The sequence below is a fragment of the Dyadobacter fermentans DSM 18053 genome (genome assembly GCF_000023125.1).
In the GTDB taxonomy this organism is placed as follows: domain Bacteria; phylum Bacteroidota; class Bacteroidia; order Cytophagales; family Spirosomataceae; genus Dyadobacter; species Dyadobacter fermentans.
Genome location: NC_013037.1, coordinates 6,676,283 through 6,732,991 on the forward strand (window position 1 = coordinate 6,676,283; position 56,709 = coordinate 6,732,991).

A 56,709-nucleotide genomic window follows, 5' to 3' on the forward strand; every position below is an offset into this window, starting at 1 on the left:
GTAATTGCCCTGGCCGCGGTGCTGGCGACGGGCATTGCGATGTTTACGATCAGCTTTCAGAGCATCAAAGCAGCGCTGATGAACCCCGTCAAAAGTTTGCGAAGCGAATAGCAGAATAGAGGGAGCGACTTATTTCTCCCTCACATACTTCGTAGAGGTGCCCAGACAGTAGTCGATCAGCAGTTCGTCGTCCGACAGGAGCGTTATCTTCAAATCTTCGCATTTAACACAGTCGACAAAAATGCATGACGGATCTTCCTCAACCGGCGCCTGCGGCTTCACCTCGAACCGTTTGCCGTTCAGCATGTAGGAATCAGGCGAGCAGCAAGGTTTGTAGCCCTTTTCATTGACCATTACGCCATCGAACCGGAAAATGAGCGGGCTCACATCCTGTCCCGCGAGGCTTACCGTGTCGTTTTCCGCCCGGATATATGCCACCGGACGCCATTTGCTCACTATCGATGCGACTTCCGGGATCGGGTCGGTTTTGTCTTTCTTACATGCTGCCATCGCGAGCAGCGCCAGGATCGCTATTGAAATCGTTTTCATCGTCAACGGTTTTATGGCAATGACAGCACAGCGGTCCAATCGGTTGTAAACGCCCGTTACATCTGAATGCATTGTGCGCATCACCTGTCGCAAAAATCCTATTTTATCAGGCTCCCTGAGCATAAGTTTGGCTTTCGATTTTAAAAAGGACAGTCAAACCATGCTCAGGAAAATATCATACCATATTAATACTCAGCGCCGCGCGTGAGTAAGCCGTTCATGTGCGGCTCGTAATGCTTGCCGTCGGAAGTGATTTCGTGCTTTACCGTGAGCGTGCGGCGGTCGGCGGATAGGGTGCCGGTGGAGCGCACCTCCTTGCCGGTCCATACCCAGGTGTTGCCGCTGATAGTCAGCTTGTCGATGTTGAAAGTACCGTCGGGGTTGAAATTGTAGCTGCTGAAATCACCTGTTTCCGGATTGTACCCAATGATTTCCATCGCTCCGAACGGGCCGTTATCGCCAATGCCGTAGGCGGTATGGACGATGAAGTTGCCATCCGGCGACCATTGATATACGTCGCTGCCGATGATGGACTTTGCCGGGCTCCCGTTTTTGGCAACCGTCGTGGTTTGGGTGATCCACCGGCCAATGATGCTAGTCGCCAGCGCACGTTTCGCCTCGGGGATTGTATGGCGTTTTGGGGTAAACGGTACTTCGCGCGGTTTAAGTCCCGTCATCAGCAGCATTCCGGCCAGCATCATGCCCAGCCGCATTGAATTCATGGTTTTCATACTTTTCGAAGAATGTTGGTTACTCGTTTGTTCTTCGATTTAACTCTCGCCGCAATGGAAAAGTTGTGGTATAAAACGGATAGTGGTAACCAGAAAGTAACTTCAAAATGGCAAATAACAAAGACGCGACATGCCCCATTGCGGCCACGCTGGCTTACATTAGTGGGCGGTGGAAGGCGGCCATTTTGCACCATCTGGCGGCGGGTACGCGGCGTTTCGGCGAGATCGCCGTCCGGATGCCGCCCATTTCTAAAAAGGTTTTGACCCAGCAATTGAAGGAGCTCGAACGGGACGGCCTGATCCGCCGCGTTCAGAATCCCGGGGCGCCGATGCGGGTGGAATATTCGCTGACTGACCTGGGCAAAAGCCTTTCCACGGTGCTCAAAGAAATGTCCGACTGGGGAAAAGCAAATGTCCTGGCAAAGAAGTAACATCGCCTGATTTTGACAGGCTTTCTGGATTGACAACAATGGTGTATGGGCAGCCGATGATAAAACCGCCGCGAACAGCTTATTTTTTAGCCTGTCTGACTGCCTTGATCGGGAAATCTCCATACTGCGACGACACGATGCCCGTGAGCGTATCGCCCGTTTGAGCGAAGCTGTATTTGAAAACGCCCGCCTGGTTTTCGATCGTGAAAGCAACCTTTTCCTGATCTACGGTCAGTTCTTTCATTTCCTCTTTTTCGGTGTCACCCACGTAGCCGACGGTCTTGTCGTCCTTTTTTTCAAAAGTGAAAAACCCGGATTCGTATTCAGGCGGCACGTCGCTGATCATGTACTTCCAGGTGCCGATAATGTCCGCAGGCAACACGATTTTGGTTGCCGCAACCGAAACGAAGACCATCGCGATCACCAGCAGGAGATAGAGTTTTCCTTTCATCGTCAATCGAAGTTTAAAGGTTGAATTCCAGATTATTTTGTAAAATAATTAAAAAGCAATCGCGCTACAAATTTTGCCGGAAACCGCAGGCCGCAAAGCAACCGGTCCGGCTGCTATGGCCGGACCGGTTGCAACAGTTCAATGAAAAATTACTACCAGTGGAACGGTGCAACACCGAATGCAAAGGACGCTTTGCCAGGACTTACAACATCTGGACGATCTGGATGTTGTTACCGCAGGTGTCGTTGAACACCGCGATCTTCACCGTGCCCATCGCGGTGGGCGCCATACTAAACTCGACGCCCAGCGCGGCGAGCCGTTCATATTCCTGCTGAACGTCGTCCACATCGAATTGTGTATAGGGAATTCCGGCATCGAACAGCGCCTTTTGATACGTTTTCGCGGGTTCGAAATTGTCGGGCGACGGTTCCAGCAGGACTTCTGTGCCCTCTTGTTCTTCCCGGGCCACGACGGTCAGCCAGCGGTTTTTGCCACCCACCGGAACGTCGTGTTTTTTGACAAACCCCAATATCTCCGTGTAAAACTTTAATGCCCTGTCCTGATCCTGGACCGGGATGCCAATCACTCTGACTTTCATGTGTATCAATAATTTGGTTTGGTCAAAGTTCTCTAAACGCTGCGAGACGGGCTTTGTAGAAATTGCTCTTTTTGAAACCGGACGGGGCAAATGCCCACTTTTTTCTTGAACAAAGTGCTGAATGAGCTGGGCGTTTCGAAACCGACAGTGTAGCAGGTTTGTGAAACGGACATGCCGTTTTTCAAACACCTTTTCGATTCTTCGATCCGCCTGATCGTCAGGTACTGCTTCGGAGTAATCCCGTAATACCGTTTGAAAAGCCGTAGCAAATGGAACTTGGAAGTAAACCTGATGTCCGACAGGAAATCCAGATTAATGTCGGCGTCGAAGTTTTTGTCCATATAGTGTCGGATGCCAATCACCGCTTCCAGCTGCTTGTCATTGGGGTAACAAAGGGCCTTGATCCGCATTACTTCTTGCTGATAGTAGTTCATGGTGGTCTTCTCGTTTGCCAGCTCGCAGTTTGAATCGCCGCCGGAATATGGAAATTTCAGCCTGCGACGTCCCGTAAAACTACTGCGCGTGCATCAATATTGCGAGGGGGAAACAGGTCTTTATCAGGGGCGGAGCGGACAAAATCGACTTCGGTCAGGCTGCATTCCGCCATATGACGCGGCACCGCGGATGCCGGTCCCGGCGATTGTGACCGCATTACCCGGCATGCTTTTTGATGGTAGCAAGCCACCATGCCCGAAATTTAATGCGGCAAGGCATTCAACGCCACTTAAACAAATACTTCAAATGAAAACAACAACAGCACTATTGACCATCGCAACCGCCGCCATGCTTTGGGGTTGCGGATCAAAACCTAATGATTCAACGGAACTGGCCGACAGCACAAACGAAGCGATGGCCGACACCGCTCAGGAAATGGGAGATTCCGCGGCCTTTGCAGAGGAAGATTCGAAGTTTGCTGTCGATGCAGCTAATGGCGGCCTGGCCGAAGTTCAGCTGGGCAAAATAGCCCAGGACAAAGGTTCGAGCCCAAAAGTGAAGGAATTTGCTAAAATGATGGTCGCCGACCACACCAAGGCCAACGACGAGCTGAAAAAGCTGGCGGAGAGTAAAAACATTGCGCTGCCCACCGCGGCTGGTGAGGAAATGCAAAAGGCCACAGCCGATATTTCCGCTAAAAATGGCAAGGATTTCGACAAAGCCTACATTGCACAAATGGTGAAAGACCATGAAAAAACCGTGAAGCTTTTCGAAGACGGCCAGAAGAATGTAAAAGATGCTGAAATGAAGGCGTTTATCGACAAAACGCTGCCGGTACTCAAGACGCATCTGGACCATGTCAAAAACCTTGACAAGACAGTCAACAAATAAATAAGCGAACTGGAAATAAGTAAGCAACTGGCGACCATTCACACGGCCGCCAGTTTTGTTTTATCCGATAGCACTTCCAACGCCGTTCGCACAATCCCGGGCTGGACCATCAGTTTCCGTCGGGCTTTATGAATTGTTCCGCATAATAAGTGGTTCAATGAACACGGTCCTCCATCTGGCCGACGGTTTGAAATGAAACATATCCTCGACAATCCTGTTTGGAACGCGTTGCGCACGCATAACTATGCGCTAGGCCATGTAACTGGCACCTCGGCATTTTTTGCACCTGAAGTGGCGCCGTTTGCAGCGGTGGAAGGTGCCGCGCTTGCCGGCCTCCCCGAACTTTATGAAGCCATTCCGTTCGATAATCCTGTGATTTTTGTGAGTAACGAAGAAGTAACCATCCCGCGGCCCTGGCATTTGCTGGCGGCCGTGCCGGGTTACCAGATGATCTACAAAGGTCCCGACTTTCCGCATTCGGATGGTGCCGTTTCCATCCCGCTGGGCTCCGACCATGTTCCGGAAATGATCGCGCTCACAAGCCTCACCAATCCCGGCCCTTTCGTCACCGAAACCATTCGTTTCGGGCATTATGAAGGTATTTTTGACAACGCGCGGCTTGTTGCTATGGCGGGCCAGCGGATGCATCCTGAAGGTTTTGCGGAGATCAGCGCGGTTTGTACGCATCCCGATCATCTCGGAAAGGGCTATGCCCGGCACCTGCTGCTCCGCCAGGTGAATCGTATCCAGCTTAATGGCGAAGTGCCGTTCCTGCACGTAAAGTCAGATAATGCACGCGCGATAGGCGTTTACGAGTCGCTGGGCTTTGAAAAACGCACCCGGATTTTCTTTTATGTATTGAAAAAGAATGGCGGTGAGCTGAAAGTGTGAGCTTTTCAGCAAAGTAACTCTGAGCTTTTCAACAAAGTTGCGCCGGATGCTGCCCGCTACTTTTGCATTGTACTTAAAACAACAAGACAATGACAAAAGTATGGTTCATTACAGGCAGCGCCCGCGGATTGGGACGCAGCCTTGCAGAGGCAGTTTTGAAAAGCGGTGATCAGGTGGTGGCTACCGCACGGAATATCGCTCAGCTGGATGGCCTCGCGGCGGAATTCGGGGAACAAATTTATCCGGTAGCGCTGGACGTGACCAACTATGAGCAGGTTTACCACGTGGTAGCCGATGCGGTTGCCCATTTCGGCCGCATCGACGTGCTGGTGAATAACGCAGGGTTTGGCATCATCGGAGCGGCCGAGGCATACACCGAAGAGCAGGTGCGCAGCCAGCTCGAAACCAATCTCTACGCACCCATTGAAATCACCCGGGCGGTGCTGCCGTACATGCGCAGGCAGGGCAGCGGACGCATTTTGCAGATCAGCTCGGTAGGCGGTCGGGTAGGTAACCCTGGCCTCACGATGTACCAGGCGGCCAAATTCGGCCTGGGCGGTTTCACGGAGGCGCTTGCCAAAGAAGTAGCGCCGCTGGGCATATTCGTCACCAGCGTCGAGCCGGGCGGTTTCCGCACCGATTGGGCAGGGGCTTCTATGACTTACGCCCGCGTGATCGAAGGTTATGAAATGGTCAACCAGCGTACGGAGTATTTCAAATCGGGGAATTTCGTGCCGGTGGGCGATCCTGAAAAGGCTGCGGCGGTGATGGTGGCCCTAGCAGCGCACCCCGCACCGCCCGTCCATCTGGTACTTGGCAGCGAGGCCATTGGTATTCTCAAAAACGCCGACGAAGCCCGGAAGGCCGAAATGGAAGCATGGCTGGACGTGAGCCTTTCGACAGACCATGATGAATCGGAAGACTTCCTGAGTACCTCGATGGGCAAATGGTACACCGGCGCTAAAACCAATGCTTAATTCCTAACTTTGTTTATGGTCGATCCGAAATCCGATAAACTGGCTTCTCCCATCGCGTATTCCTGCTATTTCACGCGGAATCGCGAGGGCGAGCAGTTTGCGCCCGAACATGTGTTCAGCTACCAGATCTCCGGCACGCTTACGATCAATAATGGCGAAAAGGAGTACGTTTTCAAGGAAGGCGACTACCGGTTTATCCGGCGTAACCAGCTTGTGAAGTTTGTAAAACAGCCGCCGGTTGACGGTGTTTTCAAGTCCATATCCATTTATCTCGACCAGCCGACGCTCCGCAGCTTCGCAATGGAACATGGCTACCAGGCGCATCCCGGTAGCCATGCCGCAGAGCCCATTATCGCATTAAAAGGCGGCAGCCTCGTGAAGGGGTTCATGGATTCGCTGATGCCTTACAGCTTGGACGACCAGCTGATCGACGCGGATTTGCAGGCATTGAAACTGCGCGAAGCGATTATGATCCTGCTGCGATCATCGCCCGAAATGGCCGGCATCCTGTTCGATTTCAGCGAACCGGGCAAGATCGACCTGGAAGCATTTATGCACAAAAACTTCCATTTCAATGTGCAGCTAAGCCGTTTCGCTTATCTGACGGGACGAAGCCTCGCCACGTTCAAGCGCGATTTCGAGCACATATTTCACACGTCGCCCAGCCGGTGGTTGCAGCAGCGAAGGTTGCAGGAGGCGCATTATCTCATGAAGGAGAAAGGCCGCACGGCCTCCGAGGTGTACCTTGAGATCGGTTTTGAAGACCTCTCGCATTTTTCCTTCGCCTTCAAAAAGATGTTTGGCATCCCGCCGTCGCGGCTTGCGGGTTAAAGCGGGGGATATCAGGAAAGCGGCTCCGGCCTCGGAGGCCCGCCGGCAGGCCGTGAATAGTCCTCCGGCAGCGGGATAAATTCATGATCGTCTGCTGGCGGCAGCTGAATACGCCCTTGTTTCCAATCTTCTTTCGCCTGTTCAATGCGCTCTTTTCTGGACGAAACAAAATTCCACCAGATGAAACGCTCGCCCAGCGGTTCGCCGCCGAGGAGCATCAAAGTGGTGTTTTCCCTCGCTCGCACCGTAGGCTGCGCATTTTTATTGAAAACCAGCATCTGACCGGGCTGGTAGAAATGTCCACCCGTTTCAATGGAGCCTTTCACGACATAAATGGCCCGCTCCGAATAACCATCGGGAATGCTGAACGTGGCCCCGGCGTCCAATACCACATGCAGGTAGAACATCGGCGAAAGCGTTTCCACACCGTTCGATAATCCAAATGCATCACCGGCAATGAGCCGCATCCATACGCCCTTGTCGGTAAACACCGGCAATTCGTCCCGGGTGTAATTCCTGAACGACGGTGCGGCTTCTTCGTCCTTCTCCGGCAACGCTACCCAGGTTTGGATCATTTCCAGGCCACCGGCCAATGCAGCCGGGTCTTCAAAGCGCTCGGAATGCGCAATGCCGCTTCCGGCGGTCATCCAGTTCACTTCGCCGGGTTTTATAATCTGCTGCGCACCGGTGCTGTCGCGGTGGGTAACCTGTCCGTCGAACAGATAACTCACCGTCGAAAGGCCGATATGCGGGTGCGGCAGCACATCCAGTGACGACGGATTGGCCGGAATGGCTCCCAGCGGCCCGGCGTGGTCCATGAAGACAAACGGCCCGACCATTCTTCTCAGGCGAAACGGCAAGATCCGCTTCACCATCACCGATTCACTGATGGCCGCCTTCCGGGCTTCGATTACGATATCCAGCATAGGAATGTTTTTGAGGTTAAATATAATCAGACGAGCAGTATTTCCCGTTCTACATTCGTCTCCCGCAGAAAGTGCGCGTCGTGCGAAACGACCAGCAGCGTCCCGCGGTATTCGCTGATCGCCGCGGTGAGGATGCCGATGTTCTGAATGTCGAGGTTGTTGGTCGGCTCGTCGAGGATGATCAGGTCCGGTGCCTGGGTGGCAATGGCCAGCGAACAGAGCATCAGCCGCATTTTCTCACCGCCGCTCAGGCTGCCGCAGCGCTTGCCCCAGTATTCCCGGGTAAAAAGGAAGCGGTTCAGGCGGATTTTGATGTCATGCTCCTGCAATGCGCCTGTATTGAACTGCCGGGCCTGCTCGTATACCGTAAGGGCATTGTCGATGAGCGAATAATCCTGATCAATGTAAATGGATTTGAACTCCGCGCACTCGATGGTGCCGTTTGTGGGCTGCAATTCGCCCAGTATCAGCCGGATGAGCGTCGTTTTACCCGATCCGTTCGCACCTTTTATGGCAATGCGCTCACCGCTGGTGATCTGAAAATCAAGTGGTTTAGCCCAAATGGGCTGCTCGCCGAAACCGAAGTTGGCATGCGTGGCGGTCACCAGGATTTTGCCTTTGTGAAGCGAAGAGTTGTCGAAATCAATCTTCATTTTATCGACCGAAGGCAGCTCGCTCCGTAAGTGGCTCAATTCCTGTGCAATGCCGCCCACTTTTTCGGCGTGGATGCCCTTCATGCGCGCCGTGCTCTTTTCCGCATTGTTCCTGAATGCATTCTGCACGATCGTGGGCAATCCCGCTTTTTCCTGCTTCTTTTTTCCACGGGCGTCGAGCTTTTGCTGCCGTTCCATCGCCTCTCTTTCCACTTCTTTGGCCTTGCGAAGCGCTTTTTCCTTCGCTTTTACATCCGAGCTGAGTGCTTCCTGTTCGATGGCTTTCTGCTCGGCATAAAAGTCGTAATTGCCGCCGTAAACGGTAATGCCCCGCTTGCCGAGCTCGCAAACGGTGTTGAGCAGGTTGAGCAATGTCCTGTCGTGACTGACCACCACGAGCGTGTCGGTGGTGGACCGGATGTATTCGTAAAGTATCGACCGCGCCGGGGCGTCGAGGTGGTTGCTGGGTTCGTCGAGGAGCACATTACCGGGTTGGTGGATCATGATTCCGGCGAGAAACACCTTCGTTTTTTGGCCGCCGCTCAATGTGGCCATGGGCTGGGAGAGGGATATCCCGCCGAGCTGCCAATGTGCGAACGCTTCCTGGCACCGTTCTTCAATGCCCCAGTCGTCGTCCAGCAATTCGAGGTTCATGTCGGTCAAATGCCCGTCGAGGATTTCCCGGAGCGCGAGAAGCTTATCGTGGATGCCGAGCGCTTCCGCGACGGTTTGTCCGTTATACTGACCTAAAAGCTGCGGTACATAATACGGCTGCGCGTCGGCTCCGACCGTTCCAGAAACCGGCTTGAACTTACCCGCCAGAATGCCCAGCAAAGTAGACTTTCCGGCACCATTATTGCCGATCAGCGCGATCTTATCGTGTTTGTTAACAGTAAGTTGTATATCTGAAAACAGCACATCCCGATTCGGGTGTGCATAGGTAACACCTTGAAGAAAAAGCATAGTACATTTCTTTTTGAGAATGAATAATAGCAGCCGACATCGTGGCCGCCTGATTTATTTTCCTGAAAGAAATGATCTCCTACACCTGGTGTTTCCGGTTTGTGAATGATGATGCAAAGGTAAGAAAAAATCGAAAAACCCGAACAGGTTAACTATCGGTTACTCAATCAAAAATGGATGTTTGCCTGTATGGCGCTTCCAATGCGAGCAGTATCGCCTTGTTTTCAAGCCCGCCGCCAAAACCAACCAGCTTGCCATTGGCACCCACCACGCGGTGGCACGGCGCGATGATCGGGATGGGGTTTTTGTTGGCAGCGCCTCCTACGGCCCGCACTGAGTCGGGATTGCCAATTTGCCGCGCAATGTCGCCGTAGGTCCTTGTTTCGCCAAAAGGAATGGTGAGCATTGCCTCCCACACCTGTATCTGAAAATCGCTTCCTACGAAATCCAGGTGAAGGGTAAATGTTTTGCGTTTTTTGCTGAAATATTCGTTCAGCTGCTTTTCGGTTTCGAGCAATAATGGGTGCGCAAGATCCTCAACGCCCCGGTCGATGCCCGATTTTTCGGGATTATGGTTCCATAATACCGCCCGCAAACCCTTTTCACTGGCAATGAGGGTAAGGGTGCCGGTAGGCGAAGCCATTTGCTTAAAAATGTTTCCCATGTTTGCTGCTTTGCATTCGTGCAACAAACAAAACGGTTTTATTGGTTCGGCAGCTGCTTCACTGATACCAAGTCGTCAGGACGGTTTTGAAAAGCGCTTTTTAAGCGTTGTGATCGATATCCATAGCACAGCCGCACCGCCGTAACCGGTATAGAACTTATCCATTTCCATTACGGCATCGGGCTTGCAAAGCTCCTTGAATACGTGCAAAACCAGCCTGCAACCGCTCGTAATCGAAACAATCTGAAAACCCGTGCTGATCAGGTCGGGCAGATTGGTTTGAACAAACCGGTTTTGGAACCAAAACGTGAACAAATAAGTAACACTTCCCAATCCAGCCAATACAAAGATGATCCTGGGAGCGAGAACATCCCTGATAATCGAGTTCAGAAAATCAACCAACTATTGCTTCAGTTGCTGGTGGAAGAAGTCTTTTTGTTTTGGTATTCGGAGCATAATGCGATGAAAATGCCGAACAGGCCGCCGACCAGGGCGCCGGAAATGTGCGCAATACTACCGCCGATGACGGCGCCGCCCATGGAAGTGGAAATAACAGAAGGGATAATGGAAGATTGCATATTTAGTGTGGTTTGTTTGAGATGAAATTGATCTATTTCTGCAAAAATAAAAAATGTCCCGAAACAACATATCATTTATCGACCCACAAATTTTAAGTAACTCATTGTAGTACTTGTTGTTAACGGTATTTTGTTACCAATTATCAAACGGCAAATTAGAAACGGAAGCAAGGCCCAAAGCCGGTTTGCTATCCCCGGTTTCCGGCATTAGCTTTGCAGGACGTTATTTTCACCGTTTTGCTCTTCTATTCTTGATACCGTTAGGAAAACAATGGATTACCCTGGGCTTCGTGCTGCTGATGCTTGTGAAGGCATGGGTTATCCCTTTGGTGTACCTCGATTATGAATTGCGAAAGGAGTATATCATTGCCAATCTCTGCGTGAACCGCGGGAATCCCATTGCCGTGTGCGAGGGGGCGTGCTACCTGGCGAAAAAGATCGTCGATGCTAAAAAGCAGGACGAGCGCCAGGCCGAACGGACTTATATGGCGCATTTGCTTTTTCAGGTGATGGATACCGGTAAGCCGTTGGTGTTTCGGTCGCCGGAACGGTTCGAAATGCCGCTCACGGTGGTTTTTAAATACACTTCCCCTTTTCTTTCCCGCACACCCATTGCGGATATCTTCCATCCGCCATTAGTCTGAACGGCTGTTTGACGCTGGTTTGCAGACTGTTCCTGCAAAATCTTCCCAGCTGGTGCGGCGCGCTGCCGTGGCCGGACTGTCATTTGTTTTATCCAAAACCCAATATCCATGCGAATGCATATATTCCTGCTGCCGGGACTGCTGGCGGCGGCTTTGCTTACCTCTTGCCAGGACCGTAAACTTCCGTACCTGGGCGAGCCTGAAAAAATTGTCAAAACCGTTGATGGCCAAGCCGTCGACGAGCTGCATTATCCGGCCATTCCCGCGTTTTCCTTCACCAATCAGGACAGTCAGAACGTGACGGAGGCGGATTTTAAAGACAAGATTTATGTCGCGGATTTCTTTTTCACCACCTGCCCGACGATCTGTCCCGTCATGAAAAAGAATATGCTCAAAGTGTATGACGAAATCAAGAACAAGCCTGATGTCCGCATTCTCTCGCACACGATCGACCCCGAGCACGACACGCCTGCCGTGCTCAAAACGTACTCGAACGACCTCGGGGTAAGCAATGCGATCTGGCAATTTGTGACGGGCGACCGCGAGAAAATTTATGAAATAGGGCAGCAGCATTACCTCATTACCGCCGCCGAGGATGCCAAATCACCGGGCGGCTTCCTTCACAGCGGACATTTTGTGCTGCTCGATAAAGACCGGCACATCCGCGGCATGTACGATGGCACAACCGATGAGGGCACATACGAGCTCATCCGCGACATCCGCACGTTGCTGAAAGAATACGAGTAAGAAAAACGGTTCTTGGCGGACAGCTCGTAACGTTACAGCAGGCCGGGTTTGCGTCGCAGGCCCGGCCTCTGCATTGTCCTGTCGCACTGTTCCAGGGTTGCGAAAAGGAAAATGGTGCGTCGCGTTGGTGGTCCGCGCAAATCGCCCTATTTTTGAGGGACAATTTTCGTTGCTATGTCCAAACACCGACTTCTTTTCAGCATTTCGCCTCCTCCGGTAGCCTGATCGGCTTAATGACCGGAATTTATTGGTACTTCCCGCGTTTTCGGGAGGCGATTTTACTATTACCTGCTACCATTGTTCATGAAGGTTGTTGAGCCTTAGCCCTTCCGCAGGGTTTCGATTAACCGGTTTGCGTCGCATGCGTGGCGCCCGGAGTTTATTTCAATACCTTTTTTTGAACAAATATTACAATGAAACAAGCTTTCATCAAGCTGCATATAGCGATCATTCTGGCCGGATTCACTGGCATTTTCGGCAAGCTCATTACGGTAAATGAAGGGCTGCTATCGTGGTACCGCATTTCGCTGGCGGGCATTCTCATGCTGCTCATCCTGGCCGCCACCAAAAAGCTTGAACGCATATCGGTTGGCGAATTTATGCGTACGTCGCTGGCCGGGCTGTTCCTCGGGCTGCACTGGATCTTCTTTTATGGGAGTATCAAGTATTCCAATATTTCGGTAGGGGTGGTTTGTTTCTCGCTGGTCGGGTTTTTCACCGCTATTTTTTCGCCGCTGATCAATCGCAAGCGTTTCGTGCTTTCCGAATTACTCCTGAGCGTGCTCACGTTGCTGGGTATCGCGCTGATTTTCAGTTTTGATTCCCGCTACCGCGTCGGGATTGGGTTGGGCGTCGTGTCCTCGGCACTTGGGTCACTTTTTACGATCAGCAACGAGCGGCTGGCGCATTCGTTTAAAAGTGAAACGGCCACGGTTTACGCGCTGATCGGCGGGGCCATTGCGCTCACGCCGCTAATGCCTGTCTATTTTTACTTTTTCCCAGTGGCCACACTCGTGCCGTCGTGGGCGGATGTGGGTTACTTGCTGCTGCTGGCGTTTTTCTGCACGGTAGTTCTCTATATGCTGCAAACGCAGGTGCTGCAACGCATTTCGGCGTTCACCGTCAACCTGAGTTTGAACCTGGAACCGGTGTACACGATTATTCTCGCCATTCTGATTTATCACGAAAATAAGGAGTTGCGGTGGTCCTTTTACCTCGGTTTGGGGCTGATTATCCTGTCGGTGGCGCTGCAAATGCTGCAAGTGATGCGGGCGCACAGGAATGCGGCGACGGGTCCTGCTGCATTGAGTAACCAATAAAGGAGACGGGGCGCCTGCTTGGAAAGGTGCCCCGTTTGCAAAACCCTTCGGTGTCAGTTTTTCAATTGTTTCAAAGCGGCGTCGATCACTGCCTGCATTTGCACCGGTTTCCCGGCGTGCGGCGTGGATGAGAATCCCTTGTAGTGCAATGCCGCCGCAATGTCTTGCTTCAAATCCAAATCCGCCTGCTTTCTGCTGAGGGCAATGCCTTGTGCATTTAAATGCCCGGCCAGATATTCCTGTTCCGACTGCCCTGGCGTAGGGATAAGCAATGCCTTTTTGCCAAGCGTGGCCAGGTCCATGAGCGTGGAGTAGCCGCTGCGGCAAATGACCAGCTGCGCGGCGGAAATAGCGGTTACGAGCTCGCGTGCGTTCGCGTGGGTAGCGTAGGTAATGTGCCCCGGAAGGTGCGGCTGCGGTTTACCCGAGGGATTTCCGGCGATGATATGAAATTGATTTTCAGTTAATTCGGAAGCTTGCCCAATAATCAGTTTTTCCAGAATAGTCCGCATCGGCTCCGGGCCGGAAAGCAGCGCCAGTATTTGGCCTTGCTCCTCCGCATCATGAGCCGGAGTTTCCAGTTGAGAAAGCAACCCCACATAATGCGCATTGGCGGGAATGTTTGGCGGATGCGACAATGCGCCGGCCAGCCCATCCTCCTGCGCGTCCACGACCCAGCATTCATCGAATTGTTCCAGCATGCGGTAATGCAGCTTACGCATTAGGTAGTCCGCGAAGCCGCCGAATCCCGTCATGATCTGCAACTGGTGCGTCATGATCACCGAATGCAATCCATTTATGTTCAATCCATAGCGATTGTCGGAAATCACCAGGTCGAATTGGTGCGTGGCCTGCATGTTACGGAGCCATCGTCGCTCACGGCGGATCGCGCGCAGGATTTTGGGAATTTGCAACACAATTTTCGCCACAAATGTGCCGCCGCTACGGCTATACGCGATATCGTAACCGGCGAGCGGTAGCTGTGGCAGGCCGGGAAAATTGTCTTTCAGCAAAAGCGCCGTCGCGCCGGATGCTGCGATCGTCACCTCGCAGCCCCGCGCCAAAAGGTGCCTGATGACGGGGATACAGCGCGTGGCATGTCCCAGTCCCCAGTCCAGCGGCGCTATCAGGATACGGAATGGCAGGGTGGATCAATGTTTGGTTACAAGGCAAAAATAGCGAGTCTGCCGCTATTTCGGGGCAACGAATGACAATACGCGTTCGGTAACTTCTTTCAGAGAAGGCATCTGAACCGGTTTTTGAAGGTAGTCCATCACATGCCCGGAGCCCATCGCACGGTCGTAATCTTCGAGGTCGGAGGAAGAGCTCATCATGCAGATCGATATCGGTTGGGGTACCGTCGGTTCCAGTTTTCCATATTCACTCAAAAACTGCCAGCCGTCCAGAATGGGCATATTGATGTCGAGCAGGATGAGTTGAGGAAGTTTCAATGCGTCGTCGCGGTGATTTGCCAGATAATCGAGCGCATCACGGCCGTTTTCGAAAAATATGATTTCCCGTGCAATTTTGGCCTTTTCAATGATGCGTTTCAAGAGGTAGGTAAAGATTTTGTCGTCGTCGACTACGCAGAGGATTTCAAGCATTTTCGTTGAATGTAATTTTAAAAGTAATACCCGCGTCGACCTTACTGAATACCTCAATGTTCCCGCCCTGGGCTTCAATCTGATTTTTTATCAAAAATAGTCCAACTCCGTGAGCATCCCGGTGTTTATGGAAAGTTTTATACAAACCAAAGATCTTGTCCGAATGAAGCGAAAGGTCGATGCCCTTTCCTTCGTCGCTGTATTCCAGTACTTTAAGGCCATTTTCGTTACGGTAGAAACGCAATGTGATCAAAGGAGGTTCACCATCTTTTTTGTATTTTATACCGTTCGAGATCAGGTTCATCAGAATGCTTTCCAGGTAAATGTGCGGAAACACGATTTCCCGCTCGCTGAAATCCATCCGTACCTCGGCCTGGCTCGTGTGCAGGCTTTCGTCGAGCACGCCCAACACCCGTTCGGTCACTTCCCGGATGTCCAGCTGTTCGCCTTCCAGCTGGTTGTCGCGGATTTTGATCACCTGCGACAGGTCGTCGAGGGTGGTATTGAGGTGTTTGGATACGGTTTTAATCTTCTGGAAAAGCTCTTCATTATCCTTCGAGAGCGTCGATTCGTCCACGAAATCGGTGAGGAGCGCAATATTGCTCGCGTGGTTCCGCAGGTTGTGCGAGAGGATGTGAGTGAAGCTTTGCAGCTGGCTGTTCTTCTGCGCCATCTTCTCTTCGATCGTCGTCCGCTCGTCGATCTCCCGTTGCAGATCGGCCACGGACCTGAGCAGGAGGACGTTCGGGAATATTTTGAACAGATAATAAACCGTGGTGAGCGATACAATGGCCGTCGCGAACCGTACCAATGAGCTGAAACGGTACACCGGCACCCAGAAAGTCAGCGCGTCGATTAAATGCGTGGCGCCGCAGAAAAAGATGAAGGCCACGAAGAGCCAGATGGTTTTCGGGAATGGAAAGTCTTTCCGTTTTAATATAAACCGGACCAGGAAAGTGGGGATCACAAAGTAGGCCGCCCAGATGAAAAGATCGGAAACGATGTAAAGCCAGCCATGGAAATCGGACCAGTAGCCGCAGTACCACCTCGCCGGCCATTCGGAGGTGCTGAAAATCCCGGTAAAAAATTCAGATAGCTGCTCCGGAAGCGCTTTTGGGCCGGCGTTTAAGACGCTGCCGCCTACCCGGCAAAGCGGGATATTGTCATGGGAAATGGTGTGTAAATGGGGTGCTTCCGGGTTCATCGATCGTGCATTAGCGGGAGGAGTAATTCGAAATATTAACTATAATTCCGCTACCGAACAACCCGGCGGAGGGCACGGTAATTAACGGCCCCAAAGCCGTAAAAATACTATTCAGAGGTATTTGTAAAAATAGTTTTTAGCCAACCGTCCGGTTGACCACAACCTGCTTTTGCATGGCCGCCAAGTCGATGGATCTGCTAGTACCCAGGCACCCGGCTGGCGCGCTGCCGCGGCCATTCGCGCTCGCATGAAGCGTAAGCAGCTGTTTCTGGCGGCCGTTTGTCCGCGATGTAGTTTGGAATGATTATCATTTGCAGGAAAAAAGGTGCCCGAATAAATATTTTGAAATGTAGAAAAAGTTCAAACAATGCCGCTGCCCGTGCAGGGCGCTTTTTCACTAACTTCGCATTCCGGCGATCTACAAACTTTCCGGCCGGGTTTAGCTATGAATGTTCAGGTTCACGAACAAAACGGGAGCACAATTGCCGAGGTAACGTCGGACGAGGTGCTCATTCACACCACCGACGACGGCCTGCAAATCATGGCCGACCTGTATTACCAGGGTTACGACGCCGTCGTGCTGCACGAGCGAAACATCACACCACATTTCTTTGATCTCAAAACGGGTATTGCAGGAGAAATTTTGCAGAAGTTCACCACCTACCGCGTGCGGCTGGCCATCGTCGGCGATTTTTCGGGTTATGAAAGTCAGAGTTTGCGCGACTTCATTTTTGAAAGCAATAAGGGAAAACAGGTTAACTTTCTGCCCTCGGTGGAGGAAGCCTTAGGCCGGCTATCTCGCTGATGTTCATGGAAATAGACGAAATTCTGGAACGGATTCATCCCTTGCCTACGGGCTCGCGGGAGGCCCTGAAAGCGCACATTTCCGAAGTGCGCTGTCTGAAAGGGCATTCGCTCATCCAGGCTGGGAGGGTCGGTAAAACGCTGTATTTTATCCGCAGCGGCATCGTGCGCGCTTATTCCGATACGGACGGGGGCGATGTTACTTTCTGGTTTGGAAAGGAGGGCGACGTGGTGATTTCGATGAAGAGCTTCGTGTCCGGCCAGCCCGGTTATGAGCATATTGAAACGATGGAGGCGAGCGATCTCTACCAGATGAAGTCCCAGCACCTCGAATCGCTTTTTGCTACCGATATCCACCTGGCCAACTGGGGTCGGAAGCTGATCGGGCGCGAGCTGATCAAAACAGAGGAACGGCTCATTTCCATGCAATTTAAAACAGCCCAGGAACGGTACCTGGACCTGCTTTCGGCCACGCCCGACCTACTCCAACGTGTCCCATTGTGCCACATTGCTTCATTTCTCGGCATCACGCAGGTGAGCCTGAGCCGGATTCGTTCAGAAATCCGGTAATTCGTTTTTTAACATTTGTAAAATTCTTTTCAAATCCTGTGCAGGACCTTTGTATCAAAAAACAAAGTGCTATGAACTGGATTATTTTGATTGTCGCCGGTCTTTTCGAGGTCGGGTTCGCTTCGTGTCTTGGCAAAGTCCGCGAAACATCGGGTAGCGAAATGTACTGGTGGTTTGCCGGATTCATCGTTTCCCTCACCGTGAGCATGGGTTTACTGCTGAAAGCCACGCAAACGCTGCCGATCGGGACCGCCTACGCCGTTTGGACGGGCATTGGCGCGGTGGGCACGGTGCTGGTAGGTATTTTGGTGTTTAAAGACCCCGTCACTTTCTGGCGGATATTTTTTATTACCACGCTCATTCTTTCGATCGCCGGCCTCAAAGCGGTTTCGAGTCACTGATCATTTCCCCAACGGCACGCTATTTTCTGCAAATGGGTAGCAACCAACCGCAGAAGGTTATGGCAAAAAGAAACATAGTGGTAATAGGTGCCTCCCTGGGAGGACTGGAAGCGTTCAAAAAACTGGTTTCTGGTTTGCCGGCCGATATCGGCGCTTCTATTTTCCTGGTTTGGCACATTTCGCCGAACGCCGAAGGTGTATTGCCGGGCGTTTTGGGCGAGCTCACCGACCTGACCGTGGTACACGCCGACCACGGCGACCTGATCAGGCCGAACCGCATTTACGTAGCCCGGCCCGACCATCATTTGCTGGTGGACGACCGGCACGTCCACGTGACACGCGGACCGAAGGAAAACCGCTTCCGTCCGGCAATAGACCCGCTCTTCCGCTCCGCCGCGTACGCATTCGGTAGTCGGGTGATCGGCATTGTGCTGTCCGGCGCGCTCGACGACGGCACGGCCGGGTTATGGAGTATCAAACGCTGCGGGGGCATCGCCATTGCGCAGGACCCCGACGACGCCGAAATGCCTTCCATGCCGAAAAATGCCATTCGGGAAGTGGCGATTGATTATATTGTGCCGGTTTCGGAAATGGCGGCGTTGCTGGTGAAACTTTGTAATGAAACGGTTGAGATAGGCACCAGGCTCGATAAAGAAGAGCTCGGACAGCTGGAAGCGGAAGTGCGGGTTGCGGCGGACCAGAACAGATTGGATATCGATATTCCCCAATACGGCGAAATGAGCAAACTGTCCTGTCCTGAATGTCAGGGCGTGCTGACGTTGCTCAAAGACGGTTCATTATCCCGCTACCGATGCCATACCGGGCATGCATTTTCACCCGAAACACTTTTGGAGGCCATTGCCGAAAAAATCGAAAGCAACCTGTTTGCCGCGCTCCGGGGCGTGGATGAACACGTGATCCTGCTCAATCACATGGGCGATCACTTCGCCGAAGCCAACTACCGGGCAGATGCCGCCCGCTATTTCCGGAAGGCCCGTGAAGCCGAGCAGCGCGTGGCCCTGATCCGCAATGCAATCCGCGCCAGTGCGGATATCGAAGTGATAAGGACATCCGAGGAGCGGCTTTAAGCAACCATTGAGTTACTGAATTCAGAATATGAAAAACCCTAAAAAGGAGACGCCCGAAAAGGCTTCCCTTCATCAGATGTTGGTCGTGGGCATTGGTGCCTCGGCGGGAGGTATTGAAGCACTCACAGAATTTTTTGAACACGTACCCGCCCGCACCGGCCTCGCTTACCTGGTGATGCTGCACCTGGCGCCGGACGAGGACGAGCAACTGACCGAAATACTGTCCAAGGTGGCGAAATTACCGGTGCTGAACGTGGCAGACAGTGCCGAAATCGTTCCTGACAGGATTCTGATCCTTCCGGCCATCAAGCACGTGCAGATAACCAGCGGCCGGATTTCGATCGTCAGGGATATGCAGATTGAAGAACGGCGCGCGCCGGTAGATGTCTTTTTCCGGACGCTCGGGGAGGCTTACCGGGACCAGAGCGTGGCCGTCATATTGTCGGGAACGGGCGCCAACGGCTCCATGGGCCTCAAAAGGATCAAGGAATATGGCGGGGCGTCGTTCGTGCAGAATCCCAGGGAAGCCACTTTCAATGAAATGCCGCGCAGCGCGATCGCCACGGAACTGGTTGACAACATCCTGCCCGTTGCCCATATTCCTGCCCAACTCCTGTCGTACCGCCAAGGCCTGGGTACGGTGGCGATCACCGTGGAATCAGAAACACGCCCGCCGGACGAGCAGCAGGCGCTCCGGGAGGTGTTTACCCAGCTGCGCATGCGCACCGGCCACGATTTTTCGAATTATAAAAGGCCGACGCTCATGCGCCGCATCGAGCGGCGCATTAATGTGCTCAACCTGCCCAACCTGCCCGCATACGTCGCTTACATGCGCGAGCATCCGGACGAAACGCAGGCATTGCTCAAAAATCTGCTGATTTCGGTCACGAACTTCTTCCGCGATAGCCGCGCATTTCTCGCGCTCGAGCAGGAAACACTGCCGCTGATCATGGAAGGGAAAGATCAGGAAAATACGGTGCGGGTGTGGGTGGCAGGCTGCGCTACGGGTGAGGAGGCCTATTCGCTCGCCATGCTGTTTGCCGAGCGGACCATGAGCACGATCGACGCCCCGAAAGTACAGATCTTCGCGACGGATATCGACGAAGCGGCACTGGCCATTGCCAGGGATGGAAAGTACAGCATCAACGACGCCGCCGACGTATCGCCGGAGCGGCTGAGAAGGTTCTTCACACGCGATGGAGACGAATACCGTATCCGGCGTGAGATACGCGAAATGGTGCTTTTTGCGAGACATAATGTGCTGAAAGACCCGCCATTTTCGCAACTCGACCTGGTGACCTGCCGGAACATGCTGATTTATCTCAATCAGACGGCTCAGGAAAGGGCGATGGAAACATTCCATTTCGCGCTCAAACCGGGCGGATTCCTGTGGCTCGGCATGTCCGAAACGGTGGACGGATCGAGCGATTTGTATTTCAATGTGAGCCGGGAATACCATTTGTACCAAAGCCGCCAGGTAACCACGCGGTCGTACCCCGTGCCGGAAACCATTCCTCAGTTTATCCCCGAAAAGAAAAGTACCGTCCCCACTGTGAGTGAAATAGAGGTGCGCCCGGCGGCACGACTGAGTTTCGGCGATTTGCACCAGCAGCTTCTGGAACAATATGCGCCGCCTTCCATTATTGTAAATGAAGAATACGACATCCTGCACCTGTCCGAACGCGCGGGTAACTACCTGCACATTACAGGCGGCGAACCGACGAAAAACCTGCTGAAACTGATCCGGCCGGAGCTGCGTCTGGAGTTGCGGACGGCATTTTACCAGGCCGTGCAGCAGCAGGCCCACGTAGAGGCAAGAAACCTGAAAATCCGGGTAGGAGAACATTCCGAAACCGTAACAATGCACGTGCGGCCGGTAATGCGGGAGGGTGATCCCGCCCGAGGGTTTATCCTGATTTTGTTTCAACAAACCGGGCAGGACAACGAAGCTGAAAGTTTGCAGACGTCGGTGGAGCCGATGGCGCGCCACCTGGAAGAAGAACTGATCCGCGTCAAAGCGCAGCTGCGAACCTCGAACGAGCAGCACGAGGTGCAGGCCGAAGAGTTAAAAGCGTCCAATGAAGAGTTGCAGGCCATTAATGAAGAGCTGCGGTCGGCAGCGGAGGAGCTGGAAACAAGCAAGGAGGAGTTGCAGTCGATCAACGAGGAGCTGACGACCATTAACCAGGAATTGAAAGTGAAGGTGGAGGAAATATCGCTGACCAGCAATAACCTCCAAAACCTCATTAATTCCACCAACATGGCCACCCTGTTTCTCGACCGCAGTTTCCGGGTAAACCTGTTCACGCCTGCCACACGGGAGATTTTCAACCTGATCCCGGCCGATTTCGGACGTCCGCTGTCGGACATTACCAACCGCCTCGATTACCTGCATTTGCAGGAGGACGCGGAGCTGGTGCTGGAAAAGCTGCAAACCGTGGAACGGGAGGTTAGAAGTAAGGACGGGCGCGTGTATATGATGCGCGTAATGCCCTACCGCACCGCCGAGGACCGCATTAACGGGGTAGTTTTCACTTTTGTGGACATTACGGGCCCCAAGGCGGCCGAGGAGGCGCTGCGGGAAGCAGACCGCCGGAAAGACGAATTCCTGGCTATGCTTGCCCACGAGCTGCGGAACCCGCTCGCGCCTGTGCGCAATACGTTGCAGATCATGAAGATGACCTCTGGCGACGACGAGCGTGTGAATGCATCGGTGGCCATGATGAACCGCCAGGTGGATCACCTGGTGAGGCTGGTGGACGACCTGCTGGATGTGAGCCGCATCAGCCGCGGGAAAATCGAGCTGCGGCGCGAGCAGGTAGACCTCAGTGCGCTGGTAGCCGAAGCGGCCGAAGCGACACGCTCCTTGTACGACTCGGGAAACAGGAAGCTGATACTGGAATTGCCGGGTACTCCACTGTATTTCAACGGCGACGCCACACGACTGAATCAGGCAGTGACCAACCTGCTGACGAACGGCGTCCGGTTCACCAAAGAAAACGGCAATGTATGGGTTGCATTGGAGCAAAAGGGCAGTGAGGTTATTCTAAGTGTGAAAGACGACGGCATTGGGCTCACTTCGGACCAGTTCGAAGCTATTTTCGAGCTTTTTGCACAAGTTGACCTCTCGCCCGGAAAAGCGGAAGGCGGTTTGGGCCTCGGCCTGACGCTGGTGAAGCAGCTCGTCGAAATGCACGGCGGCAGGGTGGAGGCCAGCAGTAACGGACTCGGCGAGGGAAGCGAATTCCTGGTTTACTTCCCATACCTCGACGTGCCTGTGGAATTTACGCCCCCCATCACTGAAAAACACGCGAAAGCCGCCGCAAGGGAAATATTGGTGGTAGACGACAATACCGACGCCGCCGACACGCTGGCCATGTTGCTGAAATACCAGGGGCATCATACGAGCGTAAGTTACAGTGGGGCCCAGGCGCTTGAGATGCTGGACCAGCAGCCGGTGGAAGTGGTGCTGCTGGATATTTCGATGCCGCAGATGGACGGGTTCGAAACGGCAAAGCAGATCCGCAAACGCCCGAACGGGCGGAAGGTCATGGTGATCGCACTCACTGGTTACGGCCAGTCGGAAGATAAAAAACGCACGAGACAATCGGGATTTGACGGGCATTTGGTGAAGCCGGTGGACCTGATGGAATTGAATGAGCTTTTGGCAAAACTCTTTCCCTGAAAGTCTGCCCCTGGGCTGGTATGGATTTTAAGCTGAATGCATGCTCTAAAAAACAAACCGGTTAATGATGGAAAACTACACGAATGTACTGATACACGCTGCCCGGGTAGGGGAATTGGATGTGATCCGTGAACTGCTTTCACGGGGTGTGGATGTGAATGTGAGGGATGAAAAAGGATATACGCCGCTGCTGATCGCATGCTATAACAATCGCCCCGAGGCGGCCAGACTGCTGCTCGATTCGGGAGCAGATGTCAATGCGGGCGACTATGGCGGCAATACGGCGCTGATGGGCGCAGCATTTAAAGGGTTACCCGAGATCGCGTCTTTGCTGATCAGTTACGGTGCCAACCTGAACAGCCAGCACGGCAACGGCGGTACAGCATTGATGTTTGCGACAATGTTTGGCCGCAATGAAGTGGTGAAACTGTTGCTCGAAAGCGGAGCCGATACTGACATTCTCGACATCAGGGGCCAGTCCGCGTTTGACCTCGCCATGCAGCAAGGTAACCACGAAGCCGTTACGCTACTGGCCTGATGCAAGAGCGGAGCCGGAGGCCGGTTTTGCACCGGTGTTTCCGACTCCGCTCATCGCAACTATTTATCGAGGTGGCATTCAAATAGCCACGCCTGCATTACGCCGGGATCTTTCTCGGCTTTTCTCTTTCCCAGAACCTGTGTTGCGCTATGGCGGTAATGAACCGCCTTGCCAGTGTCGCCGGATCGTCGCTGATCACGATGCCGTCCAGCAGTACCGCTTCGTCCGAGAACTCGGCGGGGATCTTTTTGGCAAAATAGGTCGCCTCGATCACCTGCATCGCTCCGGCGTCCGCTGCAATGGCTTTGCAATGCTTGAACGCCTCATTCAGGAAATGAACGGCGTCGGCATCCGCCTCCACGGTAGCCACGCTGTTGGTGCCGCCTGGTACAAACACGGCGTCGTATAATACCGATGCGGCCGTGAGGAAACTGTGATGCACATGGATTTCCTCGTCGGTGGTGGACAATACATAGTTGAGCCTCGGGGCAATCACTTCAACGATGGCGCCTTCCGCTTCCAGCGCGGCTTTTACGGTATTGAGTGAATTGCTATCCACGCCATCGGCAGCCAGGAATGCGATTTTCCTCGTCTTGATGGAGTCTTTCGGGCTGTTGGCCATGCTCAGCGCAGCCGAGGCCGCGAGCGAGCCTTCCACCATTACGGGGTCGTAATCGGCCGGATCGCCGTCTGCGGGAATGCTGCGGTTTACAGGCAACTCGGGGTCTTCCGGTACGGACAGACGCAACGAGAATGCCACTTCGGCGGCCAGTCCCTTATCCACCATCGACAGAATGCCCAGCATCCGCTGACGTACTTCCACCGATTGTACCTTGCCCAATTCAAAGCTGAACGCCTCGATCATATGGTTTTTCTCAGGGTCCGACTGGCTGTTGAAAAACAACCTGGCCTGGCTGAAATGATCCAGGAAGCTCTTGCTTCGCGCCCTGATCTTGCGGGCATCGATCCTTTCGGGGTAGGAGGTAAACCCGCCTTCCGACGCCTTGGCTTGCAACGGGTAGTTGTCGCCCAGCGAATTAGGCCCGTAGCTGATCTTGCCGCGATTGATCGTCTGGCGCATATAGCCGTCGCGCTGGTTGTTGTGCACCGGCACAATCGGCCTGTTAATGGGTATCTCCTGGAAATTCGGGCCGCCGAGGCGGATCAGCTGGGTGTCGGTGTAGGAGAACAGCCTGCCTTGCAGCAATGGGTCATTGGTGAAGTCAATGCCTGGTACCACGTGGCCGATGTGGAATGCCGACTGCTCCGTTTCGGCAAAAAAGTTCTCAGGATTGCGGTTCAGCGTGAGCTTTCCGACCTTGATCACCGGTACGAGCTCTTCGGGGATGATCTTCGTCGGGTCGAGCAGGTCGAATTCGAATTTAAACTCGTCTGCTTCGGGCACGATCTGTAAACCGAGCTCATATTCCGGAAAGTTGCCGCTCTCGATCGCGTCCCAAAGATCGCGCCGGTGGTAATCAGGATCTTTTCCCGAAATGTTCTGCGCCTCGTCCCAGGCTACGGCATGCACGCCCAGCAGGGGTTTCCAGTGGAATTTTACAAAATGGCTTACCCCTTCGGCATTGATCAGCCTGAAAGTGTGCACCCCGAACCCTTCCATCATCCGGTAGCTGCGCGGAATGGCACGGTCGCTCATAAGCCACATGATCATGTGCGCCGACTCCGGCATGACCGATATGAAGTCCCAAAACGTATCATGTGCCGATGCCGCCTGCGGGATTTCATTGTCCGGCTCTGGCTTAACGGCGTGCACCAGGTCGGGGAACTTAATGGCGTCTTGAATAAAAAACACCGGCATATTATTCCCTACCAGGTCAAAATTGCCTTCCTGCGTATAAAACTTGACGGCGAAACCGCGCACGTCGCGGGCCAGATCGGTTGACCCGCGTGACCCGGCAACGGTCGAGAACCGGACAAACACCGGCGTTTCGATGGATGTGTCGTTGAGGAATTGCGCTTTGGTATACTGCCCCAGCGGCTCGTAGAGCTTAAAAAACCCGTGCGCTCCCGATCCGCGTGCGTGTACGACACGCTCAGGGATACGCTCGTGGTCGAAATGCGTTATTTTTTCGCGGAGGATGAAATCTTCCAGCAGCGACGCGCCGCGGTCGCCGGCTTTCAGGGAATTCTGGTCGTCGTTAATGCGTACGCCCGTGTTGGTATTCATCAGTTCGCCCGTTGAGTCCTCCATGTGTGGTTCGAGGCTCCGGATCTTGTCGTTTTCCGGCTGATCGACGGCCGGGTTTTGTTGTGCTTTTCTTTTCGCCATAGTCGTTGATGATTGGAATTATGCCTCCTGCGAAGCCTGGTAAGCAATGTCATTTTCTGCGATGGACGCCAGCAGCTGGTCGCTTGCCTGCTCTTCGGCGAGTGATTCTTCCAGAATGCCCGCTACCTCTTCCAGTCCGAGTGTAGTGGCGAGCTGGATGAGGCCCAGGTACGAGGCGATCTCATAATGCTCTACTTTTTGGGACGAAAGAATAATACCAACGTCGCGGGTGGCCGTGCCGGCATCGGTGCTTTCGATTACTCCTTCGCCTTCTTTGGTAATGCCTTCCATCGCATCGCATTTCTTGGCAATCGTTTTTTGATCCAGCAGCCCGAAAATCTTTTCGAGACGTGATACTTGTTCTACGGTTTGTGCAAGATGCTGTTCGATCGCTGTCACCAATTGTTTCGAACTGGCCGCCTGGCTCATCTTGGGCAGGTTTTTAACCAAGTGGTTTTCGGCCCAGTAAATATCCCTCAGGCAATCCAGAAATAGTTCATAGAGAGCCGGTTCGGCCATTGTTGAGGTCTTGGTTTTAAATTTCGGTTGCGAATTGGTTTCGTTTTTCATTGTTGCATGGTTTAAAAAGTTGGAGCGCATATTGCAAAACATGTTCCAGCACTATCCGGGCTGGTACATAAGTTGCTATCGCATCGGTTTTCGGGCCTGCGACCACAAACGCGGCCCCTCAACCACCACAGTAAATGCAATGTTATACACCATGAAAACCTTAGTCTTTTCAGCGAAAGTTGTACTGGACGGCGTCCCTGCGGGCTTTTCAGGGCGCTTTAAAATGCTTCACCTCGAAACCGGCGAGCTGTACATGTACCGGGTCCACATCACCAAACAGAAGTACACCGGCACACACGTTCCGGGGATGGGAAGCCCCGATGAGGACATTGCCTGGTGGCAGCGGATGTTTCATGCCCTGGTCACGTTCATCGAGCAGTATAACCTTGAATACGGTTACCTGCCTTCGGACCGGAATATTTACCAGGACAGCCGTTTTTACACCGGCGAGAAAATGTTCGGCAAAAAAATCCCTTTCCTGGTCGAGGAAGGCAAACAGCGCAGCCTTGCCGACAAGGAGGTGATCTTGCAGGATTTTGCCGGCCAGGCGCCCGCGATCGAAGCATAACGCAGCCCGTTTCCGGGCATTGGCTGGCACGATTTTGTACCTCATACCCGCTTTATTTTTTAAGCCCCATTCTACTTTATTATATGAGATCTATTTTCCTTTTGACTACATGCGCGGCCCTCTCGGCGCTGCTGGCTTTTTCTGACCGCTTTGCCGGTGAGCAGCATTACCTGTCCGAATCCCCCGACCAGCAATTTGTGACAGAGGCCGCCGAAGGCGGAATGCTGGAAGTAAAACTGGGTGAGCTGGCTTCGCAAAACGGCGTTTCACAGGAGGTGAAAACATTCGCGAAGACAATGGTAACCGACCACACAAAAGTAAATGAGGAGTTGAAGGCTTTGGCACAGAAAAAGCAACTGAGCATTCCGACAGGGCTGAGCGCGAAAAAACAGCAGAAATTCGACAGCCTGGCCGTATTTAAGGGAGAGCAATTCGATATGCTCTATATGAACATGATGATCGCCTCGCATGAGCAGACGATCGGACTTTTCCAGACGGAGTCGAACAAAGGACAGGACCCGGAATTGAAGAAATGGGCCGATGCCAAAGTGCCGGCCCTGAAACACCATCTTGAAATGGCCAAGAAGCTTTTCAAAGCTTCTCCGGGTGCAGCGAAGCATTAATCGCCCGCCCCGGCTAAGGATATTGCCCCAGTTGCCTTCCGCAAGGTGCGGAGATGGCACTGGGGATTTTTTTGTACAAACCTGAGACCTATGAACCGAAGTAACGACATCGTATTCGCCGACCGCCGAGATGCCGGAGAACAACTGGGGCGTTTCCTCGCACACCATTACAAACATGCGGACCCGTTGGTGCTGGGTGTTCCAAGGGGCGGGGTAGAAGTGGCCTATCACGTTGCCAGGCATCTGAAAACCGATCTCACGATGGTCATTTCCAGAAAGTTGCCCGTGCCAGGGCATCCGGAAGTCGGCTTTGGGGCCATTGCCGAAGACCTGTCGGTGTACGTAGCGCCGCGCTACCGCGAGTCGCTTGAACCGGAGAAGATCGGACTCATTATCGACGAGCAGACCGACGAGGTAAACCGGCGGATCAAAGCCTACAAGCAGGGCAGGGCGCTGCCCGATATGCGAGGCCGCACGGTCATCGTTGTAGACGACGGCATTGCTACGGGCGTAACGCTCGTGCCGGTGGTGCACATGTGCCGGAAACGGGGAGCGGCTCGGGTAATTGTGGCTGTGCCCGTCGCGGGCAACCATTACGATGCCCGCCTGGGCGATGCCGATGCCGTGGAAGCGCTCGTTATGCCAGAATGGTTTTATGCCGTAGGCCAGGTGTACGCATCATTCCGCGACCTTACCGACGAGGAAACACAAGCCATTGCCGCCAAAGGCTCGCTTTTGAAACCGGGCTGGGAGCACGTAAGAAGTTTGCAGGGCTAGCCGCGCAATGCAGGCAGCACCTTTTCTCCAAAAACATCAATGAATTGCTCCTGCAACAGATTCACATTGTGCAGGTAGAGATGATCAGCCCCCGCTTCTATGTCGCCCGCGAGCCATTCGATATGCTGATCCACGCTGTCGGAAATGCGTACGGATGCGAACATGTCCGCTTCGCTCACCATTGAGCCGGCCGCATCCAGCCCCTCAGGCGAGCGGATGTCGGACAGCAGCTGCGACGGAAAAACATTGTTCCGCCATTGTTCATGCGCCATTTGTAGTGCTTTCTTCTTGTCGGGATCATAAGATAGCTGCACCTTCACATACACGGGTTTGCCTTCCCCGCCACCTTCGCGGAATGCCGCGATGATTTTCTTCAATGCTTCCGGCGGACGTGACGTGGTAATGAGCCCGTCGGCCCACCCGCCGAGCCAGCGCGCGGTCGACTCCGTCAGTGCGGCGCCGATGACCGTCGGCATGTAGGAAGGCAATGTGTACAGCCGGGCTTCGAAAATCTGGATAAGTCCTTGCCGGGTGATCGTATCGCCGCGCCATAATGCACGCATAATGTCCACGCTTTCACGCAGGCGCTCGTTGCGGATGTGTTTGGCGGGCCATGCCTGGTCGGTCACGTGTTCGTTGAGGAACTGTCCGCTTCCCGTGGCGATCCAGAACCGGCCGGGGAACATTTCGCACAAGGTAGCTACGGCCTGGGCGATAATGGCCGGGTGGTAGCGCTGGCCGGGAGCGTTCACGATCCCGAAGCTGAGTGATGTGGCCTGCATGGCCGCGCCGAGCCAGCTCCATGCGAAACCGCTTTCGCCCTGCGCCTCGCTCCACGGATAAAAATGGTCGGAATTGAGAATGTTGTTGAACCCCGCAGCGGAGGCGCGTTGCACGAGCGCAAGCAGTTCACTAGGTTTAAATTGCTCATGCGACGCATGGTAGCCTATGCGTGAGGTCATTGCGCGGATATTTGGTTGACAATATCGTTGGTGGCCTGGCGGTTGTAGTCGATCCAGTAGCGGCACAGGGTGTCGAGCATCACGTGCAGCTCTTCAAAATCGGGTGGTTTGATAAAAAATGAATTCGCACCCGCCTGGTAGCAGCGGTTGATATCCTCTTGCCGTGCCGTGCCGCTGAGAATCACGATCGGGAGAGTTTTCCACACTGTTTCCGCATTAGCAGGCGTCTGGCGCACCAGTTTGAGCAGTTCAAATCCATTGATGGTGGGTAATTCGAGATCGAGGATGATCAGCGCAGGCCGGCGTCCTTTGAACTGCTCGGCCGATTGCAGCACCATATATTGATAGAGCTCTTGCGCTCCCTGGAAAAAACGGACGTGGTAGTCGGGTAGGAATTTGGTGAAAATGCCCCGGACAAGCTGACGAAAGTCGCTCGAATCCTCAACAAGGTAAATTTCTTTTTTGCTCATGTTTTCTTTCAAAGTGTGGTGTCCGCTGAGCTATCAAAATGCGTTCCAGTGGATTACTCAAAGAGGAAAATGCAGCGCAATGCCCCGCCGACCAGGAGTTTCAACAGGCATTTCGCGGATCTTACCACCCAGTACCGACACCAGCCGCCGCACGATCAGCAAGCCCACGTGCGAACCTATCGATTCATCATAAGACTGATCTCCCGCATAAAACAGCCATGCAGGCAGCGGTTCGCCGAGGTAGTTTACATTCACATGCCAGCTGTGGGCGCTTTGTCCCCACGTAACTGCAATATCCCGCACTCGGGCTACGCCGGCGAGGTGAAACACAAGGTTACGCACAATGCACTGGACTTTTTCTTCATCACCGTCTACCCGCATTTCACGGTCGCCGTCGAGGGTGAGCGAGGCGCGACGCCTTTCCAGCATCGGCTGTGCTTTTTTGCGAATGTATTCCAAAGCCCCGGCCGGTCGGAATGAAGAACTCTCCACCTGTACCGGACCTGTTTCCATCGCGCAATAGTCTTCCAACGCGGTGAAAAGCTGCGCCGCATATTCTGTGTTGTTTTGCAGGCGATGGAACATATCTCTTCGTTCGTCTTCCCCTGATGCCAGCGGAAGCAGCGAATGCATACCGGAAATAATACCGAACACACTGCGAAGCTCATGACTCACGGACTGCACCATCATTAGGTACGGACTCTGAACCTGGTGCTGATCTGGTTCATTGTCAGCGGTTTCAAAAGTGATGTCGTTCATCGCGGATCGGGTGTAGATACGGTGTTCCACCAAAAATTATGCAGATTTTTGAAATCGTTCTTCCAATGAGCGGCATTCTTGTCCTTGGTCATATACGCGCTCGCATTGCGCTGGTAGCTGGCGTGCATGTCTTCGGGCTTGTCGGAATAGGAAAATACGATCACGGGGATCGAACGGCTGTTTTTACTGACCAGAAGCTGATGAATTTTCACAAGCAGGTCCAGCCCGTCCTGCCGGCCGGGGAGATAAAGGTCCATCAGGATCAGGTGCGGTGCGGGATCGATGCTGTCCCAGGCGGGGCCGAGCTGCTCGATCACATCCGCCGCATTGGGAAACTCCACCACCCGCACCTCCGGCATGGATTCCTGCAATGCGTGCCGGATAAAAAACATATGGTCCTCATTATCCTCGATCACGATCACGCTGCCGTTTTTTCCTTGTGACGGCGGCCGGGTGTCGCCCGTTACGTGGCTGGCATTCAGGAAGCAGGCATCCACTGCTTGCGCGAGTTTGATAAAATCGGCTTCATGAACAGGCTTTTCCAGAAATGCATTCACCCCACGCTCGTAGGCGTCGCGCACGAGGTCGCGGTTGGATGTGGACGAGAGCATTACCACAGGAATATGACAACAAAGCTCATTGAGTTTCAGGATGCGGACCGTTTCCAGGCCGTTCATCCGCGGCATGTTCATGTCCATGATGATCATCGCCGGGTCATCAGACAGGCCTTGACTTACAATTCTTTTTACAAGCTGATCGCCGGAATCTAATTCTACTATGCGGACAGGATGGATGACCTGCTCAACCGCGAGGCGTATCAGCATGCGGTCGTCTTCGTCATCGTCTGCCAGGTATATTGTCTTCATTGCGTTCGGTTGTGCCTACTGGGAAATATACAACCCGACCGGCAAACAAATCATGCCAGGAACCATTCCACAGGGCGCTGATGGCACAATTTTTACCGTCAGCAGGGCAAAGATTTTAAACGAACATGGAATGAGAACGGAAAATAATGAATCAGGATCTTTCTTCCGGGTGACGGAGGGAGTGTGGGGGATTAAAGATATTATGGTTAATGTTTACCTCATCGCCAATCCGGACAAGTCATGGGTGCTCGTCGACGCTGGTCTGAAAAGCGCATTTCCCAAAATAAAAAAGGCTGCTGCCGAGCTCTTCGGGGAAGATGTGCCGCCGGTTGCGGTTATTCTCACCCACGGCCATTTCGATCACGTAGGTTCGCTGGAAGCGGTGCTGCGCGAATGGCACGTGCCTGTGTACGCGCATTTCCTGGAAACGCCCTATCTGACGGGTAAGTCGGATTATCCACCGGCGGATTCAAGCGTGGGCGGCGGATTGATGTCTTCATTGGCAGGCCTCTATCCCAACGACCCCATCGATTTGATCGACGCCGTCAAATCACTGCCGATTGACGGTAACATTCCTTTCATGCCCGAATGGAAATACATTCATACGCCGGGACACGCGCCCGGGCATATCAGCCTGTGGCGTGAGCAGGGCCGCGTGCTCGTGGCAGGGGATGCCTTCGTAACTACGCGGCAGGAATCAGTTTTCAGCGTGGTAACGCAGCGCAAGGTGATTTCGGGACCGCCCAAGTATTTCACTTATGACTGGTACCAGGCCGATAAATCTGTGAATGCCCTGGCCGACCTTTCCCCGGAAATTGTGGCAACGGGCCACGGCAAGCCCATGGCCGGGCAGGAAATGCGCCAGCAGCTGATGGACCTTGCCCTGAACTTCTCCGACCGTGCCGTGCCTCGTTACGGACGCTACGTGGCAGAACCTGCTGTGGCTAATCGCGATGGCGTAGTGTCTGTGCCTCAGGACCGGACGAGCACAGGCGCAATCTGGGCATTAGCAAGCAGCGTGGCTGTGATCGCATTGGGATGTGTGTATTTTTCGCGGCAGCGATCAAAAAAAGGGGTATTGTCACTCCCCAGTTTTTAAATGATTAGTTAATGTATTCTTTCAAAATCGCCTTATCTAAATACTTGTTTAAGAGTGCAATGCATTAATTCGGGCGTTTGTAGCCCTTCGGAATCCCGCAAACCGGCTACTTCACTCGCGCGGTGGAACGATTTTTACGTAACCCGCGCACATTCCAACGGTATAATAAGTGATTAAGGGTAGAATAATGCTACAATATTCAGGACTATGAGTGATGCAAGGAACATGGTGAAGTGTATCGCCAGAATTTGGCGGATGTACAAGAGGCAGGAGTCGCTGTTCCGGTCGGCGATGGCGCTCGATATGTCCAGCAAATTACGTCGGATTTGCAGCAACGGCTATATGATGTCGCTGCTGTTTAAAAAGGATGTGGGAAGCATGTACGAATCGGTGAAAAGCAACCTCGACGACGGTGAGCTCACCAGCATTACCCGGAGTGTGGATGAATTTGATGCCGAAATGGTGGACCGCTACGAGCTGCTGACCGAGATCGCTACGCATCAGCAGGTGATGCTCGAAGAATACCGCGCACTTTTGCCGCACCTCGATCAGGATAGCGACGCTGCACGTGCTTGCAGCGAGCATATCGACAAACTTTCCACATTGGAAAACTGGCTGATCAAAGAGGTAAGCAGCTTGCCGGACGAGCGCCAGGAAGATTTTTCTCATGTAGCCTGATACCTATGGATAGACTTTGCGATCTCTGAAATCGGATTAGCAGTACCAAACCAAAGCCGGTGAATTACCCGATGGCAACAGCGAGTAGTTTACCGGCTATTCTTTTAATTTTTATGACAAATAATATGGGAAAACTGAATAACGGCTGGCCGGCCTGGGGCATCGCGCTCGCAGGACTGGGCGCGCTGGCGGTTGCGCGGGCGGCTTACAAGCGCATTACACGGCTGGATTTTAAAGGTAAAGTGGTGGTAATCACCGGAGGATCGAGGGGGCTTGGTCTGGAAATGGCCCGCATTGTAGCGGCAAAAGGCGCGAAGCTGGCCATCTGCGCACGCTCGGAAGAGCACCTCGCGCGCGCTGTGGATGAACTCACTAGCGGAGGTGCGGAGGTGCAGGCGATCAGCGCCGACCTTTCCGACCCGGCGGAAGCGCCGCGCGTGGTGCACGAGATCATAGAACGGTTCGGCCGGATAGATGTGCTGATCAATAACGCCGGTATGATGCTCGTGGCACCCGAAAATGTGCTCGCAACGGAGGATTACCATCGCGTAATGGACGCCAATTGCTGGTCGGCGCTCTATATGGCCCAGGCTGCATTGCCCTATTTCAGGCGGCAGGGAGGCGGGCACATTGCTAACATTTCCTCCATCGGCGGGAAGATTGCCGTGCCGCATATGCTGCCATACAGCGTGAGCAAATTCGCCCTCACGGCGCTGTCGGAGGGATTGGCGGCGGAGTTGAAAAAGGACAATATCCATGTCACGACGGTAATCCCCAACCTCATGCGCACCGGCAGCCCGAGGAATATCTCGCTGAAAGGTGCCCATGAAGACGAATATGCGTGGTTCAAAATAGCGGATTCACTTCCTGTTTTGTCCCAGGATGCGCAAAAAGCCGCTGCCGCGATCATCGAGGGCATTGCTGCCCATGAAAATGAAGTGATCCTTACACCCATAGCCTACGCCGCATCCGCGCTGAATGGCGTGGCGCCCGGGCTGCTCACCACCCTGATGCAGTGGACCAACCGCTGGCTGCCGGAAAGTGACAATGCCGAAGAGAGAAAAGGCTTCGAGAGCGAATCCGAGGCCACGAGCGGCGCCATCGGCGCGCGGACGAATGCCGCCGCCGCCCGGAACAACGAGCTTTAAACAAAAGAAACCGGGTGCAATTGCCCCGGTTTCAAATAACTCATCTGATTTAGTTGCGGTTGTTATTTCTCGTGAACAGGTCTCTGCTGCTCGTTCATCTGGTGCGCCAGCACGTCGTCCGGCAAGACTGAGCTCATAGCTACCTGTATTTTATTTTTCAATCCCGAAACCACCCGGTCTTTACCGGCCATCAGGGCTTCGTAGCCGTCGCGTGCCACGTCGGTTGGGTCGGCCTTGTCGTCCTCATCCTGCACCGCCTTGCTGGCTTGCATATCTGCTTTGTTGAAGAAGTCGGTGTCGGTTACGCCCGGCAGGAGCGCCGTGATGGTTACGCCGGTGTCTTTGGTTTCTTCCCGCACGGCTTCACTGAACGACAGCACGAATGCTTTTGTACCGTGGTACACGGCCTGCCAGGGGCCCGGCATCTTGCTGGCGATCGACGCCAGGTTTAGAATGCGGCCGGAACCACGCTCCACCATGTCGGTCAGGAAACATTTGGTGAGCACAACCAGCGATGCGATATTGAGGTCGATGATCCGCAGTTCGCGGTCGATGTCCGTTTGATCGAACTGCCCATACACGCCCTGGCCGGCATTATTGACGAGGATTTCTACCTCAATTCCTTTCTGTTTGATGTCCGCATAAAGCCCGAATGCCTGCTCACGATCGAAAAGATCTTTGGCAATGGGCCACACTTCCACGCCTTCGGCGCGCAGCAGCGTGCTGGTTTCGTCCAGTTCGGCAATGTCGCGTGCTGTGATGATCAGGTTAAAGCCGTCTTTTGCAAACAGTTTAGCCAGTTCAAGCCCGATTCCGCTTGTAGCGCCGGTAATCAGGACATATTTTCCTTTATTTTCCATAATGATCCATGTTGATTAAAGAGCTCCTACCAGGGTAAAAACCGTGCCTTGACAACGCCCGAATGGAATGCCTCCGAATTGCTGCTTCTGCTAAACCCGCATTACCGCAGGCTCTTGATTGCCATAGCCGCAGCGAGGCCGCCGAGTAAGTACCAGGTGATCGTTAGCAGCTTGGTTTCGCCGGAGCGGGCTACCGCGCTTTCATTCAGGCCCAGCGGTTTGGCAAGCCCGATGGCCCCCAGGCCGGCCATAAGTCCGTAACCAGCGCCTCGAAGCAGGATGGTGTCATTATCGCCCTTGCCGATCATGGCATAGTAACCGGCATTGCTCGCGAGGTCGGCCACGAATGTGGAGGCGGTGAGCACTTCGCCGGAAGGCGCATCCACGCCTACGGCTTCGGCGGTTTTGGCCAGGGCTTCTTCGCCCAGCAAGTCGATTCTCGGTGCTTTGTGTGAAACGCGTTTGGCTACTTCGTGGACCAGGTTGAGCACCACGGCGCCCGTGATCCCGCCCAGAATGTTTCTGATCTCTGGTTTCATATGCATGTTGATGTTTGGATTAAGAATTAAATGATCCAGCAGTCCGAAAAAACCGAACCAGCCGCATAAGCACCTGTTAGTTGACATTTTTCCACAAAATCAGAACCTCAAATGTCCATTCGGCCGCGAACCAGGATGGCATATTTATTTCCTCCGACCCGCATGCTTTGAAAAACCGGGATAGCCGGTATGCATCAACATCAAACCGGAGTTACATGGAAAAGAAAAACAAACTGGGCGTAGCGCTGGTGGGGCTGGGAAAGTACGCCACCGGCGAGCTGATCCCCTCGCTGCAAATCACGCAAAACTGCTATCTGGCCGGGCTGGTGAGCGGCAGCGAGGAGAAGAAGCTGAAATATCAGCAGGAATTCGGGTTGAAAGACGAAAGCCTGTACAGCTACGACGATTTCGACCGCATTGCGGATAATCCCGACATCGACATTGTGTATGTGGTATTGCCCAATTTCATGCATGCCGAATACTGCATTCGCGCCGCAAGGGCAGGCAAGCATGTGATTTGCGAAAAACCGCTTGCTATGAATGTGGACGAATGTTACCGGGTCGCAGAAGCCGTGCGGCAGGCGAATGTGCGCTTTTCAATGGGATACCGCCTGCATTTTGACCCTTTCAACCAGGAAATGATGCGGCTCGGGCAAAAAGAGGTATTTGGTCCGGTGAAAAAGCTGGAACTGCTCGATAGCATGGATATCGGCACCGAAACGCCCTGGCGCGTCGACCGTGAACGCGCCGGCGGCGGCCCCCTGGTGAACAACGGAATTTACTGTATCCAGGCCGCAATTTACATTACGGGCAAGTTACCGGTGGCCGTAGAAGCGCGCTTCGCGCCGGTCACCAACCCCGATCGGTTCAGTGAGGTGGAAGAGGGCGTGATATGGACGATGTTTTTCGAGGATGGCGTGACGGCGCATTGCGAAACGAGTTATTCCAAAAACCAGAACCTGATGCGCGCCGAGGGAAGCGAAGGATGGTTTGAACTAAATCCTGCTTACGAATACAAAGGGCTGGTGGGCCGGACGTCCAGCGGCGCAATGGATATCGAACCTGTGAAACAGCAAGCCAGGCAAATGGACGATTTTGCCCGCTGCATTATAGAAAACACCGAAACCCGCGTGCCGATTGAAATGGGCATCCGGGACATGCAAATCATCGAAGCAGTATACGCATCCGCCCGTGCAGGTGATCGTGTAGAGCTGCATTTGGAAGCGTTTGAAAACCTTCCCGAATATTAATATACCTTATTATGGAAGAGAAAAACTACACGGGCGCCGTGCCCGGACAAAATCGCGGCGACTCGGTAACAGCCGAAGGAAGCCGCTCATTCGAAGATGTGATTGCGGCCAAAGCATTCTTTTTTCAAACGGAGGCACGGCTGCTGGACGTCAACCAATGGCACGCCCAGGCCGGAGAGGCGCTGGCACGCTTCACACTCACCGACGACGCGGGTAATCCGCTCGACGGTATCGCAAAACAGGGCCTGCTCGTCAAAATCGACATTCCCGGCCCTGGCTCGGAAGCAGGCGGAGGTTTCGACTGGGTGAGGATCGAGGAGATCAAAAGGACCGATTCGCCGGATGTGCAAAGTACTGCGTTGCGCGTGCGCCCGGTAACCGCGCCGGGATCGGACAAAGAGGAACCGACGCATTTCTACGACGAGGAGTCGACCAGCACGTTCACCCTCACGCGTGAACATGCCGTGATCACGGCCGCCGTGTACGACCGCAATATCAACCCCAACACCGAAGCCGATTCGTTGATCGACAAGGTCCGAAATGCCATTACCGGGTTGGTAGGGGAGAAGGTTTTTTCCAAAATCCAGTGGCAGGCGCTGGTGGACGGCCTGTTGAAATGAAACCAGGGCGCCTGGTTACGGCCGGGCGCCCTGGTATTGTTCTTCGAGTAATGTTTCCATTTCGGAAAGGACGAGTTGGAAATCAGCGTGTTGTGTCCAGTCGATGGTTTTGTGAAGTTGTTTGTTGATAGGCCCCCAACGTTCCGGTTCGCTATCCATGCTGATCACGATGCTGGGCGTCTCCACGGCTGCGGCAATGTGCGACACGCCGGTGCAGTTGCTGATCAGCAGATCGGCACCTTGAATGAGCTGCGCGATTTCGCCGAGGCCGGTTTGCCCGGTGAGGTCTACGGCAGGGTAATCCATGAATCTGATCACTTCGGAGGTGATCGGTTCTTCGGCAGCGGTGCCGGTCACGACCACCTGGTAACCCATTCCGGCGCATTGATCAGCCAGGCAGGCGAAATACGAGGGTGGCCATTGTCGCCACGCGCCGCGCGAGCCGGGGTGCACGCACACGTAATGCGCACGCGCGAGCGCGGGGACTTTATTGAACAAACTTATCGTTTCATCCTCCGCAATGGGGAATTCCAGCTTGTCATTCGTCGCGGGGATGCCCAGGTGCTCCATCAGCCGCAAGTGCCGGTGAATTTCGGAAATACCGTCCGGATACCGGACAAACCAGGCCGGATTGCCTTCATTACCCTCGCTATGGAACCCGGCCACCGTGCCCGTGTCGAGGTCTCTCAGCATTTTGTTCACGATCGTGCCGTTTCCCTGCATTTGCAGGATCAGGTCGAAACCCTCGTTGCGCATTTGGTTCACAAATTGCTGCCAGGCTACCTGTTCGAAAGGCTGCTCGGGCAGGCCGGGGTATCCCGGGAAATGGATAAAACCATCCAAATACGCGTGGAACCTTTCGGTGAACGATTTGGCCCAGGGCAAGCCCAGAAGCACGATTTCGGCGTCGGGATATGCGGCGCGCAGCGCACGGAACGCCGGAACGGCACAAAGCATGTCGCCCAGCTGCAGCGCCCTGAATACGGCTATTTTTCGGGTTGTTTCTGCGGGAAATGTCATAGGAAGAATACTTTGTATCGCAATGCCCCGCGAAGCGTCCAGTACACGGACAGGTAGGGGATCACCAACGAAGTGAAAATCATTTCGAGGCGGTGGGAGAGCGAATCGGACGTGCCTCGCATGCGCCTGATCACGAAGGAAGCAACCGCCGCCACCCACACTGCCGCAGCCCCGAGCGAAACCGCCGGATTGCCGGCGGCCAACGCTGCCACGCACACGACCGTCGCCAGAATAATAATGTAGTAATTCCAAACAGGACCCGGGGCAATTTTGCGCCTGTAAAACTTCGGATGTTTCTTAAAAAGCAATGCATTGAACATGCTTTTGCGCTGTTCGGCCACGCTTACACCCCAGCGCGCCTCCCGCACAGGATGGCATATCGCCGCGTCGGGCACATGCACAATGGGGATTTGCTTTTCGAGCAGTTTGAATTCCAGGTCCGAATCTTCACGCCAGGCAATGGGGAAGTCCTCATCGAAGCCGCCGGTCAGTTCCAGCGCCGCACGGGAACAGGCGCAGTTGGCGGTGATAAATTCTGCCGTGGCAAGGTGTGCTACATTCTTTTCATAATCCGTCGGTTTTTCCGAAATAGGCACAATCACCTTTCCTGTGAACCCTACGAAGCGCTCTGCTTGCGCGCGGTAGGCTTCGCTGTATTCTTCAAGCCAGAACGGGTCGGGAATGCAGTCGTCGTCGGTGAACACCACGAGCTCGCCGCTGCTGTTTTTCCAACCGTGGTTGCGGGCTGAGGCGGGGCCCTTTTTGGCAGGTAAATGAAGGAACAGCAGGGCAAAATCAGGCTGCTCACGGATGACCCGCGCCACCAGCGCCTCGGTTTCAGGATCGGGGCCGTCGGACACGACGATCACTTCATGGAACGTGCGCCAGTAGGTCTGGTCACGAAGCGCGTCCAGGCACTTCCTCAAAAGTGCCGGACGCTTATAAGTGGGGATCACAACGCTGATATTGACTGGCAGCATCATTTTTCGAGAATGAATGAGTTGATAATCAATGCATCAAAAGGCGAAGTCCAGAAACATTCGATCGCATCGCGCGGGGAGCAAACGATCGGTTCGCCGCGGGTGTTGAACGACGTGTTCACGAGTACCGGTACGCCCGTCAATGCTTTGAATTCGCTCAGCAGCTCGTGGTAGAGCGGGTGTTGGCCGGCGTTCACGGTTTGTACGCGGGCCGTGCCGTCGGTGTGCCGCACGGCAGGTATCCGGTCGGCCTTATCGTCGTTAACAGGATACACAAATAGCATGAAAGGCGAGACATGCGCGTTTTCGAACCATTCCGGCGCATCTTCCTCACGGACTACCGGCGCCACAGGACGGAAATCCTCGCGGTCTTTGATGTCGTTGAGCCGGGCCTGCATTTCGGGGCTGATGGGCGAGGCGAGAATGGACCGCGCACCCAGTGAACGCGGACCGAACTCCATTCGTCCCTGGTACCAGGCGATAATCTTGTCCTGCGCCAGTATCGCGGCGGTTTCTTTGGCCACGTTGTAAAGTCGTTTGTAGGGTGTTTTGGCCCAGATCATGAATTGCTCAATCTCATCGTCGGTATATTCCGGGCCCCAGTACACGTGCTCCATCGGCTGGGTGTAACGCTCGCCGCCAGCCTGGGCGTGCAGTTGGGCATCCAGCCATTGTCCCGCGCCCAATGCGGTGCCAGCGTCGCCGGCAGCGGGCTGTACCCACACGTTGCGGAACGGGCCGTGGTCGCGGATGACGGCATTCATGACGCAGTTCAGCGCCACTCCGCCGGCCATGCAGAGGTTTTCGGAGCCGGTTTGGTCGTACAGCCATTGAACGAGTTTCAGCACGGTTTCTTCCAATGCTTTTTGCAGGGAATGCGCAATGTCGTGGTGGAGCTGCTCAAACGGGTCGTCTTTCCGGCGGCCCTGGCCCCACCATTGTTCGGGGTCGAAATCGTCGATGGTATATTGCCCGTTTTCACCCACATGGATGATCGAACGGAAGTCTTCCAGGTAAACCGGCTTGCCGTAGGAGGCCAGCGCCATCACTTTGTATTCATCCGACGAGTGCAGAAAGCCCAGGTAGGTCGTGATTTTTTCATATAACATCCCGAGCGAATGCGGCATGTCCACGGTTGCCAGTTGTTCGAGCGTGTTGCCTTTGCCGAGGAAATACCCCGTTGTCGCTTTCTCCCCGCGGCCGTCGATGGTGAGCACGGCGGCTTCTGCAAATGGCGATGGGAAGAATGCGCTGGCTGCGTGGGAAATGTGGTGGTTTACAAATTCCCATTTCGATGAAAGGTCGCCTGCATGGGCGAGGCGCTTCTGCAAATGGTGCGGGTAGCCGTCGCGCAGCTGCTCGGGGGCTTTTCGGATGTAGTTCAGAAAAATCGTATCCCACCCATTGTACACCTTCGAAGGCATCATCACGTCGTCGTAACCCTCTTCTTCATACACCGACGCATCGCTCACGCCCTCGGGATCGAAGGAATAGGCAATGCGGTCCACGTCCTTCATGGTGATCCCCGCCGTTTTCAGGCAAAAATCGATGGCGTGGAATGGCAGCTCCCAGGTCGTGAAGGGAACAGGGCGCTTGCCGTGTTTGATATGTGTAAATCTCTCTTCTTCGGCGGCTGCGATGATCCGGCCGTCCTTAACCAGTGCCGCAGCGCTGTCGTGAAACGCTGCATTGATTCCCAGTATGTACATAAGCGAATGGTAGATTTTGAAATGCGGCGAGCTCGCTACAAGTACCATGCCAGTTCCCGGGTGAAAAAGCGCCTCGCGCACGATCCGTATATGCGCCGGCGAAAGTAGCCCGGCGGCTTCCGCACATGCCGTATGGGGTGTGTTCTTACCTGTGGAAGTTCTTCCATGCACCGGCAAATGCTGGATGTTACTATACGTTGCGTTTGGAAGCGCTTCTCCCACACTTTGAGCCGCTTACCGGTAATGGCCTCGCAATCAGGGGAGCGTTTGTTTCGGAATGGCACTGTTTTTTACAGGGCGCCGTCTGTTTTAATCCAAATGCAACAAATATGAACGGGACGAGCGCCACAGATTCGCGGCTGAAAATCTTCACATGGCATGTTCATGGAAGCTATTTGTACTACCTCTCACAAGGTAATTACGACATCTATATTCCCGTGGCTGACACCCGGACGGAAGGCTACTTCGGGCGGGGAGAGACGTTCCCGTTCGGCCCGAACGTGATCGAAGTCCCGGTTGCGGAAGTGCGGCATATGGAGTTCGACTGTATCCTGTTCCAGTCTGAGCGCAACTTCCTGATCGACCAGCACGACATCCTTTCTGAATCGCAAAAGCGTTTGCCGCGGGTTTACGTGGAGCACAATACGCCCGAAGGGCATCCGACCAACACCCGCCATATCATGACCGACCCGGAGGTGACGCTGGTGCACGTGACGCATTTCAACAAACTGATGTGGGATAGCGGCGGCATTCGCAACGTGCGGGTGATCGAACACGGCGTATGCATTCCCGAGGTAACCTGGAAGGGTGATATTCCAAAGGGCATTGTGGTGATTAACCACATCCAGCAGCGCGGGCGCATTACGGGCTGGGACGTTTTTGAGGAAGTGCGGAAGCACGTTCCCATTGACCTCATCGGCATGGGTACCGCCGAATCCGGCGGGCTGGGAGAAGTGCTCAACCCGCAGCTGCCGGAATTTATCAGCCATTACCGCTTCTTTTTCAACCCGATCCGCTACACGAGTTTCGGACTGGCCGTGTGCGAAGCCATGATGACCGGCATGCCGATCGTGGCGATGGCGACCACCGAGTATGTGACGGTGATCAAAAACGGAGAGGCGGGATTCATCGATACCAATCTCGACAAACTCATTGAGGGCATGCGGCAACTGATCGACGCGCCGCAGCTGGCACGGACCATGGGCGAGCAAGCCCGGAACATCGCGCTCGACCGCTTCGACATCGCCCGGTTCACTTCCGATTGGGAGAAAATATTTACAGAAACCATTCAACTTCATCAGCATGAAACGGAAAATAGCATTTATCAGTGAGCATGCATCGCCGCTAGCGGTGCTAGGCGGGGTGGATAGCGGTGGACAGAACGTGTACGTGGCCGAGATTTGCAAGTCGCTCGCCAGGCTGGGGTATCATATTGATATTTACACCAGAAAGGATGATGAAGGCCTTCCGGAGATCGTGGAATGGCTGCCGGGTATCCGGGTGGTGCACGTAGAGGCAGGTCCGGCGTGCGAGGTGCCGAAGGAGCAATTGCTGGGTTTTATGGATGAGTTTACCAACAGCATGGTGCGGATTATCCGCCGGCTGCATCTGGATTATGAACTGGTTCATGCCAATTTCTTCATGTCGGGCCTGGTGGCGTCGCGGATTAAGCTGATACTCGGGATTCCGTACGTGATTACATTTCATGCATTGGGTAAAATCCGGATGATCCATCAAAAGGAAAATGATGCATTCCCCGCTTCGCGCCTCGACATTGAGCAGATGATCGTAGAGGATGCCGACTACATTATAGCGGAATGCCCGCAGGATAAGCAGGATCTCATCGAACACTACCATGCCGATCCGTCGCGCATTACCATTATTCCCTGCGGGTTCAGTTCCGAAGAATTCGGCCCGGCCTCGAAGGCTGGCGCACGCCGCAGGCTGGGATTGCGTAAAAACGATGTCGTATTGCTGCAACTCGGCCGCATTGTGCCTCGGAAGGGCGTCGATAATGTGATCCGCGCCATGCATTATCTGCGCACGATACCGCATATTAAGCTGCTCGTGGTGGGAGGCTCGGACGACAAGCCCGATTTCGACCGCGATCCGGAATTCAAGCGGCTCCAAGCGTTGGCCCGCGACGAGGGTGTGGAGGACAAAGTGATTTTCACAGGTCGCAGAAACCGCAAGCAATTGAAATACTATTACCAGGCTGCCGATTTCTTCATTTCAACGCCCTGGTACGAGCCGTTCGGCATTACCCCACTGGAAGCGATGGCCTGCGGAACGCCGGTGATCGGCTCGGAGGTAGGGGGGATCAAATACACGGTGCGGCATGGCGAGACGGGCTTCCTGGTACCGCCGCACGATCCGGCCGCGCTGGCGGAGGCGGTAAAAGCAGGCATTTCGTGCCCTGAAAAATACGAAGCGCTTTGCCGGAATGCCCTGCAACGCGTGAATGAGAACTTCACCTGGTCGTTTGTTGCCACGCAGGCCCACCGGCTTTACATGCGGATAGCAGCCGAACGCAAAGCGAAAACCACTTATTTGCTGGACCTGCGGCGTGCGGAAAGCAAGCCGTTGAATGGTTACCAGCCTAATGCGATCACCTATGCGTCCTGATCAGGAATTGTTAAAAGCAGCCTTTCTGGATAAAGACGGCACACTCATCCGCGACGAACCCTACAATGCCGATCCGGCCAAGGTAGTGTTTGAGGAGGATGTGTTCGAAGGGCTGCGTACGTTACAGGGCGACGGTTACCGGCTGGTGATCATTTCCAACCAGCCGGGCCTGGCCATGGGGCTGTTTTCCCAAATGGAACTGGATGCATTGATCCATTATTTCGACGACCAGTTCGCGCAAAACGGGCTCGTGTTGTCGGGTTTCTATTACTGTCCGCATATGCCGGCTACCACGGAACCCGGCTGCACCTGCCGCAAACCCGAGCCCGGACTGCTGCTCACGGCCGCGCAAGAGCTGAATATCGATTTATCGCGTTCCTGGATGATCGGGGATATCCTCAACGACGTGGAAGCCGGAAACCGCGCAGGCTGCCGGACGGTGCTTATCGACAATGGAAACGAGACTGAATGGGTGAAAGGCCCGTACCGCGAACCGGATTACACCACCCGCTATTTCCTGGATGCCACCGACTACATCACTACCCAGACCGTCAGAAGGGATGCCTGAAAATATTGGCGAAAACGTACTTTGCATCCGTGCGGATAACATGGGCGACGTGATCATGTCGTCGCCGGCGATTCGTGCATTAAAACATTCATTCGGATGCCGCATTACGCTGCTCACGTCACCAGCCGGTGCCATCATCGTGCCGCACCTGGACTGCGTGGACGAAGTGATTACGGCTTCGCTACCCTGGGTGAAAAGCGACGGGATGCACGACCGAGCCCTGCTGGCACTAGCGGAGGAACTGCGCGCCCATGCATTCGATTCGGCGGTGATATTCACGGTCTACAGCCAAAGCGCGCTTCCGGCCGCCATGCTGGCATTTATGGCCGGCATTCCGGTGCGCGTCGCGTATGCGCGGGAAAATCCTTATGGCTTGATCACCCACTGGACGCCCGACCTGGAGCCTTACCAACGTATACTACATCAGGTCGAGCGCGATCTGGACCTGGTGCGGTCACTGGGGGCGGGCATTGGGGACGACAGGCTGATGCTGCAAACGACCGTCCACCAAGAGGCCGGCCTGGCCGTAAAGCTCGGAGAGGCGGGGGTAGGAGGCAGGCCGTTTATGATGTTACATCCGGGCGTTTCGGAGGCGAAGCGGGAGTATCCGGTGGAGAAATGGATAGAAGTGGGTAAACTTTTGCGGCACCAGTTTGCCATGCCTTTGCTGGTAACTGGCTCTGCTTCGGAGAGCCAGCTGGCCACCGAGATAGCAGAAGGAATCGGTTCCATGGCCATTGCGGCGGCGGGGATGTTTGGCGTGGGGGAGTTTATCGCGCTTGTCGATAGGGCCGTTGGCGTGGTGTCGGTGAATACGGGCACCATTCACATTGCTGCTGCCATGCAAACGCCCGCTGTGGTGTTGTATGCGCAAACCAACCCGCAGCACACGCCCTGGAAATCCCCGCATGAACTTCTGCCGTTTTCTGTTCCGGGGCATCTGCGGAGTAAGAACCCCATTATTCAGGATGTGGCTGAGCGGTTGTACCGGCACGAAATCCCTTACCCGTCGTCCGAGCAGGTGCTGGCGGCGATGAAGCGGCTCCTGTCTGTCAGGCATTAGGGTCGGGATTGGCCAGCTGATCGTCGCCCATCCGCCTTCTTTTGAGCATTCCATTCACCGACGATTGCCAGTTGAGTATCATTTCAATGACAAAGAAATCGCGCAGGTTGCTTCGCAGGCTGGTTCGCATAATGCGTTTGACGATGCTTTTATTTACTTCTCCGGCCTCCCGCACCCTTGGTAACAGCTGGATGGCAACGACCGTCAGCACGGCGCCGATCAGGAACAGGAAGTTCCATTCATGAAGCAGCAGCAGCCGGAAGCTCTTTTGCAGCTGCGGACCGGTCCATTGGGCAATCACGCGCAGCTGGCGTAAAGTGTAATAATCTGCCAGGTAACCGCCTATCAGTGGCGCGAGGGATGAAAATACGGATGTAATGATGTTTTTGACCGATAAATAAATGATGGCTTCCTTGGCCGGCGCCAGTTTGAGGCCAATGTTGGTAAGCGCCAGGTTAATGCCCGCATTACTCGCCCCGCTTGCAATGTGAATGAGCGCCAGCAATACCAGGTTCGAGATCAGATTGGAATAAATCCCCACAAAACACCAGGCAATGACGCAGCAGAGGTAAAGCGGCGCGCAGATCGAAATGATGGTTTTGTTGCTGTAACGATCGGCGAAAACACCCCAGTAGCCAATGGTAACAATGCTGCTAAGCTGACTGAGGATCGTGAGCGGGATAATGTACATGAGCGTCAGCCCAAGGGTTTTGAGCATAAACACGGTAAAAAACGGTGTCGCGATATTGACCGCGAAAAGCCATGCCGAGTTGAATACCAGCAGCCTTCTGAAATTGAGGTCGCGGAGGGGCTTCTGGAACATCCTGATGATGTTTTCATTGCCGAGATAGGACGTAGGCTCGGGCACGGTCGAGAGCAGCCATGCTCCTCCGAGCCCCACCACACCGGCCAGCATAAACATGACGGCGTACGTGGTAAGCTCGAATGCCGGGAAATTCTTACGGATGTAATCCACGGCCAGGGCCAGGATGATGCTCATGATCACATTGAGGATTTGCGCATAGCGGCCCCGTTTGGAAAAGTACACGCCCAGCATATCGCCCGGCACGAGGTCTTTCATCCACGCATTCCAGCTCGGCCCGGCAATGGAACCGAACAGGTAGAAGAAGAAAAGAAAGAATAAAAGCAGATTCACGGGCGCCCCGGCCGGGAATATAAAAGGCAATGTCCCGATCAGAATGAGCGGAATGCGGGCGAATACCGAACAAATGACCGACACGGCGCGACGGTTGTTGTACCGCCGGATGAGCCACACGGAGGTCAGCTGGAAAATGTTCGTGAATGTGGGCAGCGAGGCGAGCAAGCCGATCTGGAAATTGTTGGCGCCCAGCAGCAGGGCAAACGCGACCAGGAACGTGCCCCCGGTGAGCGTGGTCATGGCCTCAGTGGTCAGGCCTTCTTGGAGAATGGTATGCAGCCCTTTCTGCACTTCCTCCTGGGTCAGTCTTTCCCTGGGTTGTAAAATCATAGGTAATGTGTGGTTTTTTTCTCTGGATGTTGAGTCGTAATGGCGGTTGCCGCGATGGGCGTTTTTTTGAATAAAACCATACCAAGAGGCGGGCATCTTGCCTGATAAGCTTCCGGAAAAACGGAATAATGACTATTTGCTTCCGGCGGATATTTTGAATGCCGGCTTTACAAAGGCCAAACTGAAAGCGGGTCGAAAAGCGTTATCATTTTTTCAACCCATTTTGAACCTCCATCCGCATGCCCTTTTCTTTCATAACATATGTTTTCCCGGGTTGCCGCAAAATCATCGCTATGGCGTTTTGGCTGATCATCGTTGCCCTGGGAAATGCATTCGCCCAACAGCCGATCACGATATCCGATTCCCGCGACCAGCATATTTTCACAGGGAATGAAATTCAATACCTGGAAGACACAGCCGCCACTTTTACGCTCGGAGATGTGCGCTCGCCCGCTTTGAGTGCACGTTTCGAAAACAGCAAAACCAATACACCGCAGAATTACAATCTGAAATCGACCTACTGGTTCCGCATCAACATCCGCCATAATCCCGAAAGCGGTAAGAACTGGATACTGGAATTTTTTGACCAGACGATCGACGATATCACCGCTTACCTGCCCGACGGAAAAGGAGGTTACACCGTTCGCCGGATGGGCGATCAGTTGCCGTTCAGCGAGCGGGAGTATGCGCATAAGAATTTCGAACTGAATATTGAAAACGATGCGGCCTTTGATGGTACCTACTATTTCCGGGTGAAATCCCACCAGACGGCCGACGCGATCATCGTGCTGCGCTCGGTGAACCGGTTCATTGCCTACGCGCTCGACGAGTACTTTATTTTCGGGATATTCTACGGCATGGTGCTGGTTTTCAGTTTCTACAACCTGATGATGTACCTCGCCGTGCGGCAGGTGCAGTACCTGTATTACGTGCTGTACAACCTCTGTGTGGGGTTGTTCGAAATGTGTATCGATGGGGTGGCCTACCAGTACCTGTGGCCCAATGCGCCCGAATGGAACCAGTATGCCTACGGGATCGCGTTGTACGGGATCAGCATTTTTGCGCTACAATTCACCAGAACGCTGCTTTACACGCACAAAAAAGCCCCGCGACTCGATCGCTTCATCATCCTGATCATGGTTCTCAGGACGATCTTCTTCGGCATTTGCTTTGTGGTGGACACCAATTGGTTCAGCTATAAGTTTGTGGAGCTGGTGCCGCTTGCCGTGGCATTTTATACGGGGATTTATATTTACAGGCAGGGTTATTATCCTGCGCGTTTCTTTGTTCTGGGGTACACTTTTCTTTCTATTGGCTTCATTCACAAGCTTTTGCTCATGCTGCATGTGGAGGGGCTGAATTTCGGGGTCGTTACGTATTACAGCCTGAGCATTTGTTTCGTCATCGAAATGATATTCCTGTCGTTTGCGATCGGGGATAAGGTGCGGATTTTGAAAAAGAAAAAGGATAAGGCGCAGAAACAGATTATCCACCAGATGCGCGTGAACGAGAAACTCAAAGATTCATTGAACATCCGGCTGGAAGCGGAAGTAGAGGAGCGGACGCGGGAGGTGCTTGAAAAATCGGCGATCATTGAGGCGCAAAACCAGGAGCTGACCGAGGTGAATGCCCTTTTGCAGCAGCAAAAAGAGGAAATTCTGCAAATGAACGTGTTGCTGGAAAAAGACAATGAAGTGCTGCACACGAATGTGGTGAAGGTGACGCAGGCACGGGTAATGTCGGCGGAGGTGGATTTCGAGGAGTTCAGCAAAATATACCCCGATAATGACAGCTGTTTCAGGTTCCTGGCGGGCATGAAGTGGGGCAATGACGCGGACGGCGATCGCTACGAATGCCGCAAATGCGGGCACGACCATTACTTTCACGGGCATTCGCCATACAGCCGCCGCTGTGCCAAATGCGATTACGACGAGTCGGTAATCGCGCATACCGTTTTTCAGAACACCCGCATTCCGATCAACAAGGCATTTTATATGGTCTTCCTGATCTTTACCACCAAAGGTAAAATCTCTTCCCACAAGCTTTCGGAAATCCTTTCCATTCGCCAGGGCACTTGCTGGGCCTACGCGAGCCGGATCAAAAAAGTAATGCAGGACCGGCGCAGGGAGATTGCCGGTTCCAGGTCGGGGGAAGGGTGGAGTCTCCTCGTTTTGGACCATTCCCTGGAAACGGCCTGACCCGGGCACCGTATTTGCAGAGGCGATTTTTAAATGTATTCTGCAACAAATTCCACAGTTTTTTATTTAAAAATTCACGGCGTGCAGGCGTATCAATCCTGCGCGCCGGTTCCATGGCGGCACTGTTCGCAAGCACTGTGAATCAGGATTATCGGTGCTTCGCGGCTCCGGTGTTGAAGCGTATCAATATTGATGTAAGTGTCTATTTTACAGTCGATTATGATATTTTTTCGCTATTGATTTTCTCAAAGTATCCTTACCTTTGACCCCATGGAAATATCCAAGAAATTATCAGATTAATTACCAATAATTCATTAACATCCTATGGGAAAGAGAATTACAATGTTCATTGCCGTGATTTTGGCGACGCTCGGCCTGGCGCATGCGCAGGAGATCGTCGTGAAAGGGGTGATCAGGGATCAGCAAAACGAGGCGCTTCCGGGCGCGAGTGTTCTGGTGAAGGGGACGCAATCAGGTACTGTAACAGATGTCGACGGAAATTATTCGATCGGGGTGCCCAACGAACAGGCAGTGCTGGTCTTTTCATTTATCGGTTACGGATCGCAGGAAGTTACTGTCGGCAATCGTACGCAGATCGACGTAACGCTCGGTGCGGACCTGAAAACGCTGAACGAAGTAGTGGTGATCGGCTACGGTACCCAGAAACGGGGCGACGTAACGACGTCCATTGCATCGGTGGATACGAAGGATATCGAAGAGCGGCCGATTTTGCAGGCCGCACAGGCACTGCAGGGTAAGGCTGCCGGTGTGCAGGTAACGCAGCCGTCGGGCAAGCCGGGTAGCGCATTGTCCATCCGCGTGCGCGGGGCCACGTCCGTTCAGGCGGGCAATGAGCCGCTGTACGTCGTGGACGGCGTGCCGACGATGGATACGCGGGACCTGAACGTGAACGACATTGAAAGCATTCAGGTGCTCAAAGATGCGTCATCGGCGGCTATTTACGGGGCGAGGGCTTCCAACGGGGTGGTGATCGTGACCACCAAGAGAGGTAAGGCCAACCAATCGCAGGTTAACTTCTCGGCTTACTACGGCATTTCGAACATGGCGAAGAAGATCAATGTGCTTAACCCGCAGCAGTATGCCGACCTGATGAACGAAATGGGCCAGAACGTGACGGTAGGCAGCGAAACGACCGACTGGAACAAGGAAGTTTTCACGACGGGCAGCAACCAGAACTACCAGCTTAACTTTTCCGGTGGTACGGATAAAAACAGGTATTTCGTGTCAGGGGCCATCACCCAGGATAAAGGGATTATCCAGCCTGCCAGCTACCGTCGGTATTCATTCCGTATGAACCTTGATAACCAGATCAAAAGCTGGTTCAAGCTGACTACGAACGTGAGCTATGCCAATGCCAAAGTGCGCGATGTGAAGGATAACAACAATGCCGGTCGCAATGCCGTCGTGCTTGGTGCACTGGGCGCGCCGCCTACGATGGGCATCTACACGCAGGATTCGCTAAGGGGAACGATTTTCTCGACCAACCCGCTCAAAGCCGGGTGGGATAACCCGCTTGCTGCGATGTTCGGCCCGACACAGTCGGCACGCGACAACCGGATCTTTGGTAATGTGGCCGGAGATCTGACGCTGGCGAAAGGGCTGGTGCTGCGCTCCAACTTCGGGATCGATTTTATGAACCACGCGAACGACTATTACCTCGATCCGTTCGGCACCACCGAAGGATGGGGCGCCAATGGCAGCACCCATGGCCTGGGCAATGCAACCCGCAGCAACTCATTCACCTACCTTTGGGAAAATACGGCCAACTACGAGAAGAAGTGGGACAAGCACGAGTTCTCGGCCCTGGCGGGTACGACGGTCCAGAAAAACACCTGGAACAATTCGTACATGGCAGGCCGCGATTTCCCGGCGGACGGTGTCGTGAAAACGATGAATGCGGCGAACGAGATTACCGAAGCCTACACCGAGCAGTCGGAATGGTTCCTGAATTCTTATCTGGGACGGTTGATGTATAATTTCGATAGTAAATACCTGATTACGGCCAATTTCCGGGCGGACGGGTCGTCGAAATTGGCCAGAGGCAACCAATGGGGCTTCTTTCCGTCGGTATCGGCCGGATGGCGTATTTCCGCCGAGCCGTTCATGGAGGATGTCAAGTTCATCAATGACCTGAAATTACGCGGAGGATGGGGCCAGAATGGTAACCAGGAGGGCCTGGCGAACTACGCGTCGTTCGGGCTGAACAGTTACACGCGCCGCACGCCTACCTCCCCGCCATCGGGCCCGGCCGTCACGCCGCCTACCTACGCGCCCAATCCTGATCTCCGTTGGGAAACGACTACGCAAACCAATATCGGTGTGGACCTGAGCATGTTGCAGGGACGACTGACACTTACCGCGGACGCTTATCTCAAAAAGACGAACGACCTGTTGCTGAACGTCCCGCTCCCCAATACGAGCGGCTACACCTACATGCCCAGGAATTCGGGTAAACTGGAAAACAAGGGTCTGGAATTTGTGCTGTCGAGCGTGAACTTCGATAAGGCTGATTTTCAATGGACTACGGATTTTAACATTGCATTCAACCGCAACAAAATCACCGAATTACAGCTGAGCAAAATTTACCGGTATGCCGATGTGGAAGGCCGGAGCGACCAGATCATCATTTTGCAGGAAGGTGCTTCGCTCGGGACTTTCTACGGATACATTGCCGACGGCGTGAACCCGGAAACCGGGGATATGATCTACCGCGATGTGAATGGCGACGGTTCTTTTTCACCATCCGACCGCACGATCCTGGGTTCGGCCCAGCCGAAATTCACCTACGGAATGAACAACAACCTGACTTACAAGAATTTCAGTTTGTCGTTCCTCTTCCAGGGTTCGCATGGAAACAAGGCATTCAATGCATCGAGGCTTGAAACGGAAGGGATGTATGACAGCAAGAACCAGTCGACCGAAGTGCTGAGACGCTGGCAGAAGCCGGGTGACATTACCGACATTCCGAGGGCAACCGACGGCAATGTCAACAACTCGCTCATTTCGTCACGCTTTGTTGAAAATGCATCGTTCCTCCGGATGAAAAGCGCCACCATTTCCTACGCACTCAGCAAGGAACTGGCCGGCAAGATTAAGCTGAGCCGGGCATCCGTTTACCTGACGGCCCAAAACCTGTTCACCATCACGAAATACAAAGGCTTTGATCCCGAGGTGAATGCATTCACTTCAAGCGGCGCCACGTTAGGAATCGACTACGGCACTTACCCCGTTTCCCGTGCATTTGTAGCAGGTATCAATGTTTCGTTTTAACCCAGGAATTTCATGAAAAAGATTAAATATATAGCACTTGCTCTGGGGTCGGCCATGCTGCTGCCGGCGTGCCAGGATCAGTTGGATTTGCAGCCTGTATCTCAAACAGTGGTAGGGGAAAGCGGAAGCGGCACAGCCGGGTCGTCCATCAAAGATGCGGCCAGCGCCGAGGCTGCGCTCGCTGGTGCCTACGCCATTTTCAAAAACGGCTCCGCGGAATATTATGTCATGGACTATTTCATCCTCGGTGACGGGCAGTCCGACAACTCCTACGCCGGTGCCGACAATGCGGCCTGGTTTGAAGTAGACGAATTCAGGGTGCTTTCCACGAATGCGGTTGCGGCAAGGGACTGGCGCTATTTGTATAACCACGTGGCGAGTGCCAACTCGATCATTGCCAATGTGCCGAAGGTGACGGACGCATCGCTCTCGGCTACCCGCAAGGCGCAGATCGTCGGTGAAGCTAAGTTCATTCGTGCGCGGGCCTATTTCGACCTTGTGCGGATTTACGGGGACGTGCCGCTGGTGGTGGACGAGCTGCCTACCATTACATCTTCCAATGTGGAAGAGATCTATGGCCAGCTCTACCCGGCCAGAAGCGCGGCCGAGGAGGTTTATGCGCAGATTGTAAAAGACCTGGACGAGGCAGCCCCTGCTGTGCCCAAAACAGGTCCGAACAAAATGACCGTCACGCCCGGCGCCGTGCATACCCTGCTGGCGAAGGTATACGCAACCCGCAAGGATTGGGCAAAAGTGAAGGAGAATGCCGACAAGGTGATTGCCCTGGGCTACACGCTCATGCCGAATTTCGAAGATCTGTGGGACGGAAAGCATGAAAACAGTGCAGAAGCCATTTTTGAACTAAACTTTGAAGAATGGGCCACTGGCGGAAACTGGGGATCATCCATGTTCTATGGCACCGACTGGAAGAAGTTTAACACCCCTTCCAACGACCTTGTGAAGGCCTATGACGATGAAAAGGACGTGGTGCGCAAGGCTTCCACGATTTACACAGCCAATGTGACGGGCAAATGGTCCGACCGTTACTGGCCATTGAACAACTTCCCGTTTGCCTATAAAATGCGCAATACGGACGCTTCGCAGAACATCATCATGTACCGCCTGGCCGACGTGCTGCTGCTCAAAGCGGAAGCATTGAACGAAACGGGCGACCTGGCGGGTGCCCGCACGCTGGTAAACCAAGTGCGAACGCGCGCCAAGCTGCCAGCCACACCGGCGGCCGATCAGGCGGCTATGCGCCTGGCCATCGAAAAAGAGCGCCGTTTGGAGTTCGCATTCGAAGGGCAGCGGTGGCACGACCTCGTGCGCACGGGAAGGGTAGTACCGGTAATGGAAGCCGTGAAGGACGGCGCCGGCAACAGCCTGAATTACAAACTATCCGATACGAAGCTGCTATGGCCGGTTCCGCAAGGTGAAATCGATAAAAATGCGAATCTGAACCAAAATAACGGTTATTAATCCACGATGTCAGGTCATGCGGGAATGGTCCGGGTTTTCCGGCAGCCGTTCACTGGCATGGCCTGGCTTTTTTTATATATCATGAAAAGAAATGTGATTGCAACGTTCACCTGGCTGGGTTTTGCGTTGATGAGCTGCTCAGCGGAAACACCGGAAGAAAGCAATAATCCCGCTCCTGCGGACACCACAGCGGCTAACAAAGTGGCCGTGTGGGTAACGAACGGCACGCAGGGCAAGCTGCTGAAAAGCGAGCAGCCGCTCTCCATCGTGAAAGCGGGGACGGTTTCGCCCGCCGCCAACCTGATTAATATTGATTTTTCCACCAAATTGCAAGAAATGGAAGGCTTCGGTGCAGCGCTCACGGGCTCATCGGCCTATCTCATCCAGCAAAAGCTCAATGCCTCGCAGCGCGAAAACCTGCTGAAAGACCTTTTTGATCCTAACACCGGCATCGGGATGAGCTATTTGCGCGTTACGATGGGCGCGTCGGATTTTTCCCTGGAAGATTTTACGTACAACGACCTGCCCGCAGGACAAACGGACGCGGCTTTAAGCAAATTCTCCATCGCAAAAGATCAGGCGGACCTCATTCCCGTCCTCAAATCCGTGCTGGCCTTGCAGCCTTCGATCCGCATTATGGCAACGCCGTGGTCGGCGCCGGCGTGGATGAAAACCAGCGGAAAACTGGCCGGCGGCAGCCTCAAACCGGAATGGTATGGTGCTTATGCCCAGTATTTTAAAAAATACCTCGACGCTTACCAGAAAGAAGGCATAACGATCGACGCCATTTCGGTGCAGAACGAACCGTTGCACGAGGCGGCATATCCTTCCATGGGCATGGATTCGGCGGCGCAGGGGAATTTCATTAAGAACCACCTGGGCCCGTTGTTCGAGGCCAATGCGATCCGGACGAAGATCCTGCTTTACGATCATAACTGGGACAGGCCGGGGTATCCCATCTCGATCCTCAACGACCCGCAGGCGAGCCGGTACGTGGCCGGATCGGCATTTCATGCTTATGGCGGCAATGTGTCGGCGATGAGTGAAGTGCATGACCGCTTTCCCGACAAGGGCCTGTATTTTACCGAAATATCAGGCGGCCGCTGGGCGACCAATTTTTCCGATAATCTGAAATGGAACATGTCGAATATATTCATCGGCACGGCCAACAACTGGTCGAAAAACGCGCTTTTGTGGAACATTGCGCTGGATGAGAATGATGGCCCCAAAAACAAGGGCTGCGACAATTGCCGCGGCGTGGTAACCATCGCTTCCAATGGCAGTATTACCAAAAATGTGGAGTACTACACGATCGCGCACATGTCGAAATTCGTGCGTCCGGGCGCATTCCGCGTGCAAACGGACCGGCTGAGCGCATCGAGCCAATTGGAACACGTCGCATTCCTGAACCCCGACGGCTCAAAAGTGCTGGTTATACTGAACCAGGGCGCCGATAACCGGAAGTTTACGGTGGCCGTTGGTAAAAATCAGTACAGCTACACCATTGATCCAAATGCGGTGGCAACGCTGGTTTGGAAATAAAATCACAAGGCCCGGCCGCGACAATGCATGAAATTGCCGTGGCCGGGCCGTTTTGAAATACCATCTTCACTTTTGGAACGCGGGAAGAATAACTTCCTGCATGTGTTTCCAGGTAATGCTGTGGCTTCCGTTGATATCCGACTGATTATGGTGGAGTGTAACGGCTACCAGGTTCAGGTCGGGCACGATGTAGAGCATTTGCCCGCCATAACCGGCCGCATAAATCACGGTTAATGCATTACTGCCGAACTTCGCCACGCCCCGCCACCATTGGTAGCCATAGCCTGATTCCCTGTTCCCCGCCTGCGTTGGCAGGATAAAAGCCGTGCTTTCGTTGATCCATGCTTCCGACACAATTTGCCGGCTGTTCCATTGCCCTTTGTCCAGCACCAGCTGACCGATTTTCAGCAAATCGCGGGGCCGGAGAAACAATCCGCCGCCGGTGTGCACCTTGCCGCCCAGGGTTGTCCATGCGAAATGATTGATCCCCAGGTCGCGAAAGAGCGTGTTTTTGGCGAGACTATCGGCCGGTTTTCCGGTAGCATGGAGTAGAATGCCTCCCAGCAGGATCGAAAGGCCGCTGTTGTATTCAAACCGCTCGCCGGGCTTGTCGGTGGGGTCGGGCTTTTTGGACAGCACATATTGGTACAGATCATCGCTCTGGTTCATCCTCACGGCATCATTTTCGGGATCGGAATAGGGGATATCCTCTTTCCAGTCGAGCGCGGCGGACATGGTGAGCGCATTTCGTAAGGTGGGTGACGTGATGGTTGGCAGCGAGTCGGTGTAGTTGGGGAAATAGCTTCTGAGCGGACTGTCAAGGTTTTTAATGAGTCCTTTGTCCCGGGCCATGCCTACGAGGAGCGACGTGACGCTTTTGGTAACCGACTGGACGCTATGCAGCCGCTCCCGACCGCCGAGGTAAAAGTACTCTTCCAGCACGAGCCGCCCGTCCTGAGCCACGAGCAATGCATCCAGCCCATGAAATTTACCTTCCAGAATCCGGGCCAGCAAGTCGTTCAATGGCTTTGATTGTAATATTCTGGGCTCCAATGTGCCGCTGGCCCAGCCATCTCCTGCCTCGACGGGCGCCTGGTAAGTCCACGCTTTGAGCGGCTTGCCTTTGGCGTCGGCGCGTGCGGGTATTTGTGCAGACCAGTTCGGGGTTTTGGTAAAACTGAGGTTTTCAGGTTGCTGGTTGGGGATGTGCAGAATGCCTTTGATCAGCTTTCGGTCACCCGATACTTCACCTTTGAATGTGGTACCTGCGCCCAGGTCCAGCATTACGTTCGGGCCATCGATATGGATAGCGGGGATTTGTTCCGCAGCCATCAGCTCGGGCAATTCGAAACGGCCGGTCCATTTTCCGCTCATGAGCTCCTGGTTCAGCTGAATATCCAGCGCCGTTTTCAAACCCGGCACCGCCTCGAACTCCGCGTGCCAGATGCCTTTCAGTTCCTGTCCGTCGGAGGAACAACCCGTCACCAGAAGCA

57 protein-coding genes (2 of these 57 only partly in view) are annotated in these 56,709 nt (G+C 54.0%); 31 read left to right on the plus strand and 26 right to left on the minus strand.

The window, feature by feature from the left end; genetic code table 11:
• Positions 1–111 carry the 3' portion of an ABC transporter permease gene (locus tag DFER_RS27685; RefSeq protein WP_015814975.1) on the plus strand. It extends 2,256 nt beyond the left edge of the window, so the window shows 111 of its 2,367 coding nt (coding positions 2,257–2,367); its start codon lies off the left edge, out of view; it ends in the stop codon at positions 109–111.
• An 18-nt stretch (positions 112–129) separates the two neighbouring features.
• Here the strand turns inward: DFER_RS27685 and DFER_RS27690 are convergent, their stop codons facing one another.
• Positions 130–549, minus strand: a complete 420-nt coding sequence (locus DFER_RS27690) for a hypothetical protein (RefSeq protein ID WP_143828834.1) — start codon at positions 547–549, stop codon at positions 130–132.
• 185 nt (positions 550–734) lie between these two features.
• On the minus strand, positions 735–1,280 hold the full coding sequence (locus DFER_RS27695; protein ID WP_015814977.1) for a DUF1579 family protein: 546 nt from the start codon (positions 1,278–1,280) through the stop codon (positions 735–737).
• A 107-nt stretch (positions 1,281–1,387) separates the two neighbouring features.
• Between DFER_RS27695 and DFER_RS27700 the strand changes: the two genes are divergently transcribed.
• Positions 1,388–1,711 (plus strand): winged helix-turn-helix transcriptional regulator, encoded by a 324-nt coding sequence (locus DFER_RS27700; RefSeq protein WP_015814978.1) that lies wholly within the window; start codon positions 1,388–1,390, stop codon positions 1,709–1,711.
• Positions 1,712–1,790: 79 nt separating this feature from the next.
• Here DFER_RS27700 and DFER_RS27705 read toward each other — a convergent pair whose 3' ends face one another.
• From DFER_RS27705 to DFER_RS27715, 3 genes are all read right to left on the minus strand, one after another.
• Positions 1,791–2,162 carry a hypothetical protein gene (locus DFER_RS27705; RefSeq protein ID WP_015814979.1) on the minus strand — a complete coding sequence of 124 codons (372 nt, stop codon included), beginning with the start codon at positions 2,160–2,162 and terminating at the stop codon, positions 1,791–1,793.
• Between the two features lie 202 nt (positions 2,163–2,364).
• Positions 2,365–2,760 (minus strand): VOC family protein, encoded by a 396-nt coding sequence (locus DFER_RS27710; protein WP_015814980.1) that lies wholly within the window; start codon positions 2,758–2,760, stop codon positions 2,365–2,367.
• A gap of 32 nt (positions 2,761–2,792) precedes the next feature.
• The gene (locus DFER_RS27715; protein WP_015814981.1) at positions 2,793–3,194 is read right to left on the minus strand and encodes a helix-turn-helix domain-containing protein; all 402 of its coding nucleotides are present in this window, start codon (positions 3,192–3,194) and stop codon (positions 2,793–2,795) included.
• Positions 3,195–3,501: 307 nt separating this feature from the next.
• On the opposite strand from DFER_RS27715, the gene DFER_RS27720 reads away from it, so the two are divergent.
• The 4 genes from DFER_RS27720 (at position 3,502) to DFER_RS27735 (ending at position 6,785) form a co-directional block, all read left to right on the plus strand.
• Positions 3,502–4,086 carry a DUF4142 domain-containing protein gene (locus DFER_RS27720; RefSeq protein WP_015814982.1) on the plus strand — a complete coding sequence of 195 codons (585 nt, stop codon included), beginning with the start codon at positions 3,502–3,504 and terminating at the stop codon, positions 4,084–4,086.
• 192 nt (positions 4,087–4,278) lie between these two features.
• Positions 4,279–4,977 carry a GNAT family N-acetyltransferase gene (locus DFER_RS27725; RefSeq protein ID WP_015814983.1) on the plus strand — a complete coding sequence of 233 codons (699 nt, stop codon included), beginning with the start codon at positions 4,279–4,281 and terminating at the stop codon, positions 4,975–4,977.
• A gap of 89 nt (positions 4,978–5,066) precedes the next feature.
• Positions 5,067–5,954, plus strand: coding sequence for an oxidoreductase (locus DFER_RS27730; RefSeq protein WP_015814984.1), 888 nt, complete (start codon positions 5,067–5,069; stop codon positions 5,952–5,954).
• A gap of 15 nt (positions 5,955–5,969) precedes the next feature.
• Positions 5,970–6,785: a helix-turn-helix domain-containing protein gene (locus DFER_RS27735; RefSeq protein ID WP_015814985.1), complete on the plus strand. Its 816-nt coding sequence runs from the start codon at positions 5,970–5,972 to the stop codon at positions 6,783–6,785.
• 11 nt (positions 6,786–6,796) lie between these two features.
• On the opposite strand, the gene DFER_RS27740 is transcribed toward DFER_RS27735, so the two are convergent.
• The 5 genes from DFER_RS27740 to DFER_RS30290 form a co-directional block, all read right to left on the minus strand.
• Positions 6,797–7,711, minus strand: coding sequence for a pirin family protein (locus DFER_RS27740; protein ID WP_015814986.1), 915 nt, complete (start codon positions 7,709–7,711; stop codon positions 6,797–6,799).
• A 26-nt stretch (positions 7,712–7,737) separates the two neighbouring features.
• Positions 7,738–9,327 carry an ABC-F family ATP-binding cassette domain-containing protein gene (locus DFER_RS27745; protein ID WP_015814987.1) on the minus strand — a complete coding sequence of 530 codons (1,590 nt, stop codon included), beginning with the start codon at positions 9,325–9,327 and terminating at the stop codon, positions 7,738–7,740.
• 163 nt (positions 9,328–9,490) lie between these two features.
• Entirely contained in the window at positions 9,491–9,991 is a 501-nt protein-coding gene (locus tag DFER_RS27750; protein WP_015814988.1) for a methylated-DNA--[protein]-cysteine S-methyltransferase, read from the minus strand.
• A 75-nt stretch (positions 9,992–10,066) separates the two neighbouring features.
• Entirely contained in the window at positions 10,067–10,393 is a 327-nt protein-coding gene (locus tag DFER_RS27755; protein ID WP_015814989.1) for a hypothetical protein, read from the minus strand.
• 8 nt (positions 10,394–10,401) lie between these two features.
• Complete coding sequence (locus tag DFER_RS30290) at positions 10,402–10,569, minus strand: hypothetical protein (protein ID WP_187293415.1); 168 nt, start codon at positions 10,567–10,569, stop codon at positions 10,402–10,404.
• Between the two features lie 251 nt (positions 10,570–10,820).
• Here DFER_RS30290 and DFER_RS27765 point away from each other — a divergent pair, with 251 nt between their 5' ends.
• From DFER_RS27765 to DFER_RS27775, 3 genes are all read left to right on the plus strand, one after another.
• Positions 10,821–11,213 carry a hypothetical protein gene (locus DFER_RS27765; protein ID WP_041735610.1) on the plus strand — a complete coding sequence of 131 codons (393 nt, stop codon included), beginning with the start codon at positions 10,821–10,823 and terminating at the stop codon, positions 11,211–11,213.
• A gap of 114 nt (positions 11,214–11,327) precedes the next feature.
• A complete protein-coding gene (locus DFER_RS27770; RefSeq protein WP_015814992.1) occupies positions 11,328–11,960 on the plus strand; it encodes an SCO family protein in 633 nt (210 codons plus the stop codon).
• Between the two features lie 413 nt (positions 11,961–12,373).
• Positions 12,374–13,279 carry a DMT family transporter gene (locus DFER_RS27775; protein ID WP_015814993.1) on the plus strand — a complete coding sequence of 302 codons (906 nt, stop codon included), beginning with the start codon at positions 12,374–12,376 and terminating at the stop codon, positions 13,277–13,279.
• Between the two features lie 53 nt (positions 13,280–13,332).
• On the opposite strand, the gene DFER_RS27780 is transcribed toward DFER_RS27775, so the two are convergent.
• The 3 genes from DFER_RS27780 to DFER_RS27790 all read right to left on the minus strand — a co-directional run bounded on the left by DFER_RS27780 (position 13,333) and on the right by DFER_RS27790 (position 16,087).
• Complete coding sequence (locus DFER_RS27780) at positions 13,333–14,343, minus strand: glycosyltransferase (protein WP_015814994.1); 1,011 nt, start codon at positions 14,341–14,343, stop codon at positions 13,333–13,335.
• A 126-nt stretch (positions 14,344–14,469) separates the two neighbouring features.
• Entirely contained in the window at positions 14,470–14,883 is a 414-nt protein-coding gene (locus DFER_RS27785) for a response regulator (protein WP_015814995.1), read from the minus strand.
• Positions 14,876–16,087 carry a sensor histidine kinase gene (locus tag DFER_RS27790; protein ID WP_015814996.1) on the minus strand — a complete coding sequence of 404 codons (1,212 nt, stop codon included), beginning with the start codon at positions 16,085–16,087 and terminating at the stop codon, positions 14,876–14,878. The genes DFER_RS27785 and DFER_RS27790 overlap by 8 nt, the downstream gene beginning before the upstream one ends.
• Before the next feature lie 445 nt (positions 16,088–16,532).
• On the opposite strand from DFER_RS27790, the gene DFER_RS27795 reads away from it, so the two are divergent.
• From DFER_RS27795 to DFER_RS27820, 6 genes are all read left to right on the plus strand, one after another.
• A complete protein-coding gene (locus tag DFER_RS27795) occupies positions 16,533–16,892 on the plus strand; it encodes a DUF4180 domain-containing protein (RefSeq protein ID WP_015814997.1) in 360 nt (119 codons plus the stop codon).
• A gap of 5 nt (positions 16,893–16,897) precedes the next feature.
• Positions 16,898–17,461 (plus strand): Crp/Fnr family transcriptional regulator, encoded by a 564-nt coding sequence (locus tag DFER_RS27800; RefSeq protein WP_041736793.1) that lies wholly within the window; start codon positions 16,898–16,900, stop codon positions 17,459–17,461.
• Positions 17,462–17,532: 71 nt separating this feature from the next.
• Positions 17,533–17,862, plus strand: a complete 330-nt coding sequence (locus tag DFER_RS27805) for a DMT family transporter (protein WP_015814999.1) — start codon at positions 17,533–17,535, stop codon at positions 17,860–17,862.
• Between the two features lie 59 nt (positions 17,863–17,921).
• Positions 17,922–18,950: a chemotaxis protein CheB gene (locus tag DFER_RS27810; protein WP_041736794.1), complete on the plus strand. Its 1,029-nt coding sequence runs from the start codon at positions 17,922–17,924 to the stop codon at positions 18,948–18,950.
• Between the two features lie 28 nt (positions 18,951–18,978).
• Positions 18,979–22,635 (plus strand): CheR family methyltransferase, encoded by a 3,657-nt coding sequence (locus DFER_RS27815; protein WP_015815001.1) that lies wholly within the window; start codon positions 18,979–18,981, stop codon positions 22,633–22,635.
• A gap of 64 nt (positions 22,636–22,699) precedes the next feature.
• Complete coding sequence (locus DFER_RS27820; RefSeq protein ID WP_015815002.1) at positions 22,700–23,173, plus strand: ankyrin repeat domain-containing protein; 474 nt, start codon at positions 22,700–22,702, stop codon at positions 23,171–23,173.
• 97 nt (positions 23,174–23,270) lie between these two features.
• On the opposite strand, the gene DFER_RS27825 is transcribed toward DFER_RS27820, so the two are convergent.
• Both DFER_RS27825 and DFER_RS27830 read right to left on the minus strand, forming a co-directional pair.
• The gene (locus DFER_RS27825) at positions 23,271–25,463 is read right to left on the minus strand and encodes a catalase (protein WP_015815003.1); all 2,193 of its coding nucleotides are present in this window, start codon (positions 25,461–25,463) and stop codon (positions 23,271–23,273) included.
• An 18-nt stretch (positions 25,464–25,481) separates the two neighbouring features.
• Positions 25,482–26,033 (minus strand): YciE/YciF ferroxidase family protein, encoded by a 552-nt coding sequence (locus DFER_RS27830; protein WP_015815004.1) that lies wholly within the window; start codon positions 26,031–26,033, stop codon positions 25,482–25,484.
• A 151-nt stretch (positions 26,034–26,184) separates the two neighbouring features.
• Between DFER_RS27830 and DFER_RS27835 the strand changes: the two genes are divergently transcribed.
• The 3 genes from DFER_RS27835 (at position 26,185) to DFER_RS27845 (ending at position 28,001) form a co-directional block, all read left to right on the plus strand.
• Positions 26,185–26,601 (plus strand): hypothetical protein, encoded by a 417-nt coding sequence (locus DFER_RS27835; protein WP_143828838.1) that lies wholly within the window; start codon positions 26,185–26,187, stop codon positions 26,599–26,601.
• Between the two features lie 83 nt (positions 26,602–26,684).
• Positions 26,685–27,224, plus strand: a complete 540-nt coding sequence (locus tag DFER_RS27840; protein ID WP_015815006.1) for a DUF4142 domain-containing protein — start codon at positions 26,685–26,687, stop codon at positions 27,222–27,224.
• A 90-nt stretch (positions 27,225–27,314) separates the two neighbouring features.
• A complete protein-coding gene (locus tag DFER_RS27845) occupies positions 27,315–28,001 on the plus strand; it encodes a phosphoribosyltransferase (protein WP_015815007.1) in 687 nt (228 codons plus the stop codon).
• Here DFER_RS27845 and DFER_RS27850 read toward each other — a convergent pair.
• From DFER_RS27850 to DFER_RS29410, 4 genes are read right to left on the minus strand one after another with little or no spacing between them, the layout of a single operon-like run.
• Complete coding sequence (locus DFER_RS27850) at positions 27,998–28,963, minus strand: TIGR03885 family FMN-dependent LLM class oxidoreductase (RefSeq protein ID WP_015815008.1); 966 nt, start codon at positions 28,961–28,963, stop codon at positions 27,998–28,000. The two genes, DFER_RS27845 and DFER_RS27850, sit on opposite strands and share 4 nt — an antisense overlap.
• Entirely contained in the window at positions 28,960–29,433 is a 474-nt protein-coding gene (locus tag DFER_RS29405) for a response regulator (RefSeq protein ID WP_015815009.1), read from the minus strand. Before DFER_RS29405 ends, DFER_RS27850 begins: the two co-directional genes overlap by 4 nt.
• Positions 29,434–29,490: 57 nt before the next feature.
• Positions 29,491–30,192, minus strand: a complete 702-nt coding sequence (locus DFER_RS27860) for a sensor histidine kinase (protein ID WP_015815010.1) — start codon at positions 30,190–30,192, stop codon at positions 29,491–29,493.
• A complete protein-coding gene (locus DFER_RS29410) occupies positions 30,189–31,058 on the minus strand; it encodes a response regulator (protein ID WP_015815011.1) in 870 nt (289 codons plus the stop codon). Before DFER_RS29410 ends, DFER_RS27860 begins: the two co-directional genes overlap by 4 nt.
• Before the next feature lie 130 nt (positions 31,059–31,188).
• Between DFER_RS29410 and DFER_RS27870 the strand changes: the two genes are divergently transcribed.
• The 3 genes from DFER_RS27870 (at position 31,189) to DFER_RS27880 (ending at position 33,983) form a co-directional block, all read left to right on the plus strand.
• A complete protein-coding gene (locus tag DFER_RS27870; RefSeq protein ID WP_015815012.1) occupies positions 31,189–32,157 on the plus strand; it encodes an MBL fold metallo-hydrolase in 969 nt (322 codons plus the stop codon).
• A 207-nt stretch (positions 32,158–32,364) separates the two neighbouring features.
• A complete protein-coding gene (locus DFER_RS27875) occupies positions 32,365–32,835 on the plus strand; it encodes a hypothetical protein (RefSeq protein WP_015815013.1) in 471 nt (156 codons plus the stop codon).
• Positions 32,836–32,960: 125 nt separating this feature from the next.
• A complete protein-coding gene (locus DFER_RS27880; protein WP_050774737.1) occupies positions 32,961–33,983 on the plus strand; it encodes an SDR family NAD(P)-dependent oxidoreductase in 1,023 nt (340 codons plus the stop codon).
• A 62-nt stretch (positions 33,984–34,045) separates the two neighbouring features.
• Here DFER_RS27880 and DFER_RS27885 read toward each other — a convergent pair whose 3' ends face one another.
• Positions 34,046–34,843: an SDR family NAD(P)-dependent oxidoreductase gene (locus DFER_RS27885; protein WP_015815015.1), complete on the minus strand. Its 798-nt coding sequence runs from the start codon at positions 34,841–34,843 to the stop codon at positions 34,046–34,048.
• 101 nt (positions 34,844–34,944) lie between these two features.
• Positions 34,945–35,382, minus strand: a complete 438-nt coding sequence (locus DFER_RS27890; protein WP_041735616.1) for a hypothetical protein — start codon at positions 35,380–35,382, stop codon at positions 34,945–34,947.
• Positions 35,383–35,597: 215 nt separating this feature from the next.
• Here DFER_RS27890 and DFER_RS27895 point away from each other — a divergent pair, with 215 nt between their 5' ends.
• Entirely contained in the window at positions 35,598–36,632 is a 1,035-nt protein-coding gene (locus tag DFER_RS27895) for a Gfo/Idh/MocA family protein (protein WP_015815017.1), read from the plus strand.
• Between the two features lie 11 nt (positions 36,633–36,643).
• The gene (locus tag DFER_RS27900; RefSeq protein WP_015815018.1) at positions 36,644–37,252 is read left to right on the plus strand and encodes a hypothetical protein; all 609 of its coding nucleotides are present in this window, start codon (positions 36,644–36,646) and stop codon (positions 37,250–37,252) included.
• 15 nt (positions 37,253–37,267) lie between these two features.
• Here DFER_RS27900 and DFER_RS27905 read toward each other — a convergent pair whose 3' ends face one another.
• The 3 genes from DFER_RS27905 to DFER_RS27915 are packed head-to-tail and all read right to left on the minus strand — an operon-like array spanning position 37,268 to position 41,183.
• Positions 37,268–38,272 carry a glycosyltransferase family 9 protein gene (locus DFER_RS27905; RefSeq protein ID WP_015815019.1) on the minus strand — a complete coding sequence of 335 codons (1,005 nt, stop codon included), beginning with the start codon at positions 38,270–38,272 and terminating at the stop codon, positions 37,268–37,270.
• The gene (locus DFER_RS27910) at positions 38,269–39,255 is read right to left on the minus strand and encodes a glycosyltransferase family 2 protein (protein WP_015815020.1); all 987 of its coding nucleotides are present in this window, start codon (positions 39,253–39,255) and stop codon (positions 38,269–38,271) included. The genes DFER_RS27905 and DFER_RS27910 overlap by 4 nt, the downstream gene beginning before the upstream one ends.
• Positions 39,252–41,183, minus strand: coding sequence for a carbamoyltransferase family protein (locus DFER_RS27915; RefSeq protein ID WP_229206128.1), 1,932 nt, complete (start codon positions 41,181–41,183; stop codon positions 39,252–39,254). Before DFER_RS27915 ends, DFER_RS27910 begins: the two co-directional genes overlap by 4 nt.
• Before the next feature lie 107 nt (positions 41,184–41,290).
• Between DFER_RS27915 and DFER_RS27920 the strand changes: the two genes are divergently transcribed.
• Genes DFER_RS27920 through DFER_RS27935 form a run of 4 tightly spaced genes read left to right on the plus strand, consistent with a single transcriptional unit; the run spans position 41,291 to position 45,217 of the window.
• Positions 41,291–42,292: a glycosyltransferase gene (locus DFER_RS27920; protein WP_015815022.1), complete on the plus strand. Its 1,002-nt coding sequence runs from the start codon at positions 41,291–41,293 to the stop codon at positions 42,290–42,292.
• Positions 42,264–43,586 (plus strand): glycosyltransferase, encoded by a 1,323-nt coding sequence (locus DFER_RS27925; protein ID WP_015815023.1) that lies wholly within the window; start codon positions 42,264–42,266, stop codon positions 43,584–43,586. Before DFER_RS27920 ends, DFER_RS27925 begins: the two co-directional genes overlap by 29 nt.
• Positions 43,576–44,154, plus strand: a complete 579-nt coding sequence (locus DFER_RS27930; RefSeq protein WP_015815024.1) for a D-glycero-alpha-D-manno-heptose-1,7-bisphosphate 7-phosphatase — start codon at positions 43,576–43,578, stop codon at positions 44,152–44,154. Before DFER_RS27925 ends, DFER_RS27930 begins: the two co-directional genes overlap by 11 nt.
• The gene (locus tag DFER_RS27935) at positions 44,147–45,217 is read left to right on the plus strand and encodes a glycosyltransferase family 9 protein (protein WP_015815025.1); all 1,071 of its coding nucleotides are present in this window, start codon (positions 44,147–44,149) and stop codon (positions 45,215–45,217) included. Before DFER_RS27930 ends, DFER_RS27935 begins: the two co-directional genes overlap by 8 nt.
• On the opposite strand, the gene DFER_RS27940 is transcribed toward DFER_RS27935, so the two are convergent.
• A complete protein-coding gene (locus DFER_RS27940) occupies positions 45,207–46,706 on the minus strand; it encodes an MFS transporter (RefSeq protein WP_041736819.1) in 1,500 nt (499 codons plus the stop codon). The genes DFER_RS27935 and DFER_RS27940 overlap by 11 nt on opposite strands.
• Positions 46,707–46,999: 293 nt before the next feature.
• Here DFER_RS27940 and DFER_RS27945 point away from each other — a divergent pair, with 293 nt between their 5' ends.
• From DFER_RS27945 to DFER_RS27965, 4 genes are all read left to right on the plus strand, one after another.
• A complete protein-coding gene (locus DFER_RS27945) occupies positions 47,000–48,904 on the plus strand; it encodes a 7TMR-DISM family protein (protein ID WP_015815027.1) in 1,905 nt (634 codons plus the stop codon).
• Between the two features lie 324 nt (positions 48,905–49,228).
• On the plus strand, positions 49,229–52,195 hold the full coding sequence (locus tag DFER_RS27955; protein ID WP_229206129.1) for a SusC/RagA family TonB-linked outer membrane protein: 2,967 nt from the start codon (positions 49,229–49,231) through the stop codon (positions 52,193–52,195).
• A 12-nt stretch (positions 52,196–52,207) separates the two neighbouring features.
• Positions 52,208–53,674, plus strand: a complete 1,467-nt coding sequence (locus DFER_RS27960; protein ID WP_015815030.1) for a RagB/SusD family nutrient uptake outer membrane protein — start codon at positions 52,208–52,210, stop codon at positions 53,672–53,674.
• 81 nt (positions 53,675–53,755) lie between these two features.
• On the plus strand, positions 53,756–55,216 hold the full coding sequence (locus tag DFER_RS27965; protein WP_041736822.1) for a glycoside hydrolase family 30 protein: 1,461 nt from the start codon (positions 53,756–53,758) through the stop codon (positions 55,214–55,216).
• A gap of 66 nt (positions 55,217–55,282) precedes the next feature.
• Here DFER_RS27965 and DFER_RS29415 read toward each other — a convergent pair whose 3' ends face one another.
• A protein-coding gene (locus DFER_RS29415; protein ID WP_143828840.1) for a serine hydrolase domain-containing protein crosses the window boundary here: on the minus strand, positions 55,283–56,709 show its 3' portion. 40 nt of this gene lie beyond the right edge of the window; 1,427 of the gene's 1,467 nt are visible here — the last part of the coding sequence; its start codon lies beyond the right edge, outside the window — the gene reads right to left on this strand; the stop codon is at positions 55,283–55,285.

Coding starts and splice junctions, on each gene's coding strand:
- DFER_RS27740 (WP_015814986.1), bottom strand. CDS start 7,711: ATGCTGGATATCGTAATCGAAGCCCGGAAGGCGGCCATCAGTGAATCG.
- DFER_RS29410 (WP_015815011.1), bottom strand. CDS start 31,058: ATGAAGACAATATACCTGGCAGACGATGACGAAGACGACCGCATGCTG.
- DFER_RS27860 (WP_015815010.1), bottom strand. CDS start 30,192: ATGAACGACATCACTTTTGAAACCGCTGACAATGAACCAGATCAGCAC.
- DFER_RS27880 (WP_050774737.1), top strand. CDS start 32,961: ATGGGAAAACTGAATAACGGCTGGCCGGCCTGGGGCATCGCGCTCGCA.
- DFER_RS27905 (WP_015815019.1), bottom strand. CDS start 38,272: ATGACATTTCCCGCAGAAACAACCCGAAAAATAGCCGTATTCAGGGCG.
- DFER_RS27830 (WP_015815004.1), bottom strand. CDS start 26,033: ATGAAAAACGAAACCAATTCGCAACCGAAATTTAAAACCAAGACCTCA.
- DFER_RS27820 (WP_015815002.1), top strand. CDS start 22,700: ATGATGGAAAACTACACGAATGTACTGATACACGCTGCCCGGGTAGGG.
- DFER_RS27775 (WP_015814993.1), top strand. CDS start 12,374: ATGAAACAAGCTTTCATCAAGCTGCATATAGCGATCATTCTGGCCGGA.
- DFER_RS27875 (WP_015815013.1), top strand. CDS start 32,365: ATGAGTGATGCAAGGAACATGGTGAAGTGTATCGCCAGAATTTGGCGG.
- DFER_RS27745 (WP_015814987.1), bottom strand. CDS start 9,327: ATGCTTTTTCTTCAAGGTGTTACCTATGCACACCCGAATCGGGATGTG.
- DFER_RS27735 (WP_015814985.1), top strand. CDS start 5,970: ATGGTCGATCCGAAATCCGATAAACTGGCTTCTCCCATCGCGTATTCC.
- DFER_RS27785 (WP_015814995.1), bottom strand. CDS start 14,883: ATGCTTGAAATCCTCTGCGTAGTCGACGACGACAAAATCTTTACCTAC.
- DFER_RS27930 (WP_015815024.1), top strand. CDS start 43,576: ATGCGTCCTGATCAGGAATTGTTAAAAGCAGCCTTTCTGGATAAAGAC.
- DFER_RS27925 (WP_015815023.1), top strand. CDS start 42,264: ATGAAACGGAAAATAGCATTTATCAGTGAGCATGCATCGCCGCTAGCG.
- DFER_RS27705 (WP_015814979.1), bottom strand. CDS start 2,162: ATGAAAGGAAAACTCTATCTCCTGCTGGTGATCGCGATGGTCTTCGTT.
- DFER_RS27800 (WP_041736793.1), top strand. CDS start 16,898: ATGGAAATAGACGAAATTCTGGAACGGATTCATCCCTTGCCTACGGGC.
- DFER_RS27945 (WP_015815027.1), top strand. CDS start 47,000: ATGGCGTTTTGGCTGATCATCGTTGCCCTGGGAAATGCATTCGCCCAA.
- DFER_RS27965 (WP_041736822.1), top strand. CDS start 53,756: ATGAAAAGAAATGTGATTGCAACGTTCACCTGGCTGGGTTTTGCGTTG.
- DFER_RS27850 (WP_015815008.1), bottom strand. CDS start 28,963: ATGACCTCACGCATAGGCTACCATGCGTCGCATGAGCAATTTAAACCT.
- DFER_RS27910 (WP_015815020.1), bottom strand. CDS start 39,255: ATGATGCTGCCAGTCAATATCAGCGTTGTGATCCCCACTTATAAGCGT.
- DFER_RS27810 (WP_041736794.1), top strand. CDS start 17,922: ATGGCAAAAAGAAACATAGTGGTAATAGGTGCCTCCCTGGGAGGACTG.
- DFER_RS27955 (WP_229206129.1), top strand. CDS start 49,229: ATGGGAAAGAGAATTACAATGTTCATTGCCGTGATTTTGGCGACGCTC.
- DFER_RS27790 (WP_015814996.1), bottom strand. CDS start 16,087: ATGAACCCGGAAGCACCCCATTTACACACCATTTCCCATGACAATATC.
- DFER_RS27835 (WP_143828838.1), top strand. CDS start 26,185: ATGAAAACCTTAGTCTTTTCAGCGAAAGTTGTACTGGACGGCGTCCCT.
- DFER_RS27900 (WP_015815018.1), top strand. CDS start 36,644: ATGGAAGAGAAAAACTACACGGGCGCCGTGCCCGGACAAAATCGCGGC.
- DFER_RS27730 (WP_015814984.1), top strand. CDS start 5,067: ATGACAAAAGTATGGTTCATTACAGGCAGCGCCCGCGGATTGGGACGC.
- DFER_RS27720 (WP_015814982.1), top strand. CDS start 3,502: ATGAAAACAACAACAGCACTATTGACCATCGCAACCGCCGCCATGCTT.
- DFER_RS27695 (WP_015814977.1), bottom strand. CDS start 1,280: ATGAAAACCATGAATTCAATGCGGCTGGGCATGATGCTGGCCGGAATG.
- DFER_RS27805 (WP_015814999.1), top strand. CDS start 17,533: ATGAACTGGATTATTTTGATTGTCGCCGGTCTTTTCGAGGTCGGGTTC.
- DFER_RS27845 (WP_015815007.1), top strand. CDS start 27,315: ATGAACCGAAGTAACGACATCGTATTCGCCGACCGCCGAGATGCCGGA.
- DFER_RS27935 (WP_015815025.1), top strand. CDS start 44,147: ATGCCTGAAAATATTGGCGAAAACGTACTTTGCATCCGTGCGGATAAC.
- DFER_RS27770 (WP_015814992.1), top strand. CDS start 11,328: ATGCATATATTCCTGCTGCCGGGACTGCTGGCGGCGGCTTTGCTTACC.
- DFER_RS29405 (WP_015815009.1), bottom strand. CDS start 29,433: ATGAGCAAAAAAGAAATTTACCTTGTTGAGGATTCGAGCGACTTTCGT.
- DFER_RS30290 (WP_187293415.1), bottom strand. CDS start 10,569: ATGCAATCTTCCATTATCCCTTCTGTTATTTCCACTTCCATGGGCGGC.
- DFER_RS27960 (WP_015815030.1), top strand. CDS start 52,208: ATGAAAAAGATTAAATATATAGCACTTGCTCTGGGGTCGGCCATGCTG.
- DFER_RS27920 (WP_015815022.1), top strand. CDS start 41,291: ATGAACGGGACGAGCGCCACAGATTCGCGGCTGAAAATCTTCACATGG.
- DFER_RS27710 (WP_015814980.1), bottom strand. CDS start 2,760: ATGAAAGTCAGAGTGATTGGCATCCCGGTCCAGGATCAGGACAGGGCA.
- DFER_RS27725 (WP_015814983.1), top strand. CDS start 4,279: ATGAAACATATCCTCGACAATCCTGTTTGGAACGCGTTGCGCACGCAT.
- DFER_RS27715 (WP_015814981.1), bottom strand. CDS start 3,194: ATGAACTACTATCAGCAAGAAGTAATGCGGATCAAGGCCCTTTGTTAC.
- DFER_RS27940 (WP_041736819.1), bottom strand. CDS start 46,706: ATGATTTTACAACCCAGGGAAAGACTGACCCAGGAGGAAGTGCAGAAA.
- DFER_RS27825 (WP_015815003.1), bottom strand. CDS start 25,463: ATGGCGAAAAGAAAAGCACAACAAAACCCGGCCGTCGATCAGCCGGAA.
- DFER_RS27815 (WP_015815001.1), top strand. CDS start 18,979: ATGAAAAACCCTAAAAAGGAGACGCCCGAAAAGGCTTCCCTTCATCAG.
- DFER_RS27750 (WP_015814988.1), bottom strand. CDS start 9,991: ATGGGAAACATTTTTAAGCAAATGGCTTCGCCTACCGGCACCCTTACC.
- DFER_RS27870 (WP_015815012.1), top strand. CDS start 31,189: ATGAGAACGGAAAATAATGAATCAGGATCTTTCTTCCGGGTGACGGAG.
- DFER_RS27895 (WP_015815017.1), top strand. CDS start 35,598: ATGGAAAAGAAAAACAAACTGGGCGTAGCGCTGGTGGGGCTGGGAAAG.
- DFER_RS27700 (WP_015814978.1), top strand. CDS start 1,388: ATGGCAAATAACAAAGACGCGACATGCCCCATTGCGGCCACGCTGGCT.
- DFER_RS27890 (WP_041735616.1), bottom strand. CDS start 35,382: ATGAAACCAGAGATCAGAAACATTCTGGGCGGGATCACGGGCGCCGTG.
- DFER_RS27885 (WP_015815015.1), bottom strand. CDS start 34,843: ATGGAAAATAAAGGAAAATATGTCCTGATTACCGGCGCTACAAGCGGA.
- DFER_RS27840 (WP_015815006.1), top strand. CDS start 26,685: ATGAGATCTATTTTCCTTTTGACTACATGCGCGGCCCTCTCGGCGCTG.
- DFER_RS27795 (WP_015814997.1), top strand. CDS start 16,533: ATGAATGTTCAGGTTCACGAACAAAACGGGAGCACAATTGCCGAGGTA.
- DFER_RS27690 (WP_143828834.1), bottom strand. CDS start 549: ATGAAAACGATTTCAATAGCGATCCTGGCGCTGCTCGCGATGGCAGCA.